At 67.2% G+C, this 43,379-nt stretch carries 40 protein-coding genes and 1 pseudogene; 16 read left to right on the top strand and 25 right to left on the bottom strand.

Going from position 1 to position 43,379, the window contains the following annotated elements; translation table 11 throughout:
- Positions 1-212: 212 nt before the first annotated feature.
- Together ASE48_RS15810 and ASE48_RS15805 are read right to left on the bottom strand one after the other, a co-directional pair.
- Complete coding sequence (locus tag ASE48_RS15810; RefSeq protein WP_057168066.1) at positions 213-2,141, bottom strand: flavin-containing monooxygenase; 1,929 nt, start codon at positions 2,139-2,141, stop codon at positions 213-215.
- Entirely contained in the window at positions 2,138-3,394 is a 1,257-nt protein-coding gene (locus tag ASE48_RS15805; RefSeq protein WP_057168065.1) for a cytochrome P450, read from the bottom strand. The genes ASE48_RS15810 and ASE48_RS15805 overlap by 4 nt, the downstream gene beginning before the upstream one ends.
- An 81-nt stretch (positions 3,395-3,475) precedes the next feature.
- On the opposite strand from ASE48_RS15805, the gene ASE48_RS15800 reads away from it, so the two are divergent.
- Together ASE48_RS15800 and ASE48_RS15795 are read left to right on the top strand one after the other, a co-directional pair.
- Entirely contained in the window at positions 3,476-4,024 is a 549-nt protein-coding gene (locus ASE48_RS15800) for a TetR/AcrR family transcriptional regulator (protein WP_057168064.1), read from the top strand.
- Positions 4,008-6,206, top strand: a complete 2,199-nt coding sequence (locus ASE48_RS15795) for a glycoside hydrolase family 3 C-terminal domain-containing protein (protein WP_057168063.1) — start codon at positions 4,008-4,010, stop codon at positions 6,204-6,206. Before ASE48_RS15800 ends, ASE48_RS15795 begins: the two co-directional genes overlap by 17 nt.
- Here the strand turns inward: ASE48_RS15795 and ASE48_RS15790 are convergent.
- Positions 6,194-7,369 (bottom strand): CaiB/BaiF CoA transferase family protein, encoded by a 1,176-nt coding sequence (locus ASE48_RS15790; RefSeq protein WP_057168062.1) that lies wholly within the window; start codon positions 7,367-7,369, stop codon positions 6,194-6,196. The genes ASE48_RS15795 and ASE48_RS15790 overlap by 13 nt on opposite strands.
- A gap of 53 nt (positions 7,370-7,422) precedes the next feature.
- Between ASE48_RS15790 and ASE48_RS15785 the strand changes: the two genes are divergently transcribed.
- From ASE48_RS15785 to ASE48_RS15765, 5 genes are read left to right on the top strand one after another with little or no spacing between them, the layout of a single operon-like run.
- Positions 7,423-8,544 (top strand): phosphotransferase, encoded by a 1,122-nt coding sequence (locus ASE48_RS15785; RefSeq protein ID WP_057168061.1) that lies wholly within the window; start codon positions 7,423-7,425, stop codon positions 8,542-8,544.
- A gap of 25 nt (positions 8,545-8,569) precedes the next feature.
- Entirely contained in the window at positions 8,570-9,109 is a 540-nt protein-coding gene (locus ASE48_RS15780) for a TetR/AcrR family transcriptional regulator (protein WP_057168060.1), read from the top strand.
- Between the two features lie 53 nt (positions 9,110-9,162).
- Positions 9,163-10,647 carry an aldehyde dehydrogenase family protein gene (locus ASE48_RS15775; protein WP_057168059.1) on the top strand — a complete coding sequence of 495 codons (1,485 nt, stop codon included), beginning with the start codon at positions 9,163-9,165 and terminating at the stop codon, positions 10,645-10,647.
- Positions 10,647-11,039, top strand: a complete 393-nt coding sequence (locus ASE48_RS15770) for a nuclear transport factor 2 family protein (protein ID WP_235571228.1) — start codon at positions 10,647-10,649, stop codon at positions 11,037-11,039. Before ASE48_RS15775 ends, ASE48_RS15770 begins: the two co-directional genes overlap by 1 nt.
- Positions 11,036-11,452 (top strand): nuclear transport factor 2 family protein, encoded by a 417-nt coding sequence (locus ASE48_RS15765; protein WP_057168058.1) that lies wholly within the window; start codon positions 11,036-11,038, stop codon positions 11,450-11,452. Before ASE48_RS15770 ends, ASE48_RS15765 begins: the two co-directional genes overlap by 4 nt.
- A 4-nt stretch (positions 11,453-11,456) precedes the next feature.
- On the opposite strand, the gene rlmN is transcribed toward ASE48_RS15765, so the two are convergent.
- From rlmN to ASE48_RS15740, 5 genes are all read right to left on the bottom strand, one after another.
- Complete coding sequence (gene rlmN / locus ASE48_RS15760; protein WP_057168057.1) at positions 11,457-12,554, bottom strand: 23S rRNA (adenine(2503)-C(2))-methyltransferase RlmN; 1,098 nt, start codon at positions 12,552-12,554, stop codon at positions 11,457-11,459.
- 88 nt (positions 12,555-12,642) lie between these two features.
- Positions 12,643-13,512 (bottom strand): phosphatidate cytidylyltransferase, encoded by an 870-nt coding sequence (locus ASE48_RS15755; RefSeq protein WP_057168056.1) that lies wholly within the window; start codon positions 13,510-13,512, stop codon positions 12,643-12,645.
- Entirely contained in the window at positions 13,512-14,069 is a 558-nt protein-coding gene (gene frr / locus ASE48_RS15750) for a ribosome recycling factor (RefSeq protein ID WP_057168055.1), read from the bottom strand. Before frr ends, ASE48_RS15755 begins: the two co-directional genes overlap by 1 nt.
- Positions 14,066-14,824 carry a UMP kinase gene (gene pyrH / locus ASE48_RS15745; protein WP_057168054.1) on the bottom strand — a complete coding sequence of 253 codons (759 nt, stop codon included), beginning with the start codon at positions 14,822-14,824 and terminating at the stop codon, positions 14,066-14,068. Before pyrH ends, frr begins: the two co-directional genes overlap by 4 nt.
- Before the next feature lie 126 nt (positions 14,825-14,950).
- Positions 14,951-15,643, bottom strand: coding sequence for a class I SAM-dependent methyltransferase (locus ASE48_RS15740; protein ID WP_057168053.1), 693 nt, complete (start codon positions 15,641-15,643; stop codon positions 14,951-14,953).
- 45 nt (positions 15,644-15,688) lie between these two features.
- Here ASE48_RS15740 and ASE48_RS15735 point away from each other — a divergent pair, with 45 nt between their 5' ends.
- The gene (locus tag ASE48_RS15735; protein WP_057168052.1) at positions 15,689-16,114 is read left to right on the top strand and encodes a MarR family winged helix-turn-helix transcriptional regulator; all 426 of its coding nucleotides are present in this window, start codon (positions 15,689-15,691) and stop codon (positions 16,112-16,114) included.
- A 12-nt stretch (positions 16,115-16,126) separates the two neighbouring features.
- On the opposite strand, the gene ASE48_RS15730 is transcribed toward ASE48_RS15735, so the two are convergent.
- The 8 genes from ASE48_RS15730 to rpsB form a co-directional block, all read right to left on the bottom strand.
- On the bottom strand, positions 16,127-18,106 hold the full coding sequence (locus tag ASE48_RS15730; protein ID WP_057168051.1) for a primary-amine oxidase: 1,980 nt from the start codon (positions 18,104-18,106) through the stop codon (positions 16,127-16,129).
- Positions 18,103-19,617 (bottom strand): APC family permease, encoded by a 1,515-nt coding sequence (locus tag ASE48_RS15725; protein ID WP_057168050.1) that lies wholly within the window; start codon positions 19,615-19,617, stop codon positions 18,103-18,105. Before ASE48_RS15725 ends, ASE48_RS15730 begins: the two co-directional genes overlap by 4 nt.
- The gene (locus tag ASE48_RS15720; RefSeq protein ID WP_057168049.1) at positions 19,614-20,333 is read right to left on the bottom strand and encodes an ABC transporter ATP-binding protein; all 720 of its coding nucleotides are present in this window, start codon (positions 20,331-20,333) and stop codon (positions 19,614-19,616) included. Before ASE48_RS15720 ends, ASE48_RS15725 begins: the two co-directional genes overlap by 4 nt.
- 2 nt (positions 20,334-20,335) lie before the next feature.
- A complete protein-coding gene (locus ASE48_RS15715; RefSeq protein WP_057168048.1) occupies positions 20,336-20,899 on the bottom strand; it encodes an FtsX-like permease family protein in 564 nt (187 codons plus the stop codon).
- 33 nt (positions 20,900-20,932) lie between these two features.
- Positions 20,933-22,105 carry an ABC transporter permease gene (locus ASE48_RS15710; protein WP_057168047.1) on the bottom strand — a complete coding sequence of 391 codons (1,173 nt, stop codon included), beginning with the start codon at positions 22,103-22,105 and terminating at the stop codon, positions 20,933-20,935.
- Between the two features lie 109 nt (positions 22,106-22,214).
- Positions 22,215-23,609 carry an amidase gene (locus tag ASE48_RS15705; RefSeq protein WP_057168046.1) on the bottom strand — a complete coding sequence of 465 codons (1,395 nt, stop codon included), beginning with the start codon at positions 23,607-23,609 and terminating at the stop codon, positions 22,215-22,217.
- Positions 23,610-23,702: 93 nt separating this feature from the next.
- Positions 23,703-24,518: a translation elongation factor Ts gene (tsf, locus tag ASE48_RS15700; protein ID WP_057168045.1), complete on the bottom strand. Its 816-nt coding sequence runs from the start codon at positions 24,516-24,518 to the stop codon at positions 23,703-23,705.
- A 20-nt stretch (positions 24,519-24,538) separates the two neighbouring features.
- Positions 24,539-25,366 (bottom strand): 30S ribosomal protein S2, encoded by an 828-nt coding sequence (gene rpsB / locus ASE48_RS15695; protein WP_057168044.1) that lies wholly within the window; start codon positions 25,364-25,366, stop codon positions 24,539-24,541.
- Positions 25,367-25,669: 303 nt separating this feature from the next.
- On the opposite strand from rpsB, the gene ASE48_RS15690 reads away from it, so the two are divergent.
- On the top strand, positions 25,670-26,191 hold the full coding sequence (locus ASE48_RS15690) for a M23 family metallopeptidase (RefSeq protein WP_057168043.1): 522 nt from the start codon (positions 25,670-25,672) through the stop codon (positions 26,189-26,191).
- On the opposite strand, the gene ASE48_RS15685 is transcribed toward ASE48_RS15690, so the two are convergent.
- From ASE48_RS15685 to ASE48_RS15675, 3 genes are read right to left on the bottom strand one after another with little or no spacing between them, the layout of a single operon-like run.
- A complete protein-coding gene (locus ASE48_RS15685; protein WP_442928726.1) occupies positions 26,139-27,017 on the bottom strand; it encodes a tyrosine recombinase XerC in 879 nt (292 codons plus the stop codon). The genes ASE48_RS15690 and ASE48_RS15685 overlap by 53 nt on opposite strands.
- Positions 27,018-27,072: 55 nt before the next feature.
- A complete protein-coding gene (locus ASE48_RS15680) occupies positions 27,073-28,233 on the bottom strand; it encodes a lactate 2-monooxygenase (RefSeq protein WP_057168041.1) in 1,161 nt (386 codons plus the stop codon).
- Between the two features lie 4 nt (positions 28,234-28,237).
- Positions 28,238-29,089, bottom strand: coding sequence for a siderophore-interacting protein (locus ASE48_RS15675; protein WP_057168040.1), 852 nt, complete (start codon positions 29,087-29,089; stop codon positions 28,238-28,240).
- 327 nt (positions 29,090-29,416) lie between these two features.
- Here ASE48_RS15675 and ASE48_RS15670 point away from each other — a divergent pair, with 327 nt between their 5' ends.
- The 6 genes from ASE48_RS15670 (at position 29,417) to ASE48_RS15645 (ending at position 38,259) form a co-directional block, all read left to right on the top strand.
- Entirely contained in the window at positions 29,417-31,855 is a 2,439-nt protein-coding gene (locus tag ASE48_RS15670; protein WP_057168039.1) for a GcvT family protein, read from the top strand.
- A 46-nt stretch (positions 31,856-31,901) separates the two neighbouring features.
- Positions 31,902-32,999, top strand: a complete 1,098-nt coding sequence (gene solA / locus ASE48_RS15665) for an N-methyl-L-tryptophan oxidase (protein ID WP_442928725.1) — start codon at positions 31,902-31,904, stop codon at positions 32,997-32,999.
- Positions 32,996-34,186 carry an aromatic ring-hydroxylating oxygenase subunit alpha gene (locus ASE48_RS15660; RefSeq protein ID WP_057168037.1) on the top strand — a complete coding sequence of 397 codons (1,191 nt, stop codon included), beginning with the start codon at positions 32,996-32,998 and terminating at the stop codon, positions 34,184-34,186. The genes solA and ASE48_RS15660 overlap by 4 nt, the downstream gene beginning before the upstream one ends.
- Before the next feature lie 29 nt (positions 34,187-34,215).
- Positions 34,216-35,010, top strand: a complete 795-nt coding sequence (locus tag ASE48_RS15655; RefSeq protein WP_057168068.1) for an IclR family transcriptional regulator — start codon at positions 34,216-34,218, stop codon at positions 35,008-35,010.
- Between the two features lie 11 nt (positions 35,011-35,021).
- The gene (locus ASE48_RS15650) at positions 35,022-36,389 is read left to right on the top strand and encodes an L-serine ammonia-lyase (RefSeq protein ID WP_057168036.1); all 1,368 of its coding nucleotides are present in this window, start codon (positions 35,022-35,024) and stop codon (positions 36,387-36,389) included.
- 103 nt (positions 36,390-36,492) lie between these two features.
- A complete protein-coding gene (locus tag ASE48_RS15645) occupies positions 36,493-38,259 on the top strand; it encodes a BCCT family transporter (protein WP_082614218.1) in 1,767 nt (588 codons plus the stop codon).
- Position 38,260: 1 nt separating this feature from the next.
- Here ASE48_RS15645 and dprA read toward each other — a convergent pair whose 3' ends face one another.
- The 6 genes from dprA to ASE48_RS15615 form a co-directional block, all read right to left on the bottom strand.
- A complete protein-coding gene (gene dprA, locus ASE48_RS15640) occupies positions 38,261-39,391 on the bottom strand; it encodes a DNA-processing protein DprA (protein ID WP_057168035.1) in 1,131 nt (376 codons plus the stop codon).
- Positions 39,391-40,899: a YifB family Mg chelatase-like AAA ATPase gene (locus ASE48_RS15635; protein WP_057168034.1), complete on the bottom strand. Its 1,509-nt coding sequence runs from the start codon at positions 40,897-40,899 to the stop codon at positions 39,391-39,393. Before ASE48_RS15635 ends, dprA begins: the two co-directional genes overlap by 1 nt.
- Positions 40,899-41,267, bottom strand: a complete 369-nt coding sequence (locus ASE48_RS15630; protein ID WP_057168033.1) for a YraN family protein — start codon at positions 41,265-41,267, stop codon at positions 40,899-40,901. The genes ASE48_RS15635 and ASE48_RS15630 overlap by 1 nt, the downstream gene beginning before the upstream one ends.
- A 90-nt stretch (positions 41,268-41,357) precedes the next feature.
- Positions 41,358-41,855, bottom strand: a complete 498-nt coding sequence (locus ASE48_RS15625; RefSeq protein ID WP_057168032.1) for a GAF domain-containing protein — start codon at positions 41,853-41,855, stop codon at positions 41,358-41,360.
- A gap of 56 nt (positions 41,856-41,911) precedes the next feature.
- Complete coding sequence (locus tag ASE48_RS15620; RefSeq protein ID WP_057168031.1) at positions 41,912-42,721, bottom strand: DUF1206 domain-containing protein; 810 nt, start codon at positions 42,719-42,721, stop codon at positions 41,912-41,914.
- Between the two features lie 126 nt (positions 42,722-42,847).
- Positions 42,848-43,204: a hypothetical protein gene (locus ASE48_RS15615; protein WP_057168067.1), complete on the bottom strand. Its 357-nt coding sequence runs from the start codon at positions 43,202-43,204 to the stop codon at positions 42,848-42,850.
- Between the two features lie 86 nt (positions 43,205-43,290).
- On the opposite strand from ASE48_RS15615, the pseudogene ASE48_RS32205 reads away from it, so the two are divergent.
- Positions 43,291-43,379 (top strand): annotated as a pseudogene (locus ASE48_RS32205) (superoxide dismutase); the annotation flags it as partial.

Below are 43,379 nucleotides of genomic sequence, written 5' to 3'. Positions count from 1 at the left end.
TCCGACCACACCAAGCCATCCAGGACCACACCCCACAGCAGGCATACCTAAACCCAATTAACCAAAAAAACCTGCCAACTTCTTGACTCAAGACACCGCAAGATAGCGGTGCGCAAGTGTGATGTATCAGGACATCGGTGACAGTTCCGGCAACCACGCAACCCTGGACCGACGTGGAGTCAGGCCACAGATCCCGACCTTGACGCCACCCACTACCCCAGCTGGTGATCCGCGTCGTCGAGCACGCCGGTGCGTTTCCAGTACTCCACCGAACCGAACGGACTCAGCACGTAGACACCGCCGTCGGGCGATTTGTACCAGGAGTGCTCGATCGACGGATGCCCCCACATCAGGGTGGCGACCTCGTCCTGAAGCTCACGGTTGTAGCGCGCGAACGCCTCGGCGGTCGGCTCGATGGTGCTCTTGCCCTGTTCGATCACCGTCCGCAGGGCCGCGCCGATATAGCGCATCTGGCATTCCAGCATGAAGATCACGCTGCCGGCGTGGGCGAGCCCCGTCCCCGGGCCGGCCATCATGAAGAAGTTCGGGAACCCGTTCACCGAAACACCATTGAAGGCACCGGGTTTGCCGTCCCACACATCCGAGATCGGAACCCCGTCGCGCCCGATCACCTCCATCGGGCAGAGCACTTCCGAGGCCCGGAATCCGGTGGCCAGCACGATCACGTCGACGTCGTGGCGGCCCTCGGCGGTGCTGATCGAATGCCCGTCGATGCCGGTGATCTGATCGTTGACGAACGTCACATGTTCGCGACGCAGGCAGCGTAGCCAGCTGCCGTTGTCCTGCAACATGCGTTTGGCCATCGGCGGATAGTCCGGGGTGACCTTGGCGGCGAGTTCTGGCATATCGCCGACCTGATCCTGGATCCACTTCGCGAAAAACTCCCGCCGGGCGGCGCTGGCCTCGTTCGCGGTGCGCGGAAAATCGTGCCAATCAGGGTCCGCACGAACCAGTTCCAGCATCTTGTCGCTGGACTGCCACATCAGCATGAAGCGATACCAGCGGGAGTACCCCGGCAGGTGACGCATCGCCCAGCGCTCACCGTCGGTGACGCTCGCGTGGTAGCGCGGGTTGGGCGCCATCCACTGCGGGGTCCGCTGGAACACCACAAGACTCTCGACGTCGTCGACGATGGCGGGGCCGATCTGGAAACCGCTGGCCCCCGCCCCGATCAGGGCGACCCGTTTGCCGCGCAGGTCCACCGAATGATCCCACTGCGCCGAGTGGAAGGCCGGGCCCGCGAAATCCTCCAGCCCAGGCAGATCCGGGATGAGCGGCCGGTTGAGGAATCCGACGCCGGAGATGATCGCCGAGGCGCTCCGTTGCTCCGTCGACCCGTCGGCACCGCGCAGCGTCACCGACCACTGGCCCGTCTGGTCATCCCACTGCGCGCGCGTCGCCTCCCGGCCCCACGAGACGTGGGCGTCGATCTGGTGGTCCTTCATCACCGAGCGGAAGTAGTCGTACAACTCGGGCTGGCGGGTGTAGTACGCGCTGAAATCGCCGACGTGCTCGAAGGAGTACGAGTAGAAGTGGCTCGCCACGTCCACCCGGCACCCCGGATAGCTGTTCTCGAACCAGGTCCCACCGACATCGGGATTCTTGTCGACGATCTCGAACGGAATGCCGGCCTCCTGCAAGCGGATCGCGGCCAGCAGACCCGAGGCACCGAAGCCGATGACAAGCACCGAGAATCCCGGTGGCGGCGTCAATCCGTCCGCGGCGATGCCGCGCGGGTTGCGGCCATCGAGGTCCATCTCCTCGATGTAGAGCGCCGCGTTGTCATCGGGCACCGGTTCGCAGGCGATCCAGTCCATCAGCTCGCGGATCAGTTCGGTGCTGATCGGCGGGGCTCCCGGGCAGCCGGCGTCCCGCCACGCGCAGATGGCCTCGAGTGCGTGAAGCCGCAGTTGCGCCTGGCTTTCCTCGTCCAACATGCCCTGAAATTCGTTCTGCACGAACTGGACCGGTCGTATCGGCCCGCGAATGAAGGACGGGTCCCCGGTGATCTGGACGACCGAGGCGATCAGCGCCGAGACCGACAACTGCTCGAGCGCGGCAGCGATGGTGGCGTCGTCGACGCCCTCGATCGGTTCCGTGACGAGGTGCCGTGCACTCATCGCACGTGCGCGGGTAGCCGTTTGATGCCGTGCACGAAGCTGCTGTACAGCAGGTCGGGCTCACCGAGATCGATGGTCTTGAGCCGGGTCAGCAACTCGCGGAAGATGTTTCGCAGCTCACTCTTGGCCAGCTGGTTGCCCAGGCAGAAGTGCGGTCCTCCCGCACCGAAGCCGACCTGCGGATTGGGTGAGCGGCTCAGGTCGAACTTCTGCGGGTCGGCGAACACACTCTCGTCGCGGTTGGCCGAACAGTAGAACAGGCCCACCTTGTCCCCGGCGCTGATGCGCTGGCCCGCGACCTCGACGTCCTGGGTGGCGAAGCGGGCGAACTGCAACACCGGGGTGGACCAGCGCACCAGCTCCTCGGTGGCCATCCCGATCCGGCCGTCGAAATCCTCCATCAGCCAATCTCGTTGGTCGGGATTGGCGGCCAGCGCCAGCATGCCGTGCGTGGTGGACTGTTTGGTGGTGTCGTTGCCCGCCGAGGCCAGCAGGATGAGAAATGCGCCGATCTCTTCGTCGGTGAGGCGATGGCCGTCCACCTCGGCGTTGACGATGCTGGTCATCAGATCGTCACCCGGGTTGGCGCGGCGGAACTTGGCCAGTTCCACGCCCGTGCTCGAGATCAGCATGATCTCGTTGATGGTGGCCATGGCCCGCTCTTCGAGCGTGGAGAATTCGTCATCGCTCATGCTGAACAGTTTCTCGGCCGCCTTGGCCAGAGCCGGCTGGTCGGCCGCCGGCACCCCCAGCATGTCCGAGATCGTCCGCATCGGCAGCTGCGCCGAACAGGCCTCGACGAAGTCGATGTCACCGGCGCCGACGAGATCGTCGACGATGGCGACGGCGTTGGCGTGGATCTGTTCCTCGATCCGGCGCACATTGCGCGGCGTGAAAGCCGAACTGATCAGTCGCCGATAGGTGGTGTGCTGCGGCGGGTCCATGCCCAGGAAGAAGGTCGCGAACTTCTGCACCTCGGCGGGCATCGGGTCGAGCGCCACCCCCTGCGCCGAGGTGAACAGATCCGGGTTCTGGCTGGCGAACTGGAGGTCGGCGCGCCGGGTCAGCGCCCAGAATCCCGGTTCTTCGATATCGAACAATGTCGGCAACGGCCGGTGCCAGCTGATCCCGTCCAGGGCCCGCAGCTGGGCGAAGGTCTGGTCGCGGATATCGAACGGTTGACTCCAGAAGTCATGTGACGTGATGTCGAACGGGCTGTATTCGCGTGCCTGCGGCGTGCTGGCAACTGTCACGGGGTGTTCCCTCCTCCAGCGCTTGCGACATCGATGTCGCGCGAGATTTAGCGTGACAGTTCGGCAATAGTTTGTAAAGCTATGGCGATGACCGACGTGTCACCCGTCGAGGCGCGGAACAGCACCCGCGAGCGGATACTCGCCGCGACGGCCGAGGTGCTGGGCAACTACGGGATGACCAAGCTCAGTCTGTCCGAGGTCGCCACACAGGCCGGGGTGTCCCGTCCCACGCTGTACCGCTGGTTCGCCTCCAAGGAAGAACTGCTGGACGCCTTCGTGGTGTGGGAACGCAAGCACTATGACCGGGCCGTGGCCCGGGTCGACCAGACCCTGAGCGCCGATGACCGGCTGGACGCCGCACTGCAGATCATCGTCGAATATCAGCGGTCCTATCCAGGCCTGCGGATGGTCGATATCGAGCCCGCCCACGTCATCGCGCGGTTGGCACAGTTCATCCCGCTGATGCGCGAACGCCTGGAGCGCCTCACCCCCGGCACGAACTCCGACGTGGCGGCTGCCACCGCCATCCGAGTGGCCATCTCGCACTATCTGGTGCGCAGCGATGACGCCGAAGAGTTCCTCGCCCAATTGCGCCACGCGGCGAGGGTGAAGAATAGGAACGGTGACTGACTCCCTCAAAGAGCAGGCCGCTCTCGGCAGCGGCGCCACCTTCTGGACCACCAAGGCGGTGGGCGACGTCCCATCCATACTGCTGACCGACGGCCCGCACGGTGTCCGCCGACAGGCCGGCAGCACCGCCGACCACCTGGGCCTGGGCAGCAGCGAGCCGGCCACCTGTTTCCCGCCGGCCGTCGGGCTCAGCCAGGCGTGGGATCCCGGACTCGTCGAACGGGTCGGTGCCGCACTGGGCGCCGAGTGCCTGGCGCTGGGTGTGCACGTGCTGCTCGGTCCCGGGGTCAACCTCAAACGGGACCCGCGGTGCGGACGCAATTTCGAGTACTTCTCCGAGGACCCGCTGCTCGCCGGGACGCTCGGTGCGGCATGGGTGCGCGGTGTGCAGAGCCAGGGTGTGGGCGCCTCGCTGAAACATTTCGCCGTCAACAACGCCGAGGACGACCGGATGCGGTCGAGTTCGGATGTGGATGAGCGGACGCTGCGTGAGCTGTATCTGCGGGCGTTCGAGCACGTCGTCACCGCAGCACGGCCCTGGACGGTGATGTGCGCCTACAACCGGATCAACGGGGTGTACGCCGCCGAGAACGCCTGGTTGTTGAGCACCGTGCTGCGCGATGAGTGGGGTTTCGACGGGGCCGTCATCAGTGACTGGGGCGCGGTCCGCGACCGGGTCGCCGCGGTGGCCGCCGGGCTCGATCTGGAAATGCCCGCCACCAACGGGGTCACCGACGCCGACGTTGTCGCCGCCGTCGAGGCGGGTACCTTGGACGCGACGGTGGTGGCCCGCGCCGCCGAACGGGTGGCCACCCTGGCCGCCCGGGTCACCGAGAACCGCAGCAGCACCGCGACATTCGATGTCGATGCCCATCACGATCTGGCCCGGGAGGCGGCTGCGCGCTCGATCGTGCTGCTGAAGAACGAGAACGACCTGCTGCCCCTCCCACCGTCCTCGGTCGCGGTCATCGGCGGGTTCGCCGTGACGCCGCGCTACCAGGGCGGCGGCAGCTCCCATGTGAATCCGACCCGGGTCGATGTGCCGCTGGAGGAGATCCGCCGGTACGCCGACGGCCATCGGGTCAGCTACGCAGAGGAACTCACCGCCGAGACCCTGGCGGCGGCCGCCGACGCCGACACCGCGGTGGTGTTCCTCGGGTTGGCGCCCGAGGACGAATCCGAGGGCTTCGACCGCACCCACATCGACCTGCCCGCTGAACAACTCAACCTGCTGTCCGCCGTGGTGCAGGTGCAGCCCCGCACCGTCGTCGTGCTGGCACACGGCGGCGTGGTGGCACTCGAGGGGGTGGCCGGCCTCGCACCGGCGATCCTGGACGGCGCTCTGCTGGGCCAGGGTGGCGGGCGCGCCATCGCCGACGTCCTGTTCGGTGCGGTCAACCCGTCGGGACGGCTCGCCGAGTCGGTGCCGGTCCGGCTGCAGGACGGTCCGGCCTATCTCAACTTTCCCGGTGAGGACGGCCACATCCACTACGGGGAGCGGGTATTCGTCGGATACCGCTGGTATGACGCGCGCGATGCCGCAGTGACGTTCCCGTTCGGGCACGGGTTGTCCTACACCCGGTTCGACTACACCGATCTGTCGGTGGACGTCGCCGCCGAGGGTCTGACGGTGCGGGTGTCGGTGGTGAACACCGGTGACCGGGAGGGCCGTGAGGTCGTGCAGGTCTACACGGGGTTGCCGGCGTCGCGGGTATCCCGTCCGCCGCGGTGGCTGGCCGGTTTCGCCGGGGTGACGGTCGCGCCCGGCGAGCTGGTCGACATCGAGATCCGTGTTCCCCGTGACGAACTCGGCTACTGGGATGTGCGCGCCGGGCGGCGGCTGGTCGAGGCGGGCCAGTACGCGGTGTCCGTCGGGGCGTCGAGCCGGGATCTGCGCCTGCACACCGAGGTGACCGTGGACGGGGACGACACCCCGGTCATCGCCTTCACCGCCGACTCCACCCTCGGCGAGCTGCTCGACGACCCGGTGGCCGCCCCGATCGTGACGACGGCGCTGGAGAAGGCGGCCCCCCAGGGTGCGGCGGGTGCGTCGCTGGGCACCGACATGCTGCGCATGCTCGGGTCCATTCCGGTGGGCCGCATGGTGTCTTTCAGCGGCGGCGCGGTCAGCCGGCAGCAGCTGACCGAGCTGCTCGATGAGGTGAACCGTCAGCGGTCCTGAGTGCCGCCGAGTTCGGCGAGAATCTGTTCGGTGTGCTCGCCGAGTTCGGGTGCCGGGCCGCGTGGATGCCACGGCGTCGCCGAGAAGTCGGCGGGGCTGGCCACCATCGGCGTGCTCGAATCCCCTTCGGGCACATACACGATGCCTCCGGCGGCGTGGAACTGTGCGTCGGCCACCACATCGTCGAGCGAATTGATCGGCGACCAGAAGAAGTCGGGTTCCCCGGCGAAGACCTGCTCCCATTCGGCCAGCGTCCTGGTCGCGAAGAGGGTGTCCAGCTCGGCGATGATGTCGCGGGCGTGGGTGAACCGGTCCCGTGGTGTCGGATAGCGGGTCAGCCATTCCTCGCGCCCGACCGACCGGCACAGCGCGGGCCAGTGCCGCTGCACGTCGAGGCCGACGATCCAGAATCGTCTGCCGTCACCGGCGGTGTAGTTGTTCATGCACGGGTTGCCCATCGCCTCGCGCTGCCCGATGGCCACCTGCTGACCGGACATCAACAGCGTGTTGAGATCGAAGCTCACCGTGTAGGCGCCCTGGCGGTACAACGAGGTGGTGACCAGTTGCCCTGTGCCGGTGCGGGTTCTGGCCAGCAGCGCCGCGCACACCGCCGCGGCCAGGGTCATCCCCGCGGAATGATCCCCCATGCCGCCGCGCTGAAAGGGCGGGGTGTCACCGGGTCTGGTCAGCAGGTCGGCGATGCCGGCGCGGGCCCAGAACGCGGCCACGTCGTAGGCGGCCCGGTCGGCATCGGGACCTTCGGTGCCGTACCCGGTGATGAGGCCGTACACCAGCCGCGGGTTGTCGGTGGCGACCGATGCGAAATCCAGGCCCAGCCGGGCCAACGCCGCCGGGCGGATGTTGGTGAGGAAAACGTCTGCGCCGGTGATTAATTCGAGGGCGGTGCGTCGCCCTTCGGTGGTTCCGAGGTCGAGCACGATGCTGCGCTTGGAGCGGTTGTCCATCTGGAAGGGCGGATTGGACGCGATACCGAGGTCGCTGTCGAGCCCCATCATCCGGCCGAACGAGCGGGCCGGGTCACCGGCGGGTGGTTCGATCTTGATGACGTCGGCACCCCAGTCGGCAAGGATCGCCCCCGCCGCCGGTGCGGCCACCCAGACGCCGAGCTCCACCACCCGGAACCCTTCCATCGGTCCAGACATCGGAATCCCTTCAATGAGCTTTACAATATTGATTTAATTTGTAAGCTTGCACGATGCCTCCGCAGGTCAGCAGCGTCGCCCCGGTGTTCGGTCTGGCCGCACATCTCGGTCGCGGCATGCAACGTATCGCAACCGACGCCGTCTTCGGGCGGGCGCGCGCGATCCCCCGTCACATCAGCGGTCTGGACGCGGCCTACCTGTCCACCCTGCTTGGGCGCAGCGTCACCTCGGTGTCCCTGATCGACGGCGACGCCGGCACCTCGTCGCGGGCCCGGCTCGCGCTGACCGGTACCGATGTGCCCGCCTCGGTGTTCGTCAAGATGCCCGCCGAAACCGCGGCCACCCGGCTGATGGGCGAGCTGGGCCGGCTCGCCGACACCGAGGTCCGGTTCTACCGGGAGCTGTCCGGTCAACTCGACGATGTGCCCACCTGCCACGGCGCCACCTTCGATCCCCTCACCGGACGATTCGTGTTGGTGCTGGAGGATCTGGCGGTCCATGCCTGTGAATTCCCCGACACTCTGCATCCACTGGACCCGGACCGCGCGGCGCTGATCGTGGAACTGCTGGCGCGGGTGCACGCCACCTTCTGGCGGCGGCTCGACCCCTACCCCTGGGTGTACACGGCGTCGGCCGATGCGACCTCGCTGCTGACCGGCTCACTGGCCAACGCCTCGGCGCGCCGGCTGGAGGGCAGGACCTCGATACCGGTCCGCACGGGCCAGTTCATCAACGACAACTACCGGGCGGCGGCCACCCTGATCGACCGGGGCCCGCATACCGTCATGCACGGCGACGCGCACCCGGGAAATGTCTACTTCCGCAACGGAAAAGCAGGCCTGCTCGACTGGCAGGCGGTGCGGCGCGGGCATCCGTCCCGCGAGCTGTCATACACCTTGATCACCAGCATGACCACCGACTCACGGGTGGAGAACCAGCGCGAACTGCTCGACGTGTACCGGGCCGCGCTGGCCGCCGCGGGCGGCCCCGAGATCGACCGCGACGAACTGTGGCAGCGGTACCGCCAGTCGGCGCTGTACGCCTACATCGCGACCCTGATCACCGCCGGGATGGGCGGCATGCAGGACGAGAACATCGCCCTCGAAGGGCTCGGCCGGGCGGTGGCCGCGCTGGAGGATCTCGACACGGTTTACGCGCTGAAGGCCTCTTTGTGATGGCACAACCACTACCATCGGTACCGTGAACAAGCCCCTTTCCGCGCACACCGACGCCGCAGAGGACACCTCGACGCGGCGCCGGATCCTGGCCGCGACGGCCGAGGTGCTCGGGCGCAGCGGACAGACGAAGTTGAGTCTGTCCGAGGTGGCGCTACAGGCCGGGGTTTCCCGGCCCACGCTGTACCGCTGGTTTGCCTCCAAGGAGGAACTGCTCGGCGCGTTCGGGGTCTACGAGCGCGAGATGTTCGACACCGGGATCAGCACCGCCACCGCCGGCCTGCGCGGCACCGAAAAACTGGACGCCGCACTGCGATTCATCGTCGAGTACCAGCAGTCCTACTCCGGGGTCCGGGTCGTCGACATCGAGCCAGAGGTCGTGATTGCCCAGCTGACCCACGTGATCCCGGTGATGCGGGCACGTCTGCTCAAACTGCTCTCCGGGGCCAATGCCCAGGTGAAGGCGTCCACCGCAATCCGGGTCGCGATCTCGCACTACATCGTCCGCAGCGACGACGAGGGACAGTTCCTCGCGCAATTGCGGCACGCCGTCGGCATCAAGTAACCGATTCGGCCCAAGGGGCTGACACTGCCGCGCCGATTTGTAATGCTGAGCAGATGACCAGCGTGCAGAGTGACACAGGAATCCTGGCCGGCGAACAACGCATGCTCATCGACGGGGAGCTCCAGCTCACCGCCAGCGGAGCGCTGTTCGACGTGATCCACCCCGCCGACGAGCAGGTGGCCGGCCAGGCCACCGACGGCACCACCGACGACATGGCGCGCGCGGTCGGCGCGGCGCGGCGCGCCTTCGACGAGACCGACTGGAGCCGCGACCTCGATTTCCGTTACCACTGCCTGACCCAGCTGCACGAGGCCTTGGAGCGCAACAAGGACCATCTGCGCCGGGTGCTCATCACCGAGGTGGGCTGTCCGGTGAAGGTCACCGGCAGCCAGATCGAGAGCCCGATCGAAGAGGTGAAGCACTGGGCCGAGCACGGCAAGAATTTCGAGTACCTGGCCGACAACGGTGTGCATGACACCCCGATGGGGCCGGCCCGGCGCAAGATCCACTACGAGGCCGTCGGCGTTGTCGGCGCCATCACCCCGTGGAACGTGCCGTTCTACCTCAACATCGCCGAGACGGTGCCCGCCTTGATGGCGGGCAACACGGTGGTCCTCAAACCCGCGCAGCTCACCCCGTGGTCGGGCAGCGAGTACGGCCGCATCGTGGCCGAGGAGACCGATATCCCGCCCGGCGTGTTTAACGTGGTGGTCTCGAATGCCAACGAGGTGGGCGCCGCGCTGGCCGCCGACCCGCGGGTGGACATGATCACCTTCACCGGCTCGACCGCGACCGGCCGGGCGATCCTGGCCGCGGGTGCGCCGACGGTGAAGAAGACGCTGCTGGAACTCGGCGGTAAGAGCGCGCACATCGTGCTCGACGATGCCGACTTCACCATGGCCCTGCCGATGGCCGCGTTGATGGCCTGCGTGATGAGTGGCCAGTCCTGCATCCTGCCGTCCCGGATCTTGTTGCCGCGCAGCCGCTATGACGAGGGCATCGAGATCATGAAGAACATGATGGAGAACTTCCCGGTCGGCGATCCATGGGATCCGGCGAACATGCAGGGCCCGCAGATCAGCGAGACGCAGCGGCAGAAGGTGCTCGGTCTGGTCAAGAGCGCCGTCGAGTCCGGTGCCCGGCTGGTCACCGGCGGCGGTGTGCCGGAAAAGCTGCCGGTGGGCTACTACACCCAGGCCACCCTGCTCGCCGATGTCGACCCGGACAGCCAGATCGCGCAGGAGGAGGTTTTCGGGCCGGTGCTGGCCGTCATCCCCTACGACGGGGACGACGAGGCCGTCGCGATCGCCAACAACTCCATCTACGGGCTGTCCGGGGAGGTCAGCGGCGGCGATCTGGACCGGGCGTTCGCGGTGGCCACCCGGATGCGCACCGGCAACGTCACCATCAACGGCAAGAGCCACTTCGGTATCGACAGCCCGTTCGGCGGCACCAAGCAGAGCGGGCTGGGCTACCGCAACGGCGCGGAGGGCTACAAGGAGTACCTGGCCGCCAAGACCATCGGCATGCCCGAATAGTGTCGGTCACCGACGAACTGGAGATCGAGGCCCTGCTGAGCCGGTATTGCCGCGCGGTGGATTCCAAGGACTGGGCGTCCTACCGCGCATTGTTCACCGACGATGCACGGGTCGACTATTCGGCGGCCGGCCTGGTGGTCGGGACGGTGGAGGACGCGGTCGGCTATCTCGGGCGCCATCAGGGCTCGATCTCGGTGGGCATGCACTACGTCACCAATGTCGAGAGCACCGTCGAGCGGGATCGCGCACAGACAATTGCCATGTGGTTCAACGCCGTTGCGCTTCCCGGCTCGGATGAGATCACCTATTTCGCCGGCCGCTGGCATGACGATCTGGTGCGCACCGCGGCGGGCTGGCGCATCTGCAATCTACGACTGGAGGTGGCCAGATGAGCTGGGCCGAAGACCAACTGGAGATCCGGGCGCTGCTGGCCCGCTATGCCCGCGGGGTGGACACCAAGGACTGGGAGCTCTACCGCTCGGTCTTCACCGAGGACGCGCATATCGACTACACCTCGGCCGGCGCGATCGCGGGTAGCCGCGAGGAGGTGATCGACTGGCTCTCAGCGGGTTTCGCGACGATTCCGTGGAGCATGCACTACATCACCAACGTCGAGGCCGATATCGACGGGGATGTCGCACAGGTGCAGGCCATGTTCTACAACCCGATGCAGTTGCCGGGCATGAACACCCAGAGCGCGTGCGGCGGGTACTACCACCATGAGCTGGCGCGGACCGCCGAAGGTTGGCGCAGCCGGAGCCTGCGTGAGGAGAACGTCTGGTTCAGCAACCCGCCGGCACGGTGAGGGCTCAGCCCTCGGCCGCCAGCTGTCCGCAGGCCGCCGCGATCTCGCGGCCACGGGTGTCACGCACCGTGCAGGACACGCCCTTGGCGATGACGCGTTTCACGAACTCGCGCTCGACGGGTTTGGGGCTGGCGTCCCATTCACTGCCCGGGGTCGGGTTCAGCGGGATGAGGTTGACGTGCACCAGCGGCCCCAGCTTGCTGTGCAGCTTTTTGCCGAGCAGGTCGGCGCGCCAGGGCTGGTCGTTCACGTCGCGGATCAACGCGTACTCGATGGACACCCGCCGGCCGGTGCTGTCGGCGTAGTAGCGCGCGGCATCGAGCACCTCGTCGACGCTCCAGCGGTTGTTCACCGGCACCAGGGTGTCGCGCAGTTCGTCATCGGGGGTGTGCAGCGAGACGGCCAGTGTCACGCCGAGACGCTCGTCGGCCAGCTTGCGGATCGCCGGAGCCAGCCCGACCGTGGAGACCGTGACGGAGCGGGCGCTGATCCCGAAACCTTCCGGCGGCGCAGCGATGATGCGCTTCACGGCGGCCAGCACCCGGTTGTAGTTGGCCAGCGGCTCCCCCATGCCCATGAAGACGATGTTGGAGAGCCGGCCGTCATGCTCGGAGCGCATGGCCGCCGACGCGGCCCGCACCTGCTCCAGGATCTCGGCGGTGGACAGGTTGCGCTGCAGCCCACCCTGACCCGTCGCACAGAACGGGCAGGCCATCCCGCAGCCGGCTTGTGACGAGATGCACACGGTGTTGCGCTGCGGATAGCGCATGAGCACCGACTCGAAGGTGCTGCCGTCGACCGCCCGCCACAACGTTTTTCGGGTCTCCCCCGCGTCGCACTGGATCTCTTTGGCGGGCTCGATGAGGCTGGGAAACAGCGCTCCGGCGACCTGGTCGCGCACCGCGGCCGGCAGGTCGGTCATCTGCCGGGGGTCGGCGATGAGCCGCCCGTAGTACTGGTTGGCCAGCTGTTTCGCCCGGAACTTGGGCAGTCCCAGCTCGGCAACGGCGGCGGCACGGCCGTCGGCATCGAGGTCGGCGAGATGCCGCGGCGGCAGAGCGCGTCGCGGGGCGTCGAAAACGAGCGGAAGGGAGATGGCCATGATGTCCCACCAGTATCTCACCGCGGACGGTGTGGCCACGAATCCTGGGGATCTACGTTCGGCGGGCAGGAGCGCAGCGACCCGGGGATCAGGTCAGTACGGTGAGCACGATCCAGGTGGCCACCGCGGACGGCAGCACCGAATCGAGGCGGTCCATCAGGCCGCCGTGCCCGGGCAGCAGGGTGCCCATGTCCTTGATGCCCAGATCGCGCTTGACCTGAGACTCGACCAGATCACCGAGGGTGCCCGTGACGACCAGCATGATGCCCAGTGGGATACCCACCCACGCCGGCTGGTCCAGCAGGTACTGCACCGTCAGCACCGACACCGCGATGCCCAGCACCAGTGAGCCCACCAGCCCTTCCCAGGACTTCTTGGGGCTGATGGCGGGCACCATGGGGTGCTTACCGAACAACACGCCCGCGGCGTACCCGCCGACGTCGGAGGCGACCACGCCCAGCATCAGGCAGAACACCTGACCGGCACCGTCCTCCGGGTAGATCAGCAGCGCACCGAAGGCGCCGAACAGCGGAATCCACGCGGCCAGGAAGACCGTCACCGCGACATCGCGCAGGTAGTTGGTGGGCGCGGCGCTCAGACCGCCGCTGACCAGCCGCCAGATCAGGCACAGCACCACGGTTGCGCCGAACGCGCCCAGCGCGCCGGTGGCGCCGTAGGGCCAGGTCAGCCAGACGATCGCCTGCCCGCCGAGGAGCAGCGGGATCACCGGGATGGAGAACCCGCCGTCCCGCAGGCGGCGCACCACCTCGTGGGTGGCGACCGCCATCGCCGCGGCGACGACGCCCACCCAGACCAGCGGTGCGAACAACAGGATGGCGATGAGGGATCCGCCGAGGAGGGCGCCGACCGCGATGGCGGCCGGCAGGTCGCGACCTGCGCGCGAAGTTTTCTTCGGTGGTTCGGGGTCTACCACTGGACTGCCCTGCTGAAAGGTCATCAGACCTCCAACAGCTCGCCTTCTTTGTGTTTGACCAGCTCGTCGATCTGCGTCGTGTACTGCCCGGTGCTCTTGTCGAGATCCTTCTCGGCGCGCCCCACCTCGTCCTCGCCGGCCTCGCCGTCCTTCTTGATCCGGGCCAGTTCCTCCATCGCCTTGCGGCGGATGTTGCGGATCGAGACCTTGGCGTCCTCGCCCTTGGACTTCGCCTGCTTGACCAGTTCGCGGCGGCGTTCCTCGGTGAGCTGAGGCACCGAGATCCGGATGACGTTGCCGTCATTCGACGGGTTGACACCGAGGTCCGAGTTGCGGATGGCGTCCTCGATCGGCTTGAGCTGGCTGGCCTCGTAGGGCTTGATGACGACCAGGCGCGCCTCGGGGACGTTGATGCTCGACAGCTGGGTGATCGGCGTCGGTGAACCGTAGTACTCGATGTTCAGCCGGGAGAACATGCCCGGGTTGGCCCGGCCTGTGCGGATCGACGACAGGTCGTCGCGCGCCACCGTCACCGCTTTCTCCATCTTCTCTTCAGCGTCGAAGAGGGTTTCGTCGATCACGGTGTCTCCTTGTCCGTGGTGACCAGTGTTCCGATCTTCTCACCTGCCACCGCTCGGGCGATATTTCCGTCGGTGAGGAGATTGAACACGAGGATCGGCATGCCGTTGTCCATACAGAGGCTGAATGCGGTGGAATCGGCGACCTGCAGTCCCTGATCGATCACCTCGCGGTGGGTGATCGCGGTCAGCAGCTTGGCATCGGGATTCTTGCGGGGGTCGTCGGTGAACACCCCGTCGACGGCCTTCGCCATCAGCACCACTTCGGCACCGATCTCCAGGGCGCGCTGGGCGGCGGTGGTGTCGGTGGAGAAGTAGGGCAGGCCCATACCGGCGCCGAAGATGACGACGCGGCCCTTCTCCAGGTGCCGTCGGGCGCGCAGCGGGATGTAGGGTTCGGCGACCTGACCCATGGTGATGGCGGTCTGCACGCGGGTGTCGATCCCTTCCTTTTGCAGGAAGTCCTGCAGCGCAAGGCTGTTCATGACGGTACCGAGCATGCCCATGTAGTCGCTGCGGGTGCGTTCCATGCCCCGCTGCTGCAGCTGGGCACCGCGGAAGAAGTTTCCGCCGCCGATGACGACGGCCACCTGGGCACCGGCGCGCACGACATCGGCGATCTGGCGGGCCACCAGGGCCACAACATCGGGGTCCAGACCGACCTGTCCACCACCGAACATCTCGCCACCGAGCTTCAGCAGCACACGTGAGTACGCGGGCCGGATGACTCCCGGGCCGGCCTTGTCTGGCTCCGCCATCAGACTCCTTGCTGTCCCGACACAGAATCGCCACCCAGGCGATTCCGCACGGACGGCGTCACCAATCCTGCCTCATCACAGCGGCTTGGCCACGTCCGGGTGGCCGGGGCGCGCCGGTCGGCGCGATCAGGCCAGGTGCGCAGCCAGCAACCACGCCCCCACCGACCTGCGGCCGTTGCCCTCATCGCGGATGTCGTTACCGGCGAAGACGCCGGCGTTGACCACCTCATCGGGCAGGTTGGCGTGGATGCGGGCGGCCCGGATCTCGTCGATCTGCCAGTACTTGCCGACCACCTCACGCAGTTCGTCGGCGGTCACCGCGTTGATCGGTCCGCCGGCGGGTACCGCTGCGGCGTCGAACACGAGCACGAAGTAGGAGGCTCCGGGCGCGGCCGCACGCACGATGGACTGCTGGTATCCCTCGCGCAGTTCCACCGGCATGGAGTGGAACAGCGTGCTGTCGATGATGGTGCCGAACCGGCCGTCGTAGCCGGTGAAGGCGCTGATGTCGGCGACCTCGAAGGTGACGTTGTCCAGGCCGCGGGTGGCGGCTTCGGCGCGGGCCAGCTCGATGGCCGTCGGGGACATGTCCAGGCCCACGGCGGTGAACCCGCGTTCGGCCAGCGTCAGCGCGGTGGCGGCCTCGCCGCATCCGGCGTCGAGGACGTCGCCGTGCACCTTGCCCGCGTCGATCAATGCGGCGATCTCGGGTTGCGGAGCACCGATGCTCCACGGCGGACGGGCGCCCTCGAACTCCGGAGCGTCGCCGCGGTAGGCGGATTCGAACATTTCCCCATGCGATGGCTGTGGTCTGGTCATCACTCCGGTATATCAATCTGGTTGATATGTGTCAATATTGTTGACATGGCTGAGCCCCTGCACGACCAGCCGCTCGGCTATCTCCTGCACCGGGTGGCACAAACGCTGCGCACCGAGGTCACCACCATTGTGCTGGAGCCTCTGGAACTGAGCTTCCCGCAATACATCTGCATGCGGATCCTGTCCAAGGCCCCGGGGCGCTCGAATGCCGAACTGGCCCGCGATCTCGCGGTGTCGCCGCAGGCGATGAACATGGTGCTGCGCGGGTTGCAGAGCCGCGGGTTGGTATCGCGGCCGACGAGTGTCTCGTCCGGCCGGGCGCTACCCGCACAGCTGACCCGCGAAGGCCTGGCGCTGCTCAAGCGCACCGACGCCGGGGTGCGCGCCGCGGAGACCCGCGTGCTCGGACATGTCAGTGACGGCGACCGGGATGCGCTCAAACGCATCCTGGCCGCCGTCGGCACCGACTGATCCCGTTCAGACCTAGTGCCCGTGACAGGCCTTCGGTGGTGACGGTGGCAGATCCAGCGCCGGGTTTCCGTCGAAGAAACCGATCGGCTTGAGGTGGAAACCGGTGTACGCGCACGGCATCACCGGCCAGTCCTCCGGTCGTACGATGTGATGCGCGCCCAGGGTGTACCAGAGCACCACGTCACTGTCCTCCAGCGGCGCATCGTCGGCGACGAAGTCCGGCAGCCCCTGCACATCGGCCGATTGGTACATGTAGTCCCCGGCGGCGAATTTCTCGGCCGGGTCGTACTTGGTGACCCAGAGGTTGTGCTGCAGGAACCGGGCGCGGTCGTAGATGTAGGAGCCCTCCTGCACCATCACCGGCACGACATCCTTGGGTACCAGCTTGTAGGCCACCGGGATGCCGAGCTCGTTCTTCTTCGACGGATTGGTCACCTTCCAATACCGGCCGGTGGACCAGTTCCAGTCGCGCGCACCGTCGGACTCGGATGCCACGAGCGTGTCCCGGGTGATCCAGGCGTTGTGGTGCGGGTTGAGCTCCGGGTCCGGCTCGGGAATCGAATCCACCTCGTAGACACTGTTTCCCGTGCCGTCGACGCTCATGTCGAGCCGGAAGTTGAAGAAGTGCTGGTGATTCGGGCCGTAGATGCCGGGTGCGACCATCTTTCCCCAGCGCGGCTGTTCCCCGGATTCGACTTCGACCGCACCGGTGGTGAGCACCCCCGACAACTTCACCTCGACCTCGATCGAGGCGTCGTTGTAGAAGTACCAGAAGAACCCGTACTCGTAGTTGCCGACGGTGCAGATCATCGAGACGACCAGCCGCCGCGATCGACGTACCTCGACCTCACCGGTGCGGAAGTCGGTGTGCTTCCAGGAGATGCCGAAGTCCTCCTCGTGCATACAGATGGCGTTCGGGATGGTGACGGCATTGCCGTCGGAGTCGTTGACCGTACCGTCGAAGTAATGGATCTCGCCGAGACAGTCGCACCCCAGGGTGAGCGGGTTGGCCGAGAAGCCCATCCCGACCTCACCCATGTCGAACACGTTCTTGTTCCAGTGCGTCGGCGCCGTGTCGCCGTAGGGCACCACCATCTCCGACAGCGATCCCCGATACAGGATGTGACGCGTCTGACCGCGGTCGGTGTAGGTGACCTCGTGCAGGGTGATGCCCTCGCGGGGATTGAAGCCGATCCGCAGAGACCACTTCTGCCACTGCACCTTCCACCCGTCCACGGTGAAGCTCGGACCGTCGGGCTGGGTGATCTCGATGGGCTTGACATCGTCGCGGAACTCGGTGAACGCCGGCCGGTTGTTCTCGTCGAACATGAACCTCGGGTCGTAGTTGCCCGCTGTCGGGGGCAGCGGCACCACCCCGTGGTCCTCGATGTCGAGGACCACCATTTTGTCCAGGTCGAAGGTGACGATCAGACCCTCGACGGGGCGCGCGTAGCCGTGCTCGGAGGGCGCTGCCCGCATGAACGTCAGCGGACGGCAGATCAGCGGAGAGTTGTCGTAGTGGTCTCCGGCTCCGTAATAGCCTGCGGGCCAGGGATCGATCATCGCCAGACTGAAGTCGGTGACGCCGCGTTTACGCATTGCCTCCTGCCAGCGCGGATCCTCCCGGACCTTTTCCTCCACCCCGGTCATGTGTTCGACGAGATAGGACGGGAAGCGCCCGGGGATCGGCGTCCAGGATTCGATGACGCGCGCATCGATATCGACGACGGCCTCGTAGATCATCTTGGCCGCGGCGTCGTACATCGTGGCGAACACCTGCCGCGGTACCTGAGCGCCTTCGAATGTCAGGGCGGCGGTCTTGGCAGGTTCCGCCAGGCTGATCATCACGAACTTCAGCGTCGGTGTCGCATAGTCGGATCCGGTGATGACGGCGGCGGCCGCCTCGATCTCGGCGCCGGACAGCGGATCGAGGGGGTACCGAGTGGCGTCCTCGGTGAGTTCGGCACTCAGCACGGTGCTGTCCATCGTCATGTGGTGGTGTCCTCCGCTTCTTTCTTGGTGAGGTCGAAAACGGCCAGGTGGGCCAGTGCGTCGTCCTGGGAGACCTTGTGCGCCGAGCGGCGCCCGAAGATGTAGACGGTCAGGCCGAGCGCGAACATGCCCAGGCTGATGCATCCCACCCAGGTCATCCAGGTCGCCTGCGGCACATCGATCCACGGGGTGACGAACGAGTAGTAGATGCCACCAACAGTGGCCAGCGAGCCGACGATGACCGTGAGCCACACGCCCACCATCCCGCCGGGAATCCGCCAGAACGTCTCGGCGGCATAGCGATCGGCGTACCGTTTGCGCGCCACGACCACCGGGACCAGGAAGAAGAACCCGGACAACAGCCATACGGTACTCAGGCCGCCCTGCAGGTAGACCGTCACGTTGGCCATGCTGCTCTGCGAGTACAACCCCACCAGGATCAGTGATGACAGCACGCCCTGGATCAGGATGGCCGTCACCGGGTTACGGGTCCGCGGATTCAGGTGGGTGAAGATGCGGGGCAGATGGCGCTCCAGTCCGGAAACGAAGATCAACCGGGAGTAGGCCACCTGGTAGGTCATCAGCGCGACGATGATGATGAACGCCAATACGACGGCGCCGATCTCCATCAATCCCGGGAAGCCCGCGACATCGAGCATGCCGATCACGCCGGTCACCGGATCGATCTGATCCCCCGGCAGCGCCATCATGGTGCCGAGTGTGGTGAGCAGGTAGATCGCGACCAGCGCGGCCGACCCCCACAGGATCATCTTCGGGCCGCTCTTGCGGACCGAGAGGAACTCCGCGCCCATGTTGTAGGGGGTCTCCACACCCAGCAGGTACAACAGCACCGTGCCGTACAGGAAGCCGGCCACGGCGAAGTTGGGAATGGTGGCCTCGGCCCAGCTGAACGGTGTCGCCGAGCCGTTGTTGACGGCGAACAGCAGACCCGAGATGAAGATGGTCAGTGTCAGTACGCCGTAGACGACGAAGACGATGTTCATGATCTTCTGGTTCGCCGCCAGTTTGGCCAGCGCCAGACCGATCACGGTCCACAGGATGACCAACTGCAGGATGATGCTCGCCGTAAGCCCGATCTCGGTGTGGAAGGCCAGCAACAGCAACTGTAGAACGATCGCAGGCGAGGATGCCGCGTTCAGGATCACCGGCACCCAGGACAGATACCCGCCGATGAAGCCCCACGTCTCCCCCATGGTGCGGGTCGCCCAGATGTACACACCACCCTGGCCCGGCCACAGGTTGCCGAGTTCGACGACCGCCATGCCGGCGGGGACCAGGAAGGTCAGGATGCCCAGCACCCACATCGGGATTGCGGTCCAACCACCGCCGGCCATCACCGAGGATCCGGTGATCCAGCAGATGATGAACACGTACGCGGCGGTGAGGCCGAACGTGGTCATCACCTTGGGCAGGATCTGTTCGGGGACAAGCTCTGTGGTCATGAGCTTGTCGCGGTCCACTGTTGTCGGCGCCTCTAACTCTGCAGTCATACGATCTGTCCGTCCTTCATTCGAACGACACGGCTCGCTTCGTCGGCCACCGTAGGGTCATGGGTGCTGGCGACGACGGTGACACCGAGCGTCGAGCACAGGTCGCGCAGCATGCGCACCACCGTCTCCCCCGTACGGTGATCCAGGTTGGCCGTGGGTTCGTCGGCCAGCACAAGCGTGGGATTGCTGATGAGTGACCGCGCGATGGCGGTGCGCTGCTGTTCCCCGCCGGACATCTTGGTCGGCTGGTGGTGCACCCGATGCCCCAGCCCGACGATCTCCAGCAGTTCGGTGGCGCGCCTGCGCAGCGCCTTGCGGTCGTACGGCTCGAACATCAATGGCAGTTCCACGTTTTCAACGGCCGACAGGAACGGGATCAGGTTGTAGCTCTGGAAGATGAACCCGATGGTGTCGTGGCGCAGTGCGGCGAACTGGCTCTCGCTGAGCGTCTCGGTGTGCTGGCCCGCCACCTTCACCGACCCCTTGGTCGGCCGGTCCAGCCCGCCCATGATGTTGAGCAGGGTGGACTTGCCGCTGCCGCTGGGCCCCATCAGACAGACGAATTCCCCTGGCATGACCTGGAGTTCAACGGCGATGAGAGCCTTGACCACCTCATCGCCGAGCTTGTGCAGCTTCCATACGTCGGAGACGTCGACGACGGGAGCCGGGGTGGCCGGGGCGTCGACCTTGACGGGGGTTTCGTCTATGGCGGTCATGGTTATCCTCCGCTGCTCAGGGATCGGATCGGTGGCCGCGATGCGGCATTCCAGGTCGGGATGATGCTGGTGGCGACGGCCGCAACGATGCTGACCGCGACCGCGATGGCAGCCCCGAGGGCGAGGCCGCCGACGTCCACACCGGCGGGTGCGAGCCCGGTGACATCGAGGACGATGCCGGTGAGCACCGCCAGGCCCGCGCCGCCGACCGCACCCGCCACGGCCGCGACGACGGGCTCCACGAGCAGGGCGGCCACCACCGGAAGCCGCGGGATGCCATTGGCGCCAAGGACTCCGAGCTCGCGGGTGCGGTTGGCGACGGTGCGGGTGGTGGCCACGGCCACCTCGACGACACCGACAAGCAGCACCGTCACGGCGATGAGCACCACCGCCGCGCCGATCTCGTCGGCGTTACCGAGTGACGCGGACTGTGCACTGATGCCGTCGGACATCCCGAACACGATGACCACCAGGAAGGCGCCGGTCGCGGTGGTGACGGCGGGCAGGATCATCTCGCGCAGCCGGCGTCGCGCCGACAGCCAACCGTAGGTGAGTCCGTACTTCATCTCAGCTGGACCCTCTCCTCTTCGCGCAGGCGCTCATCGCCCCCCCAGCAGGTCGACGGGCCGCTGCTGCAGCAGCCGGTGCACGGGAACCAGCGCGCCGACGATCGCCATGGCGGGGATGAACGCCGCCACCATCCCGGCGGCCTGTCCCCACGCGGTGAGCGTCGCGATTTCCGGGATGACCAGGGCGACAGCCACTCCCGCACCCAGGACACCCACGAGGTAGGCGGTGAGGAAGGTGATGCCGGATTCGACGAGGAAGAAGTACAGCACCTCGTCGGCCAATCCGATGCTGCTCATGATGCCGAACTCGCGTTTGCGTTCGGCGACCGCCGCCAGGAAGGAGGACACCGCGATGACGAACCCCAGGATCAGGCCGATGGTCGAGATCACCCCGAGCGTGGAGCTGGTCACTTTGCCGGAGAACAGCGCCGAGAACTTCTGTTCGAAGGTCAGCGGTCCCGACCCGCCGACCGTGTCGTAGATGAGTCCGGGGCCCGTCGCGTCGGGCTGCACGGATGGGTCGGATGTCGCCGGCAGGCCGGTGGCGGTTCCGAACTCACCCGCGAGGTTGCGGCGGTGCTCTTCACCGGCCGGTGCGGCAACTGTCCACCACCCGTTCTCGCCGACCAGTGAGGAAGCCAGACTTGTTGGCACGGTGATGGATTGACCGCTGCCGGAGATCTCGACGGTCAGTGGCTGACCACCGATGTCCACAGTCGCGCCCGGTGCGATACCGAGCCGGTCAGCCAGGCCCGCACCGACGACCGCCCGGCCCGCGGCGACGGCGTCCGCACCGCGTAGCGACACGAGTGACCCGTCAAGGGTGGTGGTCCCCGACAGTGTCCGGGTCGCGGTCCATTCCTGCGGCGGGGAGAAAGTGGGGGCAGGCCCGTCGGCGATCAGCGCCTGGGCGTCCGGGTCGTAGTGCACGCCGCCGGCCGGCACCACCCACAGCTGGGCGTCGCCGAGCACATCGGTGACCGAATCTTCGCCGGTGATGGCGAAACTCGCCGAGATGGTGCGCACGACGGTGACACAGGCGATCGCCAGGGCGATGCCGAGGACGGCTAGCACAAAGCGTTCTGGACGCCGCCGGATGTTCGCGACCGCAAATCGGACAAGGCACCCGAAAGTGTTCCCCGATGTGCGGGCGATCTCCGGTGACCGAACGATTGTGGGTGCGAGGGGCTCCACGAGGAAGATGGTGAGCGCGCCGTGTTTCGTCGAACACGATTCGCGGTATCGGCGGAGTTACGCGAATCCGGTTGCGATTACAACAAGGTGTCCGGCTCGCAACGGATTTCGTCGTGCATCAGTCCTGGATGCGCGCAAACGGGCTGGCCCCTTCGAGCTGGAAGGCCAATTGGAGCAGCCGGCGTTCCTGGCCGGTGGTGGCGCCGAACATCATCCCGATCGGCAGCCCGGCGGCGGATCGGCCCAGCGGCAACGAGATTGCGGGATCTCCGGTGACATTCGCCAGCGGGGTGAACGCCACCCATTCGGTGAGCCGGTCGATGATCTGCTGATAGTCCGCGGTCGGGTCCAGATGCCCGACGGGTGGGGTCACCTCGGCCAGGGTCGGGGTGAGCAGCACGTCGTACTGGTTGCCCAGTCGTGCGGTGATCCTGCGGGTGCGCGACAAGCGCGCGACGGTCAGCGGCATCCGGTGCAGGTTACGGGCGGCCAGGTGTTCCAGGCCGAGGGTGAGGTTGTCGAGTTTGTGGCGGTCGAAGCTGGGCCCGAAGGTCTTCTTCCCACCGCGCACCAAGGCGAACGCCAGCAGCGACCAGTACAGCAGGAAGTCGTTGATGAAGGCCCGCGGAATCGGGTTGGCGATCTCGGTGACCCGGTGCCCGAGGCCCTCCAGCAGCGCGGCGGTTTTCAGGGTGGCCTCACGGATCTCCGGACTGGCCTCGCGGGCAATAGATTCCGTGGTGAACGCGATCGTCAGCGGTCGGTCACCAGGGCCGGTCACGTCGCCGATGGCCGGCATTTTCGGGTTGCGCCACAGTAGTTCGGCCTCCCGGTAGAAGGCCGCGGTGTCGCGCACCGACCGGGTGACGACGCCGTTGGCGACGATGCGCAGCGGCATCTGACGCATCTGCTTGTCCAGCGGCAGCCGGCCGCGTGACGGTTTCAGACCGACCAGACCGTTACAGGCCGCCGGAATTCGGATGGAACCACCGCCGTCATTGGCGTGCGCGATGGGGACCACCCCGGCGGCCACGAAGGCACCCGAGCCCGACGAGGAGGCACCGGCGGTGTGGTCGGTGTTCCACGGGTTGCGCACGGCGCCGAGGCGGGGATGCTCGGCCGCGGCGCTGAAGCCGAACTCGGAGAGTTGGGTCTTGCCCAGGGCCACCAGCCCGGTGCCCAGGTAGGTGCGCGCAAAATCGCCGTCCGCCGGGGCGGGGCGCGGCGTCCAGGCGTCGGTGCCGTCCATGGTGGGCATGCCGGCGACATCGGCGTTGTCCTTGACGAAGGTGGGCACGCCGGAGAAGAAGCCACCGTGCGGGCGGGCGCCGCGGGCGGTGTCGAAGGCCCGGTAGGCCAGTCCGTTCAGGGCGGGATTGACGGTCTCGGCACGTGCGATGGCGGCCTCGATCACCTCGGCGCGCGATACCGCGCCATTGCGCAGGGCAGCGGCCAGCCCGACCGCGTCCAGGTCACCGAGAGCGTCGTCACCGAATGCGTGGATGCGTGCCATGCCGCCGACGGTACCAGCACGTACCAGCGCGGTCGCCGAAATGCAGAGAACCCCGCGTCACCGAGGTGACGCGGGGTTCTGCTGGGGTCTTACCTAGGCCTGACCGACCTCGAACCGGACGAACCGGGTCACGGTCACGCCGGCCTCGTCGAGCAGCGCCTTGACGGACTTCTTGTTGTCCGACACCGACGGCTGATCGAGCAGCACGACGTCCTTGTAGTAGCCGGTGACGCGACCTTCAACGATCTTGGGCAGAGCCTGCTCCGGCTTGCCCTCCTCCTTGGCGGTCTCCTCGGCGATACGACGCTCGTTGGCGACGATGTCCGCCGGCACGTCCTCACGGGTGAGGTACTTGGCCTTCAGCGCGGCGATCTGCAGGGCCACCGCATGCGCGGCGTCCTGCGAGTCGCCGGTGAACTCGACCAGCACGCCCACGGCGGGCGGCAGGTCGGCGGCACGCTTGTGCAGGTAGGTCTCGACCTGACCGTCGAAGTATGCCGCGCGGCGCAGTTCGAGCTTCTCGCCGATCTTGGCCGACAGGTCCGCGATGGCCTGCTCGACGGTGATGTCGCCGATCTTGGCGGCTTTGAGGGCGTCGACGTCGGCAGCCTTGGAGGCTGCCGCGGCGGTGACGACCTGCTCGGCCAACGCCTGGAACTCGGCGTTCTTCGCGACGAAGTCGGTCTCCGAGTTCAGCTCGATCAGTGCGCCGTCCTTGGCTGCCACCAGGCCCTCGGCGGTCGCGCGCTCGGCGCGCTTGCCGACATCCTTGGCACCCTTGATACGCAGCACCTCGACGGCCTTGTCGTAATCGCCGTCACTCTCGGCCAGCGCGTTCTTGCAGTCCATCATTCCTGCGCCGGTCAGCTCCCGCAGTCGCTTGACGTCGGCAGCGGTGTAGTTCGCCATAACAGCTGTCTCCTGGAGATTTAAGAGGCGTCGGTGGTGGGCTCGGCAGCAACGGGGCTGTCGGCGGCGGGGCTGGTCGTGGCTCCCGCCAGCAGCTCCTGCTCCCACTCGGCGAGCGGCTCGACGGCGCCTTCGGCGCCGGCTTCGGTCTTGCCGGCACCGGAGCGTGCCTGCAGGCCCTCGGCGACCGCGGAGGCGATCACCTTGGTCAGCAGGGCGGCCGAGCGGATCGCGTCGTCGTTACCCGGGATCGGGTAGTCGACCAGGTCGGGATCGCAGTTGGTGTCCAGGATCGCGATGACCGGGATGTTCAGCTTGCGAGCCTCGGCAACCGCCAGGTGCTCCTTGTTGGTGTCGACGACCCAGACGGCCGAGGGAACCTTGGCCATGTCCCGGATACCACCGAGGCTGCGCTCGAGCTTGTTCTTCTCACGCGTGAGCATGAGGATTTCCTTCTTGGTGCGACCTTCGAAGCCACCGGTCTGCTCCATGGCCTCAAGCTCCTTCATCCGCTGAAGGCGCTTGTGCACGGTCTGGAAGTTGGTGAGCATGCCGCCCAGCCAGCGCTGGTTGACGTAGGGCATGCCGACGCGGGTCGCCTCTTCGGCGATGGATTCCTGCGCCTGCTTCTTGGTGCCGACGAACATGACCGATCCACCGTGAGCGACTGTCTCTTTCACGAACTCGTAGGCCGAGTCGATGTAGGTCAGCGTCTGCTGCAGATCGATGATGTAGATGCCGTTGCGGTCGGTGAAGATGAACCGCTTCATCTTGGGATTCCAGCGTCGGGTCTGATGCCCGAAGTGAGCGCCGCTGTCGAGCAGCTGCTTCATGGTTACAACAGCCATGGCTGTGCCTTGCTTTCGTTGTCGGTTGACGTCCGGAATCGGGTGAATCCGGACCCTGGCGACTGCGGCTGCCGGACCCGACTCGGTTTCCCGGATCAGGACCGCCCGGCATGCTGGTTGCAACCTGTGGTGCGGGTTGCGGTGCAGACGCGCGAAGTCAGCCCACGGATGTGAGCTGCGGGAAGAAGTTTACACCGTGGGAACCTGTGCTTTTACCAGCCGAGTAGTGCACAGTCCCCGGTTCATCCACAGTTTGCCCGAGTGGGGCTTCCGGGGTCGAGTTCGAGACGCTGAACTGGGTTGATGAGGTGTGCGGCGGTGCTCATGGTGGCCGCGTTGACCGCCGCCGCCCCGGCGGGCGCGGAGGCCGGCCGGCTGCAGTGGCCGTTGCGGCCCGCGGCGGTGACCCGCGGGTTCGACGCGCCGGCACCGAACTGGACGCGTGGGCATCGCGGCGTGGATCTGGCCGGCAGCACAGGTCAGCCCGTGTTCGCGAGTGCCGGCGGCACCGTGGTGTTCGCCGGTGAGCTGGCGGGCCGACCACTGGTGTCGGTGCAGCATCCGGGCGGGTTGCGCACCAGCTACGAGCCGGTACACCCCGCGGTGCGGGCCGGGCAGCGGGTGGAGACCGGGACCGCGCTCGGTGTGCTGCTCGACGGGCATGCCGGCTGCCCGGTGCGGGCCTGCCTGCACTGGGGGGCGATGTGGGGCCCGGCGGCGCGCGCGGACTATGTGGATCCGTTGGCCCTGCTGGCGTCGACCCCGGTCGTGCTCAAGCCCGTGGATGCGCTTGATCGTGCACCGCACGCAGCCGCGCGACGGTGACGTGGGTGTAGAGCTGGGTGGTGGCCAGTGTCGAATGGCCCAGCAGTTCCTGCACGACGCGCAGATCGGCACCACCTTCCAACAGATGGGTGGCGGCACTGTGGCGCAGGCCGTGCGGACCGATATCGGGGGCACCGTCGACAGCGGCCATCGTCTGGTGCACCACAGTGCGGGCCTGGCGCTGGTCGAGACGGGCGCCGCGCGAGCCCAGCAGCAGTGCGGCGCCGGAGGACGGTTTCACCAGCTCCGGCCGGCCGCGGTCCAGCCAGGCCGAGAGTGCGTCCTCGGCGGGCTCGCCGAACGGCACGGTGCGCTGCTTGTTGCCCTTGCCCAGCACGCGCAGCAGTCGGCGCGAGCGGTCGACGTCGTCGATGTCGAGCCCGCACAGTTCGCTGACCCGGATGCCGGTGGCGTACAGCAGCTCGACGATCAGCCGGTCCCGCAGCGCGAGTGGATCACCTTGCTGCGCACCGGAATTCAAGGCGTCCATGGCGTCGAGCGCCTGGTCCTGGCGCAACACCGAGGGCAGGGTGCGGTGCGCCTTGGGGGTCTGCAGCCGCGCAGCGGGATCGGTGCTCAGCAGGCCGCGGTGCAGCGCCCATGCGGTGAACGTCTTGATCGCCGAGGTGCGCCGGGCCAGCGTGGTGCGTGCCGCTCCGGCACCGGCCTGCGCGGCCAGCCAGGACCGCAACCTGGGCAGGGTCAGGGTGTCCAGACCGCCGCCGGTGAAGTCGAAGAGCGACCGCAGATCGCCCAGGTAGGCGCGGCGGGTGTGGGCCGAACGACCGCGTTGCAGCGCCAGGTACTCGTCGAACTCCTCCAGCAGCGGTTCGAGGTCGGGCTTGCTCACCGTCCTACCGTCGCAGATGCCTGCGCGCTGTCTAGTGGACGCGCCGCAGCGTGTCCGGGGTGAGATCGGCCAACCCTGGGTAGCCGTCGATCGCCATGGTCAGGTCGAGTTCGGCCAGCAACGAACGCAGCACATGCACCACACCGTCGGTGCCGCCGAGTGCCAGACCGTAGACGTAGGGACGTCCCACGCCGACCGCGGTGGCGCCCAGCGCGAGGGCCTTGACGATGTCGGCGCCGCTGCGGATGCCGGAGTCGAACAGCACCGGTAGCCCGTCGGCGGCCGCCACCACCTCGGGCAGGCAGTCGATCGCCGGGATGCCGCCGTTGGCCTGGCGGCCGCCGTGGTTGGAGCAGTAGATGCCGTCGACGCCGGTGCCGCGGGCGCGGCGCACATCGTCGGGATGGCAGATGCCCTTGACGAGCAACGGTAGCCGGGTCAGCGAGCGCAACCAGGTGACGTCGTCCCAGGTGACGGGCTGACCGAAGGTGGACACCCATTTGAGGATGGCGCCCTGCGGGTTCTCCTCCGGGGACTGCGGCAGGCTCGCCCGGAACACCGGGTCGCTGAAGTAGTTGGACAGGCAGTGCCCACGCAGCTGCGGAAAATTCGACGTGCTCAGGTCGCGGGGACGCCAGCCGGGCACCCAGGTGTCCAGGGTCACCACGATGGCCTTGAAACCCGCGGCCTCGGCCCGGGCCACGAAGCTGGCCGCGAGGTCGCGATCTTTGGGCGTGTAGAGCTGGAAAAACCCCGGGGTGTCCCCGAACTCGGCGGCCACCTCCTCCAGCGGGTCGGCCGTCAACGTGGACACCGTCATCGGCACGCCGGTGCGGGCGGCGGCGCGGGCGACGGCCAGATCGCCGTGGCCGTCGCGGCTGCAGATACCGGTGACGCCGATGGGTGCCATGAACACCGGCGAAGGCAACGTGATCCCGAACAGGTCGACACTGAGGTCACGTTCGGTGGCGCCGACGCCCATCCGCGGCATCAGCCCCCAGTGTTCGAACGCGCTGACGTTGACCCGCTGGGTCCGTTCATCGCCGGCGCCGCCGGCAACGTAGGACCACACCGAGGGTGACATCGCCGACTGTGCCCTGGACTCCAGCTCGGCGAAGGCCATCGGCAGCGATGGCACCACCCCGGCCAGGCCCTGCAGATAGATCTCGAGCTGGTAATCGCCGAATGCCATGGGGTCAGTCTCGCTGGCCCGCCTCCGCCTTGGCCAGTTCCGCCTTCCATTGCCGGAAAGTTTCTTCGGTGCGACCGCGGCGCCAGTACCCGGAGATGGACGCCCACTTCGCCTCCACCCCGCGTTCCTTGCGCAGGTAAGGACGCAGATTGTGCATGACGGCCTGCGCCTCGCCGTGGGCAAACACCTGGACCTGACCGGGCAGCCACAGCATCTCCTTGACCGCGGTGACCAGTGGCGCGTGGTCCCCGGCCTTGTCCTCGCCGACGAGGTCGGCGCGTCCACCGCGATAGATCCAGTGCACGTCGACTCCGTCGGGCGACGTGAGCTCGATCTCGTCGTCGGGTCCGCTAACTTCGATGAAGGCCTTGCCGATCGCGGTGGGCGGCAACGCTTCCAGGGCCGCGCTGATCGCCGGGAGCCCGGATTCGTCACCGGCCAGCAGATGCCAGTCCGCGGCGGGATCGGGGGCGTACGCGCCGGACGGTCCCATCAGATAGGCCGGTTGTCCGGGCTGGGCGGCGGCCGCCCAGGGGCCGGCCACACCCTGCTCACCGTGCACGACAAAGTCGATGGAGATCTGGCGCAGCGAGTCGTCGACCGAGCGCACGGTGTAGGTGCGCACGGTCGGGCGCTTGTGCTCGGGCAGCACGTTGAAGCTGTCCAGGGTGAGCGGGTGCGGCAGCGACACGATGTCGACATCCGGGTCGACGATGACGATCTTGACGTAGGAATCGGTGTATTTGCCGGGGGTGAAGGTGTCGAACCCGACACCGCCGAGCACCAACCGGATCATGTGCGGTGCCAGCTGTTCGCTGCTGATGACCTCGAAGGTGTGAATCGGACGTCCCGCCATAGTGAGCCTCCCACAATACTTTTAGCTGATCTCATGACCACTGTACGAGCAGCCGCCCGATGGTGGTCGGCTACAGCGCCGGACCCGTTCGCGCCTCGCACCGTGCGGCGCCGCCCGGTGCCGCACACCCGCACGGATGGCAACGTGGACCCCGGATGACATGAATTGCCCTGCTGGACACTCTCTTTCACGAGCCACGACGATCGCCCGCCCCCTGCTCCTGCCAACAGGCGAATCGCCGGCTCGCACATCTTGCGGGAACCGCCCATCGGGGATATTGTTGCGCGATACGCAGTAGTTGCTTAATGCGCAACAGGAGCCCCGGGTATGAACCACCCCAAAGTCGTCGTCATCGGCGCAGGAATCGTCGGCACGTCCCTGGCCGATGAACTGACCGCCCGCGGGTGCACAGACGTGACCGTCCTGGACCGCGGGCCGCTGTTCGCCACCGGCGGCTCCACGTCGCACGCCCCCGGCCTGGTGTTCCAGACCAACGGATCGAAGACCATGAGCGAGTTCGCGCGCTACACGGTGGAGAAGTTCGTCGGACTCGACGCGTTCAACCAGGTCGGCGGCCTCGAGGTGGCCACCACCGAAGCCCGCTGGACCGATCTGCACCGCAAGCACGGCTGGGCCCGGTCATGGGGAATCCAGGGCGAGCTCATCGATCCCCAGCAGTGCGCGGCCCTGCATCCACTGCTCGATGCCGACCGGATACTGGGCGGTTTCCACACCCCGTCCGATGGCCTGGCCAAGGCACTGCGCGCGGCCACCGCACAGGCCGAGCGCGCCATCGCCCGTGGCGCCCGGTTCCTCGGGCACCACGAAGTGGTGGACGTCCTCGATCGGGGCGGACGTGTCATCGGTGTCCGGACCGCCGCGGGCGACGAGTTCGCCGCCGACGTGGTGGTGTCGGCCGCCGGCTTCTGGGGTGCCGAACTCGGGGCGCGGGTCGGGCTGACGGTGCCGCTGGTCCCGATGGCACATCAGTACGCCAAGACCGGTCAGGTGGCTGCGCTGCGGCGCGAGGGACTGGCAGCGGACGACGCGCGGCTGCCGATCCTGCGCCACCAGGATCAGGACCTCTACTACCGCGAGCACGGCGACCGGCTGGGCATCGGATACTACGGGCACCGGCCGATGCCGGTGGAGATGACGACGTTGCTGACCGAGACGGCGGGTGAGGCAATGCCGTCGATGCTGCCGTTCACCGACGACGACTTCGCACCCGGCTGGGAGGCCAGCACCGAACTGCTTCCCGTGCTGAGTGATTCGAAGGTCGAGGAGGCCTTCAACGGCATCTTCTCGTTCACCCCCGACGGCTTCTCCCTGATGGGCGAACACCGCGAGCTACCCGGATTCTGGGTCGCCGAGGCGGTATGGGTCACGCATTCCGCCGGGGTGGCCAAGGCGATGGCCGAGTGGATCCTCGACGGCGCACCCGCCACCGACGTCCACGAATGCGACCTCTATCGGTTCGAGGAGCCGGCCAAGAGCCCGGAGTTCATCCTCAAGACCAGCTCGCAGGCCTTCGCCGAGGTGTACGACATCGTGCATCCGCACCAATACCGCACCGAACCGCGCGATCTGCGGGTCAGCCCGTTCCACGCCCGGCAGCGCGAACTCGGCGCGCATTTCTTCGAGGGCGGCTGCTGGGAGCGACCGGCCTGGTATGAGGCCAACGCCACGCTGGTGGGCGAACTCGCCGATACCGGGCTCGCGTTCCCGGACCGCGACGACTGGTCGGGCCGGTTCTACTCCCCCATTTCCATCGCCGAGGCGCGCTGGACCCGCGAGCACGTCGCTCTCTACGACATGACGCCGCTGACCCGCTACGAGGTAGGCGGACCCGGCGCGTGCGCATTCCTGCAGCACCTCACGACCAACAACGTCGACAAGCGCACCGGGTCGGTCACCTACACCCTGATGCTCGATGAATCCGGCGGCATCCGCGGCGATCTCACGGTCGCCCGCCTGGGCGACACCGTGTTCCAGGTGGGCGCAAACGGCCCACTGGACATGGACTGGATGCTGCGCCGGCTGCCGGAGACCGGGGTGACGGTACGGGACATCACCGGCGGCACCTGCTGCATCGGGGTGTGGGGGCCGCGCGCCCGCGACCTCGTCGCACCGTTGTGCGCGGCCGACATCTCCCACGAGTCGTTCGGCTACTTCCGCGCCCTCACGACATTCATCGGATCGGTCCCCGTCACGATGATGCGGGTCTCCTATGTCGGCGAATTGGGCTGGGAGATCTATGCTTCCGCCGAACACGGCCTCAAGTTGTGGGATCTGCTGGCCACGGCCGGCCGGCAGTACCGCGCGATCGCCGCCGGCCGCATCGCCTTCAACAGCCTCCGGATGGAAAAGGGCTACCGGTCCTGGGGCACCGATATGACCGCCGAACACCTACCGGCCGCGGCCGGTGTCGGGTTCGCGGTGTCGGGCAAGAAGGGTGACTTCCTCGGCAAGGCGGCACTGGACACCGCTCCCGCCCCGGCGAAGGTGCTGCGCAGCATCGTCTTCGATGACCCCCGCGCGGTGGTACTCGGCAAGGAGCCGGTCAGCATCGACGGCGCCGTGGGCGGCTATGTGACCAGCGCCGGATACTCGGCCACCCTCGGCCGCAGCATTGCCTACGCGTGGCTGCCCGCCGACACAGCGGTGGGTACGGCGGTGAGTGTGGCGTACCTGATGACCAACTTCTCGGCGACCGTGCATGCCGAGCCGGTCGTCGACCCCGACATGACGCTGATCCGGAGATGACGTGAGCGACAACAGTTATGACGTCATCGTCGTCGGGCTGGGCGGGATGGGCAGCGCCGCCACCTATCACCTGGCGCGGCGCGGGGTCCGGGTGCTCGGCCTGGAGAAGTTCACCCCGGCCCACGACCGCGGTTCCAGCCACGGCGGTTCGCGCATCATCCGGCAGTCCTATTTCGAGGACCCCGCCTATGTACCCCTGTTGCTGCGGGCCTATGAACTGTGGGCAGAACTACAGCAGAGCACCGGGCGGGAGGTGTACCGGCTCACCGGAGGCGTGTTCGTAGGCCCACCCGACTGCCTGACCGTCGCCGGCAGCCAACGCGCCGCGCTGCAATGGTCACTGCCGCACGAGATGCTGGATGCCGCCGAGCTCCGCCGTCGCTTCCCCACCTTCACCCCCAGCCCCGGCGATGTCGCTCTCTACGAGGCCAAGGCAGGCTTCGCCCGACCCGAGATGACCGTGCAGGCACATCTCGATCTGGCGGCACGCGAAGGCGCCACACTGCGCTTCGGCGAAGAGGTGCAGGTGTGGGCCGACGGCCCGCAGGGCGTGACGGTGACCACCGCGACCGGTAGCTACACCGCCGGGCAACTGGTGATCTGCCCGGGCGCCTGGGCGCCGGAACTCTTGAACGAGCTGGGTATTCCGATCACGATCGAGCGTCAGGTGCTGTACTGGCTGGACCCGGCCGGCGGAACGGCACCGTTCGAGGACCATCCGATCTTCATCCACGAGAACGCCGTCGGCCAGCAGATCTACGGGTTCCCGGCCATCGATGGACCTGCGGGCGGCGTCAAGGTGGCCTTCTTCCGCAAGGGCCAGGTGTGCACACCGGAAACCATCGACCGGACCGTGCACCCGCAAGAGATCGACGAGATGCGCGAACGGGCCATCCAGCTGCTGTCCGCGCTGACCGGCCCGGCGGTGCACACCGCAACCTGCATGTACTCGAACACCCCGGATGAGCATTTCGTCATCACCCGCCCGGATCGATTCACCAATGTCACGGTGGCATGCGGCTTCTCGGGACACGGGTTCAAATTCGTCCCGGTCGTCGGCGAGGTGCTGGCCGATCTGGCCACCACCGGGACCACCGCGCACCCCATCGGACTGTTCGACCCCACACGACTGGTGACCACATGACCACGATCGACGAATCGCGGCCCCTGCCGGCCGGCGCGCCCGCCGGCGGCAACCTGATGCCCACCCTGAGCGGCCGATACTATTACGAGACAGCGATATTCGAAGCCGAGCAGGACCGCATCTTCGAACGCATGTGGTTCTGCGCAGTACGCGGCGCGGATCTGCCCTCCCCCGGCGCGTTCCGCAGAATCCAGGTGGGCCGGGAGAGCGTACTCGTGGTGCGGGGCCGCGACGGTGCCCTGAATGCCTTCCTGAACGTCTGCCGGCACCGCGGGGCGATGCTGTGCTCCGAGGACTCCGGAGTGGTCAAGCGTCACCTGAAGTGCCCCTACCATGCGTGGACCTACGGACTGGACGGAAAGCTCTTCGCGGCACCGAATCTCGGCAGTCTGACCGATGAGAAGGGCGCACGTATCGACCGCACCGAATACGGGCTGGTGCCGGTGGCGCTGCGGGAATGGCTCGGCTATGCCTGGGTGTGCCTGGACGCCGAGCCGCCGTCCTTCGAAGACGAGGTCATCGGTGCCGTCACCGAGCGGCTCGGCAACCCCGAGGCCATCGAGCATTACGGTATCGCCGACCTGTCGGTGGGCCGGCGCATCGTCTACGACGTGGCGGCCAACTGGAAGCTGATCGTCGAGAACTTCATGGAGTGCTACCACTGCGCGTCCATCCACCCGGAACTCACCGAGGTGCTGCCGGAATTCGCCGGCGGACTGGCCGCGCAGTACTTCGTCGGGCACGGCGCCCTGTTCGGTGCGGACGTGGCGGGGTTCACCATCGACGGCAGCGCGGGACTGGACGCGATCCCTGGGGTGACGCCCGAGCAGGACCGCCGGTATTACGCGATCACCGTCCGGCCCACCGTGTTCATCAACCTCGTGCCCGACCATGTGATCTTCCACCGCATGTACCCGCTGGGCCCGGATCGCACGGTCGTCGAATGCGACTGGCTGTATCTGCCCGACGTGGTGGCCCAAGGCCGTGACCTGGAACGATCGGTGGAGCTTTTCCACCGGGTGAACGAGCAGGACTTCGACGCCTGCGAACGCACGCAGCCCACCATGTCCTCACGCGCGTACCGCAAGGGCGGCGTCCTGGTGCCCTCCGAGCACCATATCGGCGAGTTCCACCAGTGGATCGAGGAACGGTTGCGTGACCGGCCCGGATCGGGGGCGCCGGTATGACCGCGACCATTGTCTACACTGGTGCCGTCATGACTGCCGACACCGACGACGTTGCGCCGCGGGAGAAGTCCGTCGCGGCAGTGCAATCGGTGGACCGGGCGCTCATGGTGCTGGAGATCCTGGGCAAGCTGGGCACCGCCGGGGTCACCGAGATCGCCACCGAACTCGGCGTGCACAAGTCGACGGTGTCCCGGCTGATCACCGTCCTGGAGTCCCGCGGGTTCGTCGAACAACTCTCCGACCGCGGCAAGTACCGGCTGGGGTTCGCCCTGGTCCGGCTGGCCGGTTCCACCAGCGCACAGATGGACCTGGCCAAGCAGAGCCAGGCCACCTGCGACCGGCTCGCCGAACAGTGCGGCGAGACCATCAATGTGGCGATCCTGGACGGCGACAGGATCATCAACATCGTCGAGACGCTGGGTCCGGCGGAGATCACGCTGCGCACCTGGATCGGGCAGAACTGCCCCGCGCACGCAACCTCGAGCGGCAAGGCCCTGCTCTCGGCGCTGCCCGCCGAACGGGTGCGCGAGCTGACCGGTGACACGCTGGCGACCTTCACCGACAGCACCATCGCCGACAGCGTCGCGCTGGCCGCCGAGTTGGCCGAGGTCCGCCGCAAGGGGTGGGCCAGTGTGTGCGAGGAACTGGAGATCGGCCTCAATGCCGTCGGCGTTCCCGTTCGCGACAGCACCGGTAAAGCCATTGCCGCTCTGAGCGTTTCGGGGCCGGCATACCGTTTGGATCCCTCCCGATTCGACGAGGTGGCCGCGATGACCATGATGGCCGCTGAACAGATCAGCCGTCGCCTCGGGTTCACCGGCTGACTGGTCCGGCCGTGATCAGCGTCTTCGAGCTGTTCAAAGTCGGTATCGGACCGTCGAGTTCGCACACCGTCGGACCGATGCGCGCCGCCGACCGGTTCGTCGGATGGCTGTCCGACCGCGACCTGCTGAGCGCCACCGCCGGAGTTCAGGTGGAACTCTTCGGCTCGCTGGGCGCGACCGGCCAGGGGCATGGCTCGGTCACCGCTGTGATCCTCGGGCTGCTCGGCGAGCAGCCCGAGTCCGTTGACCCGGAGTCGATTCCGGACCGACTGGCGGCGGTGCGGGCCCAGGGCAAGCTTGCCCTCGGCGGCCGGCAGTCGGTGCCCTTCGCCGTGGACGAGGACATTGTGCTGCACGTGGGCACGTCGCTGGCCCACCACAGCAACGGGATGCTCTTCCGCGCCTCCGACGCGGCCGGCGACGTCCTTGCGACGCGTCAATACTTCTCCGTCGGTGGCGGATTCGTGGTCGACGAGGATGAAATCACCTCGGCCGCCATCAGCACCGACCGCGCGGTGCCGTACCCCTTCCGCACCTCGCACGAATTGCTCGACCTGACCGCGGGCACGGGTCTGCCCGTCAGCGCGCTGATGCTGGCCAACGAATCCGAGCTGCGGCCGGCCCCCCAGGTGCGTGAGGAACTGCTCGCCATCTGGGAGGTGATGCAGCAGTGCGTGAACCGCGGCCTGGTCCACGGCGGGGTGCTGCCGGGAGGACTGCGGGTGCGCCGCCGCGCCGCGGCGTGGCACCACGAGCTCGAAACGCATCCCGACGCGCGTGACCCCCTGGAGGCGATGGATTGGGTTGCGCTGTATGCCCTTGCGGTCAATGAGGAGAACGCCGCCGGCGGCCGGGTGGTGACCGCACCGACCAACGGGGCCGCGGGCATCGTGCCTGCGGTGCTGCACTACTGCCGCGATTTCGTCCCGGATTTCGATGACGACGCGGTGGTCCGGTTCCTGTTGACCGCGGGCGCCGTGGGCATCCTGTGCAAGACCAACGCATCCATCTCGGGAGCAGAGGTGGGCTGTCAGGGCGAGGTCGGTTCGGCGTGCGCGATGGCGGCGGCCGGTCTGGCCGAAGTGCTGGGCGGCACACCCGCCCAGGTGGAGAACGCCGCGGAGATCGGACTGGAGCACAATCTGGGCCTCACCTGCGATCCGGTCGGCGGTCTGGTGCAGATCCCGTGCATCGAACGCAACGCCGTGGCTTCGGTCAAGGCGATCACCGCGGCGCGAATGGCGTTGCGCGGCGACGGTATTCATCATGTTGACCTGGACACCGCCATCAAGACGATGCGCGACACCGGTGCCGACATGGCCGAGAAATACAAGGAGACCTCGCTGGGCGGCCTCGCGCTCAACGTCGTCGAATGCTGAGGAACGAACACGGTTTGGCACGCGCCCAGACCCAAAGTGTTGTTTAATACGCAACGAGTGCGTTATTCGCAACATGTCATCCATCTGACGTGAGGACAGCACGATGTCGCTCGACACGAACGGTGCCTCCGGGCCCGCGTCCGCTTCAGAACCCGACGACGTCGCCAACGTGGCCACCTCCCACCAAGAACATCCGTTGGCGCCCATCACCGGCCGCATCGCCCCCACCGACGCCAATCCCGGCCGCGACTGGGTGGTGTTCGGTGTCACCGGCGTCATCTCGATCGCCTTTGTGCTGTGGGGTCTGATCGACACCCCGGGGTTGTCCGCGGTGTCCGCGGGCACCAAGGACGCGGCCATCAAGGGCCTGGGCTGGTTCTTCGTCCTGGCGGCGAGCTTCTTCGTCGTCTTCGTGCTGTGGCTGGCCGCCAGCAAGTACGGCCGCATCCCGCTCGGCTGCGATGACGAAGAACCGGAGTTCAAGACCATCTCCTGGATCGCGATGATGTTCAGCGCGGGCATGGGTATCGGCCTGATGTTCTGGGGTGTCGCCGAGCCGCTGAATCATTTCGTCACCCCGCCTCCGGGCACCACCGAGGCACAGTCCGATGAGGCGTTCCAGACGGCGATGGCCACCACCATGTTCCACTGGGGCCTGCACCCGTGGGCCATCTACGCGGTGGTGGGGCTCGCGATCGGCTACGGGATGTACCGCAAGGGCCGGCCGGGGCTGTTGTCGGCGGCGTTCACCTCGCTGTTCGGTGACCGCGCAAACGGGCCCGCCGGCAAGGTCATCGACATCCTCGCGATCTTCGCGACCCTGTTCGGGTCCGCGGCCTCTCTCGGGCTCGGCGCCCTGCAGATCGGAGATGGGCTGGAGTTCAACGGCTGGGTGGGCACCGTGGGCACCCCGATCCTGGTGGCGATCATCGCGGTGCTGACGGTGGCGTTCATCCTGTCCGCGGTATCGGGCATCGCCCGCGGCATCCAGTGGCTGTCCAACATCAACATGGTGCTGGCTTTGATCCTGGCGGTGTTCGTGTTCGTCGCCGGCCCGACGTTGTTGATTCTCAACCTCGTTCCGAGCGCACTGGGTGACTACATCCGCGACTTCGTGGCCATGAGCGCCCGCACCGACGCCAACGGTGACGCCGAACTCGCGGCCTGGCTGTCGGGCTGGACCATCTTCTACTGGGCGTGGTGGGTGTCCTGGACTCCGTTCGTCGGCATGTTCATCGCCCGCATCAGCCGCGGCCGCACCATCCGGCAGTTCGTCACCGGCGTGCTGCTGGTCCCGACGACGGTCAGCCTGGTGTGGTTCGTCATCTTCGGCGGCGCGGGGATCGACCGGCAACGCACCGTCGGCGACATGGTCGACGCGGAAGGCGGCGTGGACAGCACCGGCGCGCTGTTCCAGTTGCTCGACACCATGCCGTTGGCGGGCATCACCACCGTGCTGGTGATGGTGCTGGTGGCCATCTTCTTCGTCTCCGGCGCCGACGCCGCCTCGATCGTCATGGGCTCGTTGTCCGAGAAGGGCTCTCATGAGCCCCGTCGTGCCACGGTGGTGTTCTGGGGTGCGCTCACCGGCGCCGTGGCCGCGATCATGCTGATCATCGGCGGGGGCGGCGCGGATGCGCTGACCGGCCTGCAGAACCTCACGATCGTTGCCGCGGTGCCGTTCGTCATCGTCATGGTGCTGCTGTGTGTGGCGCTCTACAAGGATCTGCGCACGGACCGGATCGTGGTGGTGGACCGGCGCAGCACCGAACTCGTCGAACGGGCAGTCGTCACCGGCGCCGGCCACTACGGCGACAACTTCGATCTGGTCACCCGATACCACAAGCTGGACTCGAACAAGCCGGAGTAGGTCAGCTCTTCACGATCCGCCACAGTCCCTCCCTGCACTCGACGCGACCGGCGATCTCCAGCAGCGCCAACGGGCCGAGCACCTGCTCGGCGGGCACTCCGGCGTCCACGGCGATCTGCTCGACACTGCGCAGACCCCGCGCGGGCAGCGCCTCGTACACCAGCGCCTCCTCCCGGGACAGCCCGTCCAGCGGGGTCCGCGGATGCTCGGGATCGTCGGCGAGTTCACCGATCCTCCCGACGATCTCGATGATCTCCTCGGCGCGACTGACTAGTTGCGTGGTTTTCCGGCGCAGCAGCACATGGCAGCCCGCCGACGCCGCCGAGGTCACCGGGCCGGGCACCGCACACACCACCCGTCCCATCACGTCCGCCCACGCAGCGGTGTTCGCGGCCCCGCTGCGCAGGCCCGCCTCCACCACGACCGTCGCACCGCTGAGCGCAGCCACCAGCCGGTTGCGGGTCAGGAAGCGGTGCCGCGCGGGCCGCACACCGGGCGGGTATTCGGTCACCACCAGACCGCTGCCGCACATCCGATGCAGCAACGCGGAATGTCCTGCGGGATAGGGCACATCGATCCCGCCGGCCAGCACCGCCACCGTGACCCCGTCGACACCGAGCGCCGCACGATGGGCGGCACCGTCGATGCCGTAGGCGCCGCCGGACACCACCGCGACATGGCGTTCGGCGAGCCCGGCGGACAGGTCGGCGGCGACGTGTTCGCCGTACGCGGTGGATGCCCGGGTGCCGACGATCGCTGCGGCCCGGGCGGCCACCTCGTCGAGTCGGGCCGGGCCGATCGCCCAGAGCACCATCGGGTGCCTGCCGGATTCCTTCTTCTGCACCGTCTCGCTGTCGAACACGGTGAAGGCCAGATGTGGCCACTCCGCATCGTCCGGGGTGATCAACCGGCCGCCGCGGCGGTCCAGCATCTCCAGATCTGCTGCGGCGCTGTCGATGTGAAAGCGCGCCTTGACGCGGCTCTGTAGCTCCTGGGGCGCACGACCGCCCCGAATTGCGGCCGCAGCCTCCACGGGACCGACATCGGCCACAAAGCCGGCCAGGCCTGCGCACGGAGACTCCGCCACCCGCGACAGATACGCCCACGCGCGCCGCACCGTGTCGTCGGTCATCACACACCGCCCTGCCGGAAGCTCAGCGCCATGGCGACATGATCCGGCGTCGGTGAGTTCACCCCGGCCAGATCGGCTATCGACCAGGCGATGCGCAGGGTACGGTCGGCACCGCGCAGGTTGAGCTTGCCGCGGTCGACTGCGGCGCGCAGCACCGCCATCGTGGCGTCACTGGGACGGTATTGCTGCCGCAGAGCAGGTCCCGGCACCTCGGCATTGGTCCGCACCCCGATCGGTTGCCACCGCTCGGCCGCCGCCGCGCGCGCCGCGGCCACCCTGCTGCGCACCGCCGCGGTCGATTCCCCCACCTCGTGGGTGAAGGCACCCGCCCGGATCGGATGCATCTCGACCCTCAGGTCGACCCGATCCACCAACGGGCCCGACAGCTTGCCCTGATAGCGACGCTTGGCGCCGGCATTGCACAGGCAGTCCGCCGGGTCGGTCGGCGCACACGGGCAGGGGTTGGCGGCCAGGATGAGCTGGAACCGCGCCGGGTAGCGCGCCACGCCGTCGCGGCGGGCCAGCCGGATCTCGCCCTCCTCCAAGGGGGTTCGCAGCGATTCCAGCACGTTGGTCCCGACTTCGGCGTATTCGTCGAGGAACAACACCCCGCGGTGTGCCCGGCTGACCGCACCCGGGCGCGCCATCCCGGTACCCCCGCCCACCATCGCGGCCACCGTCGAGGAGTGATGCGGGGCGATGAAGGGCGGACGGGTGATCAACGGAGTGTCGGGCGCCAGCGTCCCGGCGATCGAATGGATGGCGGTGACCTCGATGGCCTCCTCCTCCGTCAACGCCGGGAGCAGGCCCGGCACCCGTTGGGCCAGCATCGTTTTGCCGATTCCGGGCGGCCCGGTCAGCATGAGATGGTGCGCGCCCGCAGCGGCGACCTCCACCGCGACCCGCGCCGCCGTCTGACCGATCAGGTCCGCGAGGTCCCGGCACTCCGGCGGCACATACGGCGCCGCGTCGGTGATCCGTCCCGCCAGCTGTCCCTTCCCGCGAAACCACTCCTGCAACTGGCGCAAGGTCTGCACGCCCCACACATCGATGCCGTCCACCAGGCTGGCCTCGGCCAGATTGTCCAAGGGCACCACCACCGCCTGCCAGCCGTCGCGCTTGGCGGCCAACACCGCGGGCAGCACACCGTGGACCGGGCGGACCCGACCGTCAAGTGCGAGCTCGCCCAGCAACACCGTCTTCTCCAGCCGGGCCCACGACTTCTTCAGATGCGCCGCCAGCACCGCCGAGGCCAGCGCCAGGTCATACATCGAACCCACCTTGGGCAGCGTCGCCGGGGACAGCGCCAGCGTCAGCCGGGTATCCGGCCAACTGTTCCCGCAGTTGGTGATTGCCGCCCGGACCCGGTCGCGCGATTCCTGCAACGCGGTGTCGGGCAGCCCGACCAGGTGCACACCTGGCAACCCGCCGGTGATGTCGGCCTCGATCTCCACCGTGATGCCGTCCAGGCCCCGGATCGCGACGGCGAACGCTCGTCCCAGCGCCATCAGCCGACCGCCTGCAGATGTGTCAGCTCGGGTACCCGGGTGCGGCCGAACCGCACCCCGATCACGTCGATACGCACCCCCGACCAGCTACCGCCCCCACCGGCCAACCACAGACCCGCCAGGCGGCGCAGCCGACGCACCTTGTCCGGGGTGACGGCATAGGCGACCCCGCCGAACCGGTCAGTGGTGCGCGCCTTCACCTCGACGAAGATCACCACCCGGGCCGCCTCATCGAGGGCGATCACATCCAGTTCGCCGTACCGGCAACGCCAATTGCGCTCCAGCACCGTCAAACCCATTGCTTCGAGGTGCTGCACCGCCAGCTGCTCACCGAGTGCACCGATCTCGGCGCGAGTCCAGGTTTCCATGAACCCACCATCGCCACGGCCACCGACAGCACCGCGGCCAGAGACCGGAGAAAGCCCTAGTTATCCCCAATCACCGATTCATCCACAGGATCACCCCAGGGCGCCGGCGTCCTTCGCGACGATCGTCTCCACCTCAGCACGCACCCGCTCCAGCTCGGCGCGCTCCTGTTCGGAATACTCGCGGGCCGTGTCATCGAGCACACAGACCGTCCCGACCACCCGGCCCTCGCCGTCGTGCACCGCGACGCCCAGGTAGTTGTGCAGACCGAACTCGGTCTCGTCCTCGTTGCCGGCGAAGGTCTCATCGACCCGCGAATCCTGAACGAACAGCGCCTCGTCGGTGTTCACCACCCGTTCGCAGTACAGCGGAGTCCGGCCGGCGTCCTCGCCGGCCTTCTTACCGGCCGCGCCGACCGTGTAGTGCTGTGTCGCCTCACCGGCGGTGGCCGCGACCACCATGGCATCGGGCTCGGACCGCATCACGAGCACCGACTTGACGCCTAGCCGTGAGGCCAGCTCTTCGAGTTGAGGGGCGAGCGCAGACAGCGCCGGCGTGGAATCGGTGGCGAATGGTTCAGCGGGGGTCATGGCCGCGATTATGGTCACACCCCACCGGTTGCACAACCATTGTGCTCACCGGGCGGTCACATTCGCGAATACCTGGTCAGCGCAACGCTGTACAAGCCGTACGCGGCAAAACCGGCTGCCGCCGCCAACAACGTGGCCTGGCCGTACTCCGTCCGGCCCAGCGCTCTCACCGCCGCATCCAGTCCCGTCGCCCTCGACGGATCCTGCCAGAACAAAGCACCGAGCACGGAGATCCCCGCCGCGCAGAGCACGATGCCCTCTGCGACATGACCGACGATGCCCAGCGTTGTCATCAGCCGTCCGCCCGGCACCGTCAGGTCTCGCAGGAACATCCGAGATGCGCCCTTGTAGATGAAGTAGCCGCCGAATGCCGCGATCGCCACACCGGCGGCGACCAGAACGGCTTTACCCCCGCCGGACTGCATCAACCGGGCACTCAGTCCTTCCGCCCGCTCACTCCCCTGCCTTCCCACTCCCACCGCGAACTGCACCGCCGCGAATGCCAACGCCAGGTACGCGACCGCAAGTCCGGACGCCTTGAACCGGTTCACCAGCGACGTGTGCCGCTTGTCAGCGTGGTTGCTCTCGCCCGGATGCAGACCAAGCACAACCTCGGCCAGCCGCCACATCGACAGCGCGAACAAGCCGAACGCCACCACCCATAACGACATCGAACCGCCGCGCTGCTCCGCGAGTACCGCCAAAGCCCCCGTCTGGTCGGCCTCGCCCCGAAAACCGAAGGCGATCCGCACGATGATGTAGGCAATCAACAGATGCAGCAACCCACTCACGGGATAGCCGGCACGAGCGATCGACTCGACAGTGCGACTTTCAGTGGCACGGTTGACCGCGCCCTTGAACGCCATCCAGCCACTGCCAGGTCGAGCACCGTGCACGTCTACCCGCCTTGCATGTTCGAAAGGGATCCTCCGATCAACGGTATAGCGGCATGCTCTGCCGGACGGTTTCGGCCCGCGGCAATCTCCGCACGCTCACTCGATCCCGGCCGCCTCGTCCAGCTTCTGCAGCAACTGGTGGGCCGCCAACTCCACGGCCTTGTGTCGCCACTCGGCCGCGCGGTACACGCAGGCGATCAGACCGGAGCGGTGCACCCGCCGAAAGTCACCGTATACGAACGCATATCGTGCCTTGGTGTCATCGTTGGCGCCCTCGGTGAGACCGAGATGCCACCGCGCGTAGTCATCCCAGTCATGTTTGTCCAGGTACTCGTTCTGGGCATCGGCGCGGGGCTGCACGTCACCCCAGTCGCTGTCCAGCACGTACTGACGTTTGTCGATGAGGCTCTGCGCCCATTCCACTGCGGACGGGTTGACGTCATACTTCGCCATCACCTCATCCTGACGCACGGGCGCCTTGACCTCAATGCCCCTTGAGGTTCTACGTTGGCGTGGGTAACAACGACGAAAGGAACCCAGTGGCTGAATACACACTGCCAGAACTCGATTACGACTATGGCGCGCTGGAGCCCCACATTTCCGGGCAGATCAACGAGATCCACCACAG

The sequence above is a fragment of the Mycobacterium sp. Root265 genome (genome assembly GCF_001428895.1).
GTDB lineage: Bacteria > Actinomycetota > Actinomycetes > Mycobacteriales > Mycobacteriaceae > Mycobacterium.
This window is presented reverse-complemented; position numbering and strand designations above follow the sequence as displayed.

Bases quoted from the DNA above. Each gene is read 5' to 3' on its own strand.
- ASE48_RS15785 (WP_057168061.1), top strand. From the start codon at position 7,423: ATGCCTCCGCAGGTCAGCAGCGTCGCCCCGGTGTTCGGTCTGGCCGCA.
- ASE48_RS15660 (WP_057168037.1), top strand. From the start codon at position 32,996: ATGACCACGATCGACGAATCGCGGCCCCTGCCGGCCGGCGCGCCCGCC.
- ASE48_RS15655 (WP_057168068.1), top strand. From the start codon at position 34,216: ATGACTGCCGACACCGACGACGTTGCGCCGCGGGAGAAGTCCGTCGCG.
- ASE48_RS15680 (WP_057168041.1), bottom strand. From the start codon at position 28,233: ATGGCATTCGGCGATTACCAGCTCGAGATCTATCTGCAGGGCCTGGCC.
- ASE48_RS15635 (WP_057168034.1), bottom strand. From the start codon at position 40,899: ATGGCGCTGGGACGAGCGTTCGCCGTCGCGATCCGGGGCCTGGACGGC.
- ASE48_RS15625 (WP_057168032.1), bottom strand. From the start codon at position 41,855: ATGACCCCCGCTGAACCATTCGCCACCGATTCCACGCCGGCGCTGTCT.
- ASE48_RS15720 (WP_057168049.1), bottom strand. From the start codon at position 20,333: ATGACCGCCATAGACGAAACCCCCGTCAAGGTCGACGCCCCGGCCACC.
- ASE48_RS15715 (WP_057168048.1), bottom strand. From the start codon at position 20,899: ATGAAGTACGGACTCACCTACGGTTGGCTGTCGGCGCGACGCCGGCTG.
- ASE48_RS15790 (WP_057168062.1), bottom strand. From the start codon at position 7,369: ATGTCTGGACCGATGGAAGGGTTCCGGGTGGTGGAGCTCGGCGTCTGG.
- ASE48_RS15735 (WP_057168052.1), top strand. From the start codon at position 15,689: ATGGCTGAGCCCCTGCACGACCAGCCGCTCGGCTATCTCCTGCACCGG.
- ASE48_RS15755 (WP_057168056.1), bottom strand. From the start codon at position 13,512: ATGACCTTTCAGCAGGGCAGTCCAGTGGTAGACCCCGAACCACCGAAG.
- ASE48_RS15620 (WP_057168031.1), bottom strand. From the start codon at position 42,721: ATGGCGTTCAAGGGCGCGGTCAACCGTGCCACTGAAAGTCGCACTGTC.
- rlmN (WP_057168057.1), bottom strand. From the start codon at position 12,554: ATGGCCATCTCCCTTCCGCTCGTTTTCGACGCCCCGCGACGCGCTCTG.
- pyrH (WP_057168054.1), bottom strand. From the start codon at position 14,824: ATGGCGGAGCCAGACAAGGCCGGCCCGGGAGTCATCCGGCCCGCGTAC.
- rpsB (WP_057168044.1), bottom strand. From the start codon at position 25,366: ATGGCTGTTGTAACCATGAAGCAGCTGCTCGACAGCGGCGCTCACTTC.
- ASE48_RS15615 (WP_057168067.1), bottom strand. From the start codon at position 43,204: ATGGCGAAGTATGACGTCAACCCGTCCGCAGTGGAATGGGCGCAGAGC.
- ASE48_RS15740 (WP_057168053.1), bottom strand. From the start codon at position 15,643: ATGACCAGACCACAGCCATCGCATGGGGAAATGTTCGAATCCGCCTAC.
- ASE48_RS15690 (WP_057168043.1), top strand. From the start codon at position 25,670: ATGAGGTGTGCGGCGGTGCTCATGGTGGCCGCGTTGACCGCCGCCGCC.
- ASE48_RS15810 (WP_057168066.1), bottom strand. From the start codon at position 2,141: ATGAGTGCACGGCACCTCGTCACGGAACCGATCGAGGGCGTCGACGAC.
- ASE48_RS15765 (WP_057168058.1), top strand. From the start codon at position 11,036: ATGAGCTGGGCCGAAGACCAACTGGAGATCCGGGCGCTGCTGGCCCGC.
- ASE48_RS15670 (WP_057168039.1), top strand. From the start codon at position 29,417: ATGAACCACCCCAAAGTCGTCGTCATCGGCGCAGGAATCGTCGGCACG.
- dprA (WP_057168035.1), bottom strand. From the start codon at position 39,391: ATGACCGACGACACGGTGCGGCGCGCGTGGGCGTATCTGTCGCGGGTG.
- ASE48_RS15730 (WP_057168051.1), bottom strand. From the start codon at position 18,106: ATGACGATGGACAGCACCGTGCTGAGTGCCGAACTCACCGAGGACGCC.
- solA (WP_442928725.1), top strand. From the start codon at position 31,902: ATGGGCAGCGCCGCCACCTATCACCTGGCGCGGCGCGGGGTCCGGGTG.
- ASE48_RS15645 (WP_082614218.1), top strand. From the start codon at position 36,493: ATGTCGCTCGACACGAACGGTGCCTCCGGGCCCGCGTCCGCTTCAGAA.
- ASE48_RS15630 (WP_057168033.1), bottom strand. From the start codon at position 41,267: ATGGAAACCTGGACTCGCGCCGAGATCGGTGCACTCGGTGAGCAGCTG.
- tsf (WP_057168045.1), bottom strand. From the start codon at position 24,518: ATGGCGAACTACACCGCTGCCGACGTCAAGCGACTGCGGGAGCTGACC.
- ASE48_RS15775 (WP_057168059.1), top strand. From the start codon at position 9,163: ATGACCAGCGTGCAGAGTGACACAGGAATCCTGGCCGGCGAACAACGC.
- ASE48_RS15800 (WP_057168064.1), top strand. From the start codon at position 3,476: ATGGCGATGACCGACGTGTCACCCGTCGAGGCGCGGAACAGCACCCGC.
- ASE48_RS15705 (WP_057168046.1), bottom strand. From the start codon at position 23,609: ATGGCACGCATCCACGCATTCGGTGACGACGCTCTCGGTGACCTGGAC.
- ASE48_RS15725 (WP_057168050.1), bottom strand. From the start codon at position 19,617: ATGACTGCAGAGTTAGAGGCGCCGACAACAGTGGACCGCGACAAGCTC.
- ASE48_RS15675 (WP_057168040.1), bottom strand. From the start codon at position 29,089: ATGGCGGGACGTCCGATTCACACCTTCGAGGTCATCAGCAGCGAACAG.